Genomic DNA, 56805 nt, shown 5'->3' on the forward strand with positions numbered 1-56805 from the left:
GCGCTGGCCGCGCGCGGCCACCGTGTGGCGCAACCGGGGCAGTGCGTGCCGCTGGCTTTCCCGACCGCACCGAACGTGCTGGCACAGGATCCGCCGTGAGCGGAACCGGCGGGCCCGCCGATGCGGCGCTGGCCGCCGAACTAGAGATGCTGGAGCGCGCGCTGCATGCGCCTGCAGTGCGGGCTGATCGTGAGCGCCTCGCCGCACTGCTGGACGAGGATTTCAGCGAAATCGGCAGTTCCGGCCGCTGTTACGGCCGTGAAGCGGCGTTGGCGGAGATTCCGCTGGAGCGCGCGCAGGTGCAGATCGAATCGGAGCAGTACGCGGTCTCGCTGCTGGCGCAGGACCTGGCCCAGGTGCGTTACCGCAGCCGCTATCACCTTGATGGCCAGCCGCAGGGCTGGGTGCTGCGCAGTTCGCTGTGGCGCCGGCATGCGCAGGGCTGGCGGGTGCTGTTCCACCAGGGAACGCCGCAGGCACGCTAGCGCTGGGCCCTGCCGGGCGAAGCATGTGAAGCCGGGGTCAGATCCCTTTGCCATGCAAAGGGATCTGACCCCAGTGCAGAAAAGGCGGTGGCCCCGCCGGCTGACCTCGGCGCCCGCGTCGATCGATACCGTTGCTGCCTTCCGGCCCTGGCGGGGTTTTCGACCTAGCGTCGCGAGGGGCCGACGGGGCCACCATAGAGACGTTGGCCGCCCGGTGGGCGGCCAGTTCACGGATCAGGGGAAGCAGCGCGCGATGCGCCAGAGACCACAGCCGGACTGCGCATCGGCTGGCCGATGGCAGACGCGTAGTCTAGCGCAGGCAGGTGCATCGACGCCAGCTTCACGCGCTGAATCTGCTGTAACCCGTTCCCGCCCACGGCGGCCCGGGCCAGCCCCCGTTGCTAGAATGCCGGCCTGGAGGAACGACCTCCCCCACATCGGGAATCAATGACCAGGACGCCCTGGCCCTACCAAGAGGAGGGCCGTCATGGCCTGGATCTATCTGTTGTTCGCCGGCCTGCTGGAAATCGTCTGGGCCGTGTCCATGAAGCAGTCCGAAGGCTTCACCAAGCTCACCCCCACCGTGGTCACGATCGTTGGCATGATCGCCAGCTTCTGGCTGCTGGCCGTGGCCATGCGCAGCCTGCCGCTGGGCACCGCCTACACGATCTGGACCGGCATCGGCGCGGTCGGCGCGTTCGTGGTCGGCATCGTGTTCCTGGGCGAGCAGGTCAGCCCGATGCGGATCGGTGCGGCGGTACTTATCGTTTCTGGCCTGGTTTTGATGAAGCTATCCAGCACCTGAGGGTTTATCGAGGCCGGGTTATCTGCGCCCGGCCCGGTTTGCCGTGAATATGCGATGCGCATTTTCGGCAAAGTAGATTTATTCACCTGTTTTATTTGACGTACGTCATAAAAATTATCTGGGTGATTCACGCGGCACTGTCGGCATCAGTCGCACAGTGCCGCCATTCGTCAAGCGAAACCGGGGAGTTTTCGCCCTGGCGAATACGCCGGCGCGCCGCTCTTCCGTGCGCGATCGCGTGAAGATGTGAAGATTTTCCGAAGTAAATGTCGTAGGCCTTGTTCCCATGAAGGAGCAGGGACGGGCGGCATCGTCTTCAAAAAAAACCTGCCCGCTGTGCCATCCGGTCTTTTCATGGAGATTTACCGATGAACCGCATTTACCGTCTGGTTTTCAATCGCGCCCTCGGCGTAATGCAGGTTGCTTCGGAGGTCGCCCAGAATCCCGGCGGAAGTGCGGTCTGCACGGCGCGGGTGCCGCGATTGCGGGCGCATCAGCTGGCGGTCGCATTGGCCGCCACGCTGGCCAGTGGTTCGGCGTTCGCGGCCTGCTCGACACCGGGCCCGACAATCAACTGCACGGGAACCACCAACAACTTCGCGGACGCCACCAATGGTGTCAATGTAACCGTGGCGGCCGGCGCGAATGTAGGAAGCACTGCCGGCCTGGGCAACTCGATGACGTTGAGCGGTAACGGCATCCAGCTCACCAACAACGGCACGATCGGTACCAGCGTAGGCATTTTTGCCGCCTCCGGCGCGGTGCTGGGCAATGCAAGTGGCCAGACGATCACCGTCGACAACACCTCGACCGGCACACTGCAGGGTTTCATCGATATCGGCTCCCTGCTGGGTGCGAGTGGACGAGCGCTGTCTGTGCAGAATGGCGCTAGTGGCGTCACCACGATCAACAACGCCGGCACCGTCAACATGAACTTCCTGCTGGGCGGACTCGGTACGGCCGACGCGCCGGCCATCGTCAGTTACGGCGGCGCGCGAACGGTTCTGAGCAATACCGGTGGGATTACCGGGCGGGTCGGTCTCGCCGGATCGGCGGCAGGCAATTCGGTGACCAACAGCGGCACGATTACCGGCAGCGTCTACCTCGGCGATTCGACGCTGGGGAATACCTTTACCGCCGTATCCGGGTCCAATGTAGCAATTGGGGCCGGAGCGTCGGCGGGGGTCGATGTGCTGGGCGGCATCTCGGTCTCGCTGGCAGCGGCCGGTACGGTCAACGCTGGTGTCGGTGCTGGTGCGGCCAACAACACGCTGGTGCTGCAGAACAGTTTGGTTGGGCCCGGGGCCGGTACCGGCGGGGCGCCGACTTCGGTGAACTGGAACCAGTACCTCAACTTCCAGAGGCTGACCATCAACAGCGGTACGTGGAATCTGCTGGGTAGCTGGGGTGGTGCCGCGACACTCAATGACGGCCTGGTCAACTTCAACAACAACCTCGCGTTCGGCAGCGGTCTGTTCACCGTCAATGGGGGTGCGATTGCGGCCAGCAGCGCAGGCCTCACGCTGGGCAACAACTTCGGTCTGGCTGGAAGCCTGCAGCTGTCGGGAACCAATGCGTTTGGTCTGGGCGGAGTGCTTTCAGGCGCTGGTGGGCTGACGGTCAACAACACCGGCATCGTCACTCTCAGCGGCGCAAACCTGTTCTCCGGTGGCGTCAACCTCAATGCCGGCGGCCTGCTGCTGGGCAATGCCGGTGCACTCGGCAGCGGCAACCTGACCGTCGGTGGCAGCGCCTCGCTGGATACGACGGCCAATTTCACCCTGGCCAACAACCTCGTGGTCAACGGCGGCGGCACGCTGAACCTGCTGGGCAACAATCCGTTGTCATGGAACGGCGCGATTTCCGGTGCCGGCAACCTGGTCAAGAATGGTGCCAGCACCCTTACCTTGAACGGTGCCAACTTGCTGACCGGCAACTTCAGCCTTGCCGGGGGCTCGCTCGCGCTCGGCGCGGGCGGCAGCCTGTCACCCACGGGTGCGATGACGCTGAGCGTTGGCACCACGCTGGACCTGACGGCAGCGGCCAACCAGACCATCGGCTCGCTGGCCGGTCTCGGCGGTTCGGTCAATCTCGGCAGCCACACGCTGACCCTGGGCGGGCTGGGCAATACCAGCTACAGCGGCACGTTCGCCGCAGGCACCGGTGGCCTGATCAAGCTCGGTACCGGCGTGCAGACCCTGTCGGGCGTCAACAACCTCAGCGGCGGTGTTGCGCTCAACGCCGGCGGCTTGTTGCTGGGCAATGCGGCAGCGTTGGGCAGCGGCACGCTGTCCGTCGGCGGCAATGCCACGCTGGATGGCACGACCGGGTTGGCGTTGACCAATGCCGTCAACCTCGGGGCCGGGGCCAGCCTGAATCTGCTGGGCAACCAGGCGCTCACCTTCAACGGCGTGATCGGTGGCGCTGGCGGCCTGATCAAGAATGGCGCGGCAACCCTGACCCTCAACGGCGCCAATACGTTTGGCGGCGGTCTGGCGCTCAACGCCGGCAGCCTGGTGCTGGGCAATGGCGGTGCCCTGGGAACCGGCGCACTGAACGTCGGCGGCGCGGTATCGCTCGACGCCAGCACCGGGCTCACCGTGGGCAATGGCATCACACTGGGCGCCGGCGGTTCGCTCAATGTGCTGGGCTCGAACGCGCTGACGCTGGGGGGTGTCATTGGCGGGACCGGCAGCCTGGTCAAGAACGGCGCTGCCACGCTGACGCTGGGTGGTGCGAACACCTTCACCGGCGGCTTGGCGATCAATGCCGGCAAGGTCGCGGTGGGCAGTGGCGGCAGCCTGGCTGCCGGCGGTGCGGTCAGCCTGGCCGGCGTGGGCGCTGACCTGGACATCTCGCTGGGCGGCAACCAGACCATCGGTGCACTGTCCGGCATCGCCGGCAGCACGGTGACGTTGGGCAGCAGCACGCTCACCTTCGGTGATGCCACCAACCAGACCTTTGCCGGCGTGATCGGCGGCACCGGTGGCCTGGTCAAGCAGGGCAGTGGCGTGCAGACGCTGACCGGCGCCAACACCTTCAGCGGTGGGTTGAATCTTGCGGCCGGCGGCCTGGTGCTGGGCAACGCCGGTGCGCTGGGAAGCGGTGCGCTGACGGTCAGTGGCAACGGTTCGCTGGACACCACTGCAGCACTCAATCTGGGCAACGCGATCAACCTTGGCGCGGCATTGACCCTGCCGGGCAGCCAGAACCTGACCCTGGCCGGCAACATCTCCGGCACCGGCAGCCTGGTCAAGAACGGTGCGTCGACGTTGACCTTGAACGGCACCAACACCTTCAGTGGTGGACTGAGCGCAAACGCCGGAAGTCTGCTGCTGGGCAACAACGGTGCGCTGGGTACCGGGGCGCTCAGCGTCGGCGGGAGTGCTTCGCTGGACGGCAGTGCCCCCCTGAGCCTGGCCAATGATGTCGCGCTCGGTGGTGGTGCGCTGCTGACGCTGCCGGGCACACAGGCCATCACCCTGGGCGGCGTGGTTTCCGGCGCAGGTGGCCTGGTGAAGAACGGTGCCAGCTTGTTGACCCTCAACGGCGCAAATACCTTCGGTGGCGGGCTGACCGTCAACGGCGGCGGCGTGCTGCTGGGCAATGCCGGCGCGCTGGGCACCGGTGCATTGTCGGTGGGAGCCAACACCACGCTGGATAGTTCGGCTGCCCTGAACCTGGCCAACAACGTCAACCTCGGGACCAGTGCCGTTCTGAACCTGCTGGGCAGCCAGAACGTGTCGCTGGGCGGTGTCATCAGCGGCACCGGCGGTCTGGTCAAGAACGGTGCGGCGACGCTGGCGTTGAATGGGCCCAATACCTTCAGTGGGGGTGTTGGCCTCAACGCGGGCGTGCTGCAGCTGGGCAATGCGCAGGCGCTGGGTACCGGCCAGCTGGACGTGGGCGGTAGCGCTTCGCTGGATGCAACCTCGGCACTCACCATAAGCAACAACATCGGCCTCGCTGCCGGTGCCAATCTTTCCGTGCTGGGCAGCAATGACCTGACACTCACCGGCCCGGTATTCGGTGCGGGTGGGCTGATCAAGGACGGCGCGGCTCGTCTCACCCTGTCCGGTGCCAACGTCTACACCGGTGGCACCACCATCAACGACGGTACATTGGCGCTGGGGGCGGGCGGCAGTCTTGCCACGGCCGGTGCGGTGAATCTTGCCGGTGCGGGCGCGACGCTGGACATCTCTGCAGCGGGCACGGCACAGACCATCGGCGCGTTGAACGGCGTGGCAGGCAGCCAGCTGGCGCTGGGCGCGCAGTCGCTCACCTTTGGCGGCGCCAGCAACGGCAGCTTTGCCGGCGTGATCGGTGGCACCGGTGGCCTGATCAAGACTGGCGCAGGCGTGCAGACGCTGTCCGGCGCCAATACCTTCAGTGGTGGCCTTGCGCTCAATGCAGGTGGCCTGATTCTCGGCAATGCCAGCGCACTCGGCTCGGGGGCACTGGGCATCGGCGGCGGCACCACGCTGGACAGCACCGTGGCCCTGAACCTGGCCAACGCGGTGAACTTCGGTGCCGGTACCCAGCTGACGCTGGGTGGCAGCACTGATGTCACCCTCGGTGGCCTGGTAGCCGGCAATGGCAGCCTGATCAAGAATGGTGCCGGCCTGCTGACCCTCAACAACACCAATACCTTCGGCGGCGGCCTGACCTTGAACGGGGGAGGCCTGGTGGTCGGCGCGAATGATGCGCTGGGTACCGGCACGCTGGCGGTGAATGCCAGCACCAGCCTGGATGCGGGCGCTGCGGTGACGCTGGGCAATGCGGTCACGCTGGGCTCGGGCGTTGCACTGACGTTGCCGGGCAGCAATGCGCTGACGCTGTCGGGCGTGGTCGGCGGCAACGGCAGCCTGATCAAGAACGGTGCTACCACGCTGACGCTGTCCGGTGCCAATACCTACTCCGGCGGTACCACCATCAACGCCGGTACGCTGGCGCTGGGCACGGGCGGCAGCCTGGCTGCGGCGGGTGATGTCACGCTGGGCGCGGGCGCTGGCTTCGATATCTCCGGTGCCGGCAGCAGCCAGACCATCGGCGCGCTCAACGGTGCGGGCGGAAGCACGCTGGCTCTGGGCGGCAATTCGTTGACCTTCGGCACGGCCGGCAATGCCGTCTTCGACGGCGTGATCAGTGGCGGTGGCGGTCTGATCAAGGTGGGCGCGGGCGTACAGACGTTGTCCGGCGCCAACACGTTTGGCGGTGGCGTGACACTCAACGCAGGTGGGCTGGTACTCGGCAATGACGCGGCGCTGGGCGCCGGTGCGTTGACCGTCGGTGGTGCCGCAACGCTGGATACCACCGGCCTGGCAACGCTTGCCAACAACATCGCGCTCAACGCCGGGCTGACCGTGCTCGGCAGCAACGCGCTGACGCTCAACGGTGTCCTTTCCGGTACCGGCAGCCTGACCAAGAATGGCGGTGCGACGCTGACCCTGAACGGCATCAACACCTACACCGGTGGCACCAACATCAACGCCGGCACGCTGGCGCTGGGGGCCGGTGCGAGCCTGGCGGCGAGCGGTACCGTGAACCTCGCCACCGGCGCCACGCTGGATCTTTCTGCAGGCAGTGGCACGCAGCAGTTCGGCACGCTGGTCGGCAACGGTACGGTGAACCTCGGTGCCAACTCGATCGAGGTCGGCGGCGCCACCAATGGCACCTTCAGTGGCTCGATCGCAGGCACGGGTGGCCTGACCAAGGTCGGTGCGGGCATCGAGACACTGACCGGTGCCAATACCTACACCGGAGGTACCTTCATCAATGCCGGCACGCTGGCGATTGGTCCGGGCGGCAGCCTGGCCGCCACCGGCGCTGTGACGCTGGGCGCTGCCGGCACCGGCTTCGATATCTCCACCGCAGGGGCCGGCCAGACCATCGGGTCGTTGAATGGCGTGGCGGGCTCGACGGTGAGCCTGGGGGCACAGACGCTGACACTCGGTGGCGTTGGCAACAGCCTCTTCGATGGCGCGATTTCCGGTACCGGTGGCCTGGTCAAGAATGGCGCCGGCATCCTCTCGCTGGGCGGCGCCAATCTGTTCAGCGGTGGCGTTGCACTCAACGGCGGTGGCCTGGTGGTCGGCAACAACGCTGCGCTCGGCAGCGGTGCGTTGACGGTCGGAAGCAACGCAACGCTGGATGCATCGACCGGTGCCAGCCTGGCCAACAACATCAGCCTGGCAGCGGGTGCCAATCTTGATCTGCTCGGCAGCCAGTCGCTGGCACTGGGCGGTGTGATCTCGGGTACAGGCGGGTTGATCAAGGACGGTGCGGCCACGGTAACCCTGAGCGGTGCCAACACCTACACCGGTGGTACCACCATCAACAGCGGCACGCTGGCGATCGGTGCCGGTGGCAGCCTCGCCGCAACCGGCGCGGTGAACCTGGCCGGCACCGGTACGCTCGACATCTCCGCGGGCAACCAGACCATCGGTTCGCTGGCCGGCGTGGCCGGCAGCACGGTGGCGCTGGGCGGCAGCACGCTGACCCTGGGCGGCACGGTGGACAGCACCTTCAACGGTGTGATCGGCGGCAGTGGCGGCCTGGTCAAGAACGGCGCGGGCGTGCAGACGCTCAATGGCGTCAACACCTTCAGCGGCGGCGTGGCGCTCAACGCCGGTGGCCTGGTGGTCGGCAACAATGCTGCGCTGGGCACCGGTACGGTGACGGTCGGAGGCGCTGCCACGCTCGATTCGAATACTGCGGTCATCCTCGCCAACAACTTCGTCCTCAACAACGCGTTGACCGTGCTGGGCAGCAACAACCTCACCCTCAATGGCAGCCTGAGCGGCACCGGCAGCCTGACCAAGGAGGGGGCAGCCACGCTGACCTTGAACGGCACCAATACCTACACCGGCGGCACGATCATCAACGCCGGTACGTTGGCACTGGGCGCGGGCGCGAGCCTGCACGCCAGTGGCATCGTCAACCTGGCCTCGGGGGCGACCTTCGATCTGTCGGCGGGCAGCGGCACGCAGCAGTTCGGTACCCTGGTCGGCAACGGTACGGTGAACCTGGGCGCCAACACGCTGACGATCGGAGACGCCACCAATGGCACGTTCAGTGGTTCGGTGGCTGGCGCCGGTGGCCTGATCAAGGAAGGATCGGGTACCCAGACCTTGACCGGCACCAACACCTTCACCGGTGGTACCACCATCAACGCCGGCACGCTGGCGATCGGCGCCGGTGGCAGCCTGGCTGCGACCGGTGCGGTGAACCTGGCCAACGCCGGTACCGCCTTCGACATCAGTGCGGGGGGCGCGCAGGCCATCGGCTCGCTGGCCGGCGTGGCGGGTTCGGCAGTGGCGCTGGGCGGCAGCACGCTGACGCTCAATGGCGTGGGTAACAGCACGTTCGCCGGTGACATCACCGGCACCGGTGGCCTGGTGAAGAACGGCGCAGGCATACAGACCCTGAGCGGCAACAATACCTTCAGCGGCGGCGTGGCACTCAACGCCGGCGGCCTCGCCCTGGGCAACAACAATGCGCTGGGAACCGGCGCGCTGACCGTGGGCGGCAATGCCAGCCTGGACGGCACCAGCGCGCTGGCCCTGGCCAACAGCGTGCAGCTGGCCGGCGGTACGCTGACCCTGGCCGGCAGCAACGCGTTGACCTTGAATGGACCGATCAGCGGTGCCGGCGGCCTGCTGAAGGATGGCGCGGCGACGGTTACCCTCGGCGGCGCCAGCAGCTACACCGGCACCACCACCATCAACAGCGGCACGCTGGCGGTGGGCGCGGGCGGCAGCCTGTCTGGCGCCAGCACGGTGAACCTGGCCGGCACCAGCACGCTGGACATCAGTGCCGGTGGCAACCAGAGCATCGGCGGCCTGGCCGGTGTTGCCGGCAGCACGGTGGCGCTGGGCGGTGCAACGCTGACCACCGGCGGCAACAACGCCAGCACCACGTTTGCCGGCGTCCTCGGTGGTACCGGCGGCCTGGTGCAGAGCGGTACCGGAGCGCTGACCCTGAGCGGCGACAACACCTACACCGGGGGTACCACCATCAACGGTGGCAGCACGCTGCAGATCGGCAGCGGCGGCAGCACCGGTTCGGTGCTGGGCGACATCACCAACAACGGCAGCCTGGTCTACAACCTTGGTACCACGGCAACCGTGGGCGCCGTGGTCAGTGGCAGTGGTGGCCTGACCCAGGCCGGCAGCGGCACGCTGGTGCTGACCGGCAACAACACCTACACCGGTGGGACCACCATCAATGCCGGCGGCACGCTGCAGGTGGGCAATGGCGGTGCGACCGGTGCGATCGTCGGTGACATCACCAACAATGGCGCGCTGGTCTCCAACGTGGCCGGCAACACCACGCTGGGCGGCACCATCAGCGGCAGCGGTGGCCTGACCCAGGCCGGCGCGGGCACGCTGACCCTGACCGGCAACAACACCTATACCGGCGGCACCACGATCAATGCCGGTGGCACGCTGCAGGTGGGCAATGGTGGTGCGACCGGTGCGATCACCGGCAACGTCGCCAACAACGGCAGCCTGGTGTTCGACGTGGCCGGCAACACCACGGTCGGTGGCGCCATCAGTGGCACCGGCGCGCTGACCCAGGCCGGTGCCGGCGTGCTGACCCTGGTCGGCAACAACACCTACACCGGCGGCACCACCATCAACAGCGGCGGCACGCTGCAGGTCGGCAATGGCGGCGCGACCGGCTCCCTCGCCGGCGACATCACCAACAACGGTGCGCTGATCTCCAACGTTGCGGGCAATACCCTGCTGGGCGGCACCATCAGCGGCAGCGGCGGCCTGACCCAGGCTGGCAGCGGCACGCTGGTCCTGACCGGCACCAACACCTACAGCGGCGGCACCACCATCAACACCGGCGGTACGCTGCAGCTGGGCAACGGTGGCGCGACCGGTTCGATCACCGGCGACATCACCAACAACGGTACGCTGGTCTCCAACGTGGCCGGCAACACCACGCTGGGTGGAACCATCAGCGGCAGCGGCGGCCTGACCCAGGCTGGCAGCGGCACGCTCACCGTGACCGGCAACAACACCTACACCGGGCCGACCACGATCAATGCAGGCGGCACGCTGCAGGTCGGCAACGGTGGTCTGACCGGCGCGATCGGCGGCAACGTCACCAACAATGGCAGCCTGGTGTTCAACGTGGGCGGCAACACCACGCTGGGTGGAACCATCAGCGGCAGCGGTGGCCTGACCCAGGCCGGCAGCGGCACGTTGATCCTGGGCGGCAACAACACCTATACCGGTGGCACCACCATCAACACCGGTGGCACGCTGCAGGTCGGCAATGGCGGCGCCAGCGGTGCCATCACTGGCAACGTCAGCAACAATGGCAGCCTGGTGTTCAACGTCGGTGGCAACACCACCGTCGGCGGCACCATCAGCGGCAGCGGCGGCCTGACCCAGGCCGGCACCGGAACGGTCACCCTGACCGGCAACAACACCTACACCGGCGGCACCACCATCAATGCCGGCGGTACCGTGCAGGTCGGCAACGGTGGTGCCAGCGGATCGATCACCGGCAACATCACCAACAACGGTGGCCTGGTCATCAACACCGGCGGTACCACCACGCTGGGCGGCACCATCAGCGGTGGTGGCAGCATCGTGCAGGCCGGCCCGGGTGGCCTGAACCTGGGCGGTAACAGCGGTGGCTTCAGCGGCACCGGCCAGGTCACCGGCGGGGGCCTGAATGTCACCGGCACCATCGGTGGCCAGTGGACCATCGGCAGCGGTACCACGCTGTCCGGCACCGGCACCATCGGTGGCACCGGCGGCGGCGTGACGGTGTCCAGCGGTGGTGTGTTGTCGCCGGGCAATGGTCCCGGCAACGGCAGTGGCGCGGGCAACGGTACCGGCACGATCACGGTGGGCGGCAACCTGAATCTGTCGCCGGGCAGCACGCTGGGCATCGACCTGGGCGCCACCGGCAGCGATACGGTACAGGTGGGCGGCAGCGCGAATGTGGGCGGCAGCACGGTGCAGGTGAACACCATTTCGCCGAGCACCAGCTACCAGCAGGGGCAGCAGTACACCGTGATCAACGCGGGTGGTGGCGTCAGTGGGCAGTTCGCTTCGGCGACCTCGCCGTCGGCCTTCCTGACCATCACCCCGGTCTACACCGCGAACACGGCCAACCTGCAGATCGATGTGGCACAGACCGCGGCATTCACCACGGCGGCGAAGACGCGCAACCAGTTCAACACCGCTGCAGCGCTGGACAGCCTGCCGCAGAGTGGTTCGGCACTGGGCCTGTACAACACGGTGCTGATGTATGACGCAGGTACCGCGCGCGCGGCGTTCGACCAGTTGTCCGGTGAGGTGCATGCGGCCAGCCGTGCGGTGTTGCTGTATGACAACTACCTGGAAGAGGGCATCCGCCAGCGCCTGGGCAGCGAGCTGCCGACCGTGCGTGGCGAGCGTGCCTCGGCCTGGCTGGCCGGCAGCGGCAAGGTGTTCAAGCAGGATGGCGATGGTAACGGCGACGACATCCGCTCCAACCGCAATGCACTGATGGCGGGCGTGGACTGGCAGCTGGGCGAGCATGTGGTGCTGGGTGCGGCCGCTGGCAACGAGCGGCTGGATACCCGCCTCTACGATCGCAGCTCGCGGGCCCGCCTGCGTGGCAACACGTTCGGCCTGTATGCGCAGGGCCAGTGGAACAACGGCTTTGCGGTGGGTGGCAGCGTGTCGCGCGGTGATTACCGCACACGCACCACGCGTGAGGTACCGCTGCTGGGGCAGACCCTGTACAGCCGCCAGGATTCGGATGTGACCATCGCGCAGGTGGAGGGCAGCTGGACCTGGACCCATGGCAAGACCCAACTGCAGCCGTATGTGCAGTTCACCAAGCACTGGGTCGACAGCGATCGTGCGGTGGAGCAGGGCGGAACGGCCGCGCTGGTGCTGGAAGGCGGCAAGGACACGCTCAATGTCAGCACCGTGGGCGTGCGTGGCCGTTGGGACGTGGGCAGCGGCGAGCGCTTCCCGGCGCAGCTGACGGTGGGCCTGGGTTGGCAGCACGCATCGGGTGATACCGATGTGGCCAGCCGCAACCGCTTCGCCGTTGGTGGCAACGCGTTCGATGTCTACAGCGCGGTGATGGCGCGCAACGCGCTGGTCAGCCAGCTCGGCGTGGCGGTGGGCCTGGGTCGCAACAGCCAGCTGTCGATGTTCGTGCAGGGCCAGCACGGCGATGGTCGCCGCGATGTCGGCGGGCAGATCAACCTGCGCGTGGGCTTCTGAGGGGAGCAGGGCAGCAAGGGATCCACGCGCGGCGTGGATCCGGGCCGGGGCGGAGGACTACACCCTCCGCTCCATCTCCACGGCGTCGATCCCGGCGCCGTGGCCATCGGGTACCACCCGTGTCACCTGGAAGCCGAGGCCGGCGTAGAACCCTTGGGTGTGCTGGCTGGTGCTGAGCGTGATGCGCGCAATCGAGGCATCACGTTCGGCCTGCTGCAGTCGTGCCACCGTCAGTTCGCGGCCGATCCCCTGCCGGTGCAGCGCGCGCTCGACCATGCCCCAGCAGAAGCCGGCGCTGCCATCGTCGCGGCGCGAGAGCCCGCCGCAGGCAATGATGCTGCCGTCGCGCTCGATGACCTGGAACGCGCAGTCCGTGGCCTGCTCATGCAGGAAGCGTTCGAAATCGCTGCGCTCTTCGGGCGCGAAGTAGGTGGGTACGTTGCTGTCGAAGATCGACAGACAGGCGCTGGCATCCGTGTGGCGGTAGAGGCGGAGTGTCATGTGCCCACAATAGACGATCGTCAGTAGATCCACGCCATGCGTGGATTCATGGGCCGGATACCGTGCGTGCTTCGCTCAGGCCGAGATTCCCGCCAGCACCGCATACATCACCACGAAGCTGACCAGGAACAGGTAGACGCCGCCGATGGCCAGGTAGCGCAGCACGGTCAACGCCTTGTTGCCGCCATACACGCGCTGCTGCATCCACAGCAGATAGACCGGGACCGCCAGCCACAGCAGTGCATACAGCCATTGGCTGACGGCGCCGAATGCGGGGGATGCGAGCGCGCCGCTGATGCCGGCGATGAGGAACGTGGCCAGGAGCACCATCATCAGCCAGCAATGGCTGTACAGCGCGACCACCAGGTGTTCCAGATAGCCCATCGGCCGCGGGATGTAGGCGATGCGCAGCACCAGCGCGAACACCGGCATCAGGAAGAACAGGGCGCCGGGCAGGGCGGTCAGGATCGCCTGCATGTACAGGTCGGTCTTGCCGCCCATGCGCTGGATGTTGGTGTTGCCGTTCTGCAGGCGCTTGTTGAGCCAGTTGTTGGCGAACGTCGGCCAGCCGGCAACCACGATGGGATTGGTGTCCGCATCCCAGGGCTTGCCGTTGACGGTGTGGTTGAAGAACGTGCCGTGCTCCGTCGCGGCGGCCTGCTTGCCGGTGCCAGTGAGTTCGGCCTTGCGCTGCGCGGCTGCGGCATTCACTGCGGCCCTGGCCATGGCAAATCCGGCGTTGCCGGTGGCGGGTGAGCTGGACTGCTGGCGATCGATCATCGCCAGCTGTTCCGCGCGGGCGGCTTCGACCTGTTCAACCGTGGACGCCTTGGCGTACAGCGGTTCACCACGGCCCATGTTGATGTCGTCGACGTGGACGAACAGCTTGCCGATGAAGAACGTAAACAGGGTGAGGATGACGAACAGCCGCAGCGGCTGCACGTACCCCACCCGGCGGCCTTTGAGGTAGTTCAGCGCGATGCGGCCCGGGACCCACAGATCGCGCAGCGTGCGGAAGATGCGCCCATCCAGGTGCCAGAAGGATTCGAACACTTCCTCGATGGCATGGCCCACATGCTTGAGCGGGTTGTGCGCGGATTGGCCGCAGCGATGGCAGTAGTGGCCATGCAGGGCGGTGTCGCAGTTCTCGCAGGCGGCGTGCGCGCTGTCGGTCGAGCTCATGGGCAGAGAGCCAAGCGTCGGATGAAGGCGCCTACGATAGCGAATTTTCAGGTTTCGTTCAGTTTTGTCCAGGGGGTTCCATATCGGGTGTGGGAAGTCATCTAGCGCATCCACGCACGCCTTGGATCAGATTGACGTATCTGGGGCAGCAAGCCCGACTGTTGCAGGGCTACGCTGATAGGACCGGAGAGAGGAGGAGGCTGTTAAGTCGAGCCCAACTCCTTGAGTCGCCGGACATTCGGATCAGGATTTGGGATTGCAGCGCTACACTGGCGAGAGGGCAAGGGGGGCGAGATGATCATTCTCAGAACCAGTGAAGACACCATCCTTCAAGTTGTGACACACCAGACATATGCGCTTACGGGCAGGCCGGCCAAGCTCTCCCCTGGTGATTGCATTCTGCTTTCGCTTGTTGGGAGCCGCGAGGTTTCTTTCAGTATGGAGCTGGTGCGCGTTCGGTTGGATAGGAACAACGAGACCGACAGAATCTTTGGAAGGCACTGGCCCGTGATTCTCGACTGCAGGGGCTGTTTGCCGCTGAAGACTCCTTTCGTGATGAGCGACCATGCGGTTTCGGGGCACAACTATGGCCCCGGAGGAACGAGCGTCTACGTCCAGCGCCAAGACCAGGAGGTCATCCGCGCAAAGGGCCTTCTGGGAACAAGGTCGTGGGCGGAATACCTGGGGACGTAGCCTCACCCATCACTGGTGAGCGGGGGCATCCATGCACCCGATCCCGGCGCATCGGGTGGTCGTGCATCGGTGCATGCCACGTATCTGGAGGAACAAGCCCCTCTGTTGAAGGGCTGCCCCGACAGGGGCGGGGAGAGGCAGGCAAAGGGAGGGGCCCAAAGGTTGCGCAGCAACGTTTGGGGCGAAGCGCGCGCAGCGCACTTCGCGTCCCGCGCCAGATAACTGAAAAAGGCTGCCCTTTCAGGCAGCCTTTTTCAGTTATCTGGCGGAGAGAGGGGGATTGTCGGGTGCATCCATGCACCCGATCCCGGTGCGCGCTGCGCCCCGGGACCCGCCTTCGGCGGTCCGGTTCTGCTCCTGCAGAACCGTCGAACCCCGGCAGGGCTTCTCTCGCCCGATGCTCTCCGCCAGCCAAATAAAAAAGCCGCCCAGAGGGCGGCTTCTTCATTTATCTGGCGGAGAGAGGGGGATTCGAACCCCCGAAGCGCGGTTTAGACGCTTACACACTTTCCAGGCGTGCTCCTTCAACCACTCGGACACCTCTCCGGATCCCTGCCATCGGCAAACGCCTCAGCAGGGGCGCAGATTCTAGCGGGCTGCGCGGCACTTCACAAGCACCCCGGCCAGGAACCTGCGAAGGGCGTGCCGGAGGCGAGGAGGCTGGACAGGCATGGCACAATGGAACATCCGATGGAAAACGGTGGCCTGATGTCCTATCTCGTCCTTGCCCGCAAGTGGCGTCCGAAGCGTTTTGCCGAGCTGGTGGGCCAGGAACACGTGGTCCGTGCGCTCAGCAACGCGCTCGACAGCGGCCGGGTCCACCACGCGTTCCTGTTCACCGGTACCCGCGGCGTGGGCAAGACCACCATCGCGCGCATTTTCGCCAAGTCGCTGAACTGCGAGCAGGGCACCAGTGCCGATCCCTGCGGCCAGTGCGCGGCCTGCCTGGACATCGACGCAGGCCGCTACATCGACCTGCTGGAAATCGACGCCGCGTCCAACACCGGCGTGGACGACGTGCGCGAGGTGATCGAGAACGCGCAGTACATGCCCTCGCGTGGCAAGTACAAGGTCTACCTGATCGACGAAGTGCACATGCTGTCCAAGGCGGCGTTCAACGCGCTGCTGAAGACGCTGGAAGAGCCGCCGGAGCACGTGAAGTTCCTGCTGGCCACCACCGATCCGCAGAAGCTGCCGGTCACCGTGCTCAGCCGCTGCCTGCAGTTCAACCTCAAGCGCCTGGATGAGGACCAGATCCAGGGCCAGATGACCCGCATCCTGGCGGCAGAAGAGATCGAGGCCGACGGCAGCGCCATCGTGCAGCTGGCCAAGGCCGCTGATGGCAGCCTGCGTGACGGCCTTTCGCTGCTGGACCAGGCGATTGCCTACGCCGGCGGCGCACTGCGCGAGGACGTGGTGCGCACGATGCTGGGCACCGTCGACCGCACCCAGGTGGCCGCGATGCTGGATGCACTGGCCGAGGGCGATGGCCCGCGCCTGCTGCAGGTGGTGGCCGCGCTGGCCGAATTCTCGCCGGACTGGAGTGGTGTGCTGGAAGCGCTGGCCGAAGGCCTGCACCGCATCCAGGTGCAGCAGCTGGTACCGGGTGCGGCCGTTGCCGAAGGCCTGGATGCCACCGCGTTCGCCGAGCGCCTGCGCCCGGAAGTGGTGCAGCTCTGGTACCAGATGGCCTTGAATGGCCGCCGCGACCTGCCGCTGGCGCCGAGCCCGCGCGCGGGCTTCGAGATGGCCGTGCTGCGGATGCTGGCATTCCGCCCGGCTGCCGCGGTACCGCCGGTGCCGAAGTCGGTTGAAGGCGCCGCAGGCGGCAACGTTGCCGGTGGAGGCAGCGGCGCGGGTACCCACGAAGTGACGCCGGCCGCTGCCGCCGCTCAGGCGGGCCCGTCCCTGGCGACGCAGGCGGCCGCGCCGTCCCAGGCTGCGCCGCGCGAACCTGACCCCGAACCTGACCCGGCGCCGGAGCCCGAGCCGGTTCCGGTGGAAGAGCCCGTGTCGCCGCCGCCGGTAAAGGCCGAAGCAGAGGCGCCGCCGCCGGCCGCTGAAGCAGAAACGAGCGACGATCTGCCGCCGTGGGCCACCGATGAAGCCGAGGCCCGTGACGCAGCACTGGCGGCCGAGATGGCCGGCCCGGAGGCGGCCATGGTCGCGCCCTGGCACGAGCCGCCGGCTCCCGTCGCGGCCCCCAGCGAACCTGCCCCGCCCGAGCGCCCGTTCCGCACTGAAGGTATTGTCATCGCGCCGGCCGAGCCGGCCCCGGCGCGTGATACCGCGGCGCAGGACGGCGTCAGCGACCTGGCCACGGCCGAGGACTGGCTGGACCTGGTCGCCAACAGCGGCCTCAGCGGCCCGTCGCGCCAGCTGGCCGCCAACGCTGCCTTCATCAGTTGCCAGCACGGGACCTTGAAACTGGGCCTTTCGCCCGGATTTGAGTACCTGCGCTCGGAGCGCGCGCTGGCCGCCCTGGGCGAGATGCTGGAGAAGGCCCTGGGCCAGGCGCCGAAGATCGTGGTCGAGACCGTGGAAACCGAACACGTTCCGGCCGAGACCCTGCACCAGCGCGCCGACCGCCAGCGTGGCGAACGGCAGCAGGAAGCAGAGGCCGTTTTCATGGACGACCCGGAAGTGCAGGTGCTGATCCAACAGCACGGCGCCCGGGTTGTTTCCGATTCCATCCGTTCTTTTGACGAGTAAGACACCATGCGCGGAAACATCGCCCAATTGATGCAGCAGGCCCAGAAGATGCAGGAAAACCTGCAGAAGGCCCAGGAAGAAATCGCCAAGATCGAAGTGACCGGCAGCGCCGGTGGCGGCATGGTCAGCGTGACCCTGACCGGCGCCAAGGAATGCCGCAAGGTGCGCATCGACCCGTCGCTGGCCAGCGACCCGGAGATGCTGGAAGACCTGATCGCCGCTGCCTTCAATGACGCCTCGAACAAGATCGATGCCGAGTCGAAGTCGAAGATGGGCTCGGCCACTGCCGGCATGCAGCTGCCGCCGGGCATGAAGCTGCCGTTCTGATTTTCAGCGTGGCACCCGTGCAAGCGGGTGCCACAGAACCTGTAGCCGTCGAGCCTGCTCGACGCCATGAAAGCATTCCGCCGTGTCCGCACCCCTGCTTGAACAATTGATCGACGCGTTGCGGGTGCTGCCTGGCGTCGGCCAGAAGACTGCGCAGCGCATGGCCTACCACCTGCTCGAACGCGAGCGCGAAGGTGGCCAGCATCTGGCCGAGACACTGGCATTGGCGGTGGAGCGCATCGGCCACTGCGCACAGTGCCGCGATTTCAGCGAATCCGAGTTGTGCCCGACCTGTGCCAACAGCAGCCGCGAGCGCAGCCAGCTGTGCGTGGTCGAATCGCCGGCCGACCGCCTGGCCATCGAGAACGCCACCGGTTTCCGCGGCGTCTATTTCGTGCTGCAGGGCCGTCTGTCGCCGCTCGATGGCATCGGCCCGCGCGAACTGGGCCTGGAACAGCTGGAGCAGCGCCTGGCCGGAGGCGAGGTGCAGGAACTGATCATCGCCACCAGTGCCACCGTCGAGGGCGAGGCCACCGCGCACTATCTGGCGCAGCTGGCGCGCGCGCGCAAGGTGCAGCCGAGCCGCCTGGCGCAGGGCCTGCCACTGGGCGGTGAACTCGAATACGTTGATCGTGGCACGCTCTCGCACGCGTTCGGAACGCGCAGCGAATTCCGCGATTGAACGCCGGTCGGGCATCCCCCGGCGCGGCCGGCCTACAATGCGGATGACATTTCCGCCGAGGCCGAACATGAGCACTGAAACCCTCTTCAGCAAGATCATCCGTCGCGAGATCCCGGCCACCATCGTCTACGAGGATGACGAGGTGCTGGGCTTCAAGGACATCGCACCGCAGGCGCCGGTGCATGTGCTGTTCATTCCGAAGAACGAGATCATCCCGACCCTGGATGACCTGCAGCCCTCGCAGGCACACCTGATCGGCAAGCTGGCGCTGGCCGCTGCCGAATACGCGCGCCGCGAGGGATTCGCACAGAACGGCTACCGCATCGTGATGAACTGCCGCGAGGATGCCGGGCAGACCGTGTTCCACATCCACATGCACCTGCTGGCGGGTGCACAGCTGGGGCATTTCGGTACGCCGGGGCGTTGAAGCCCCTATCCACGCAGGAGTACCACGGGTACCCCGCTGTAGATCCACGCCATGCGTGGATGAAAAAGGCCGCCCGAGGGCGGCCTTTTCCGTCATGCCTGTGCGGTGGCGATCACCACCAGCCCCAACGGCCGTAGCCGCCCCAGTACGGGCCATACGGGCCCGGGCCCCATGGACCATAGGGGTAGGGCACCACGTCGACCTGGCGCTGCTCCGGCCACAGGTAGATCACATCGGCCGACAGCTTTGGCAGGCGGTAGTCGTAGTCCCCGATGCGGGTGTTCTGGTAGCCATCGATCTTGCCGATGAAGGTCACGTCACGGCCTGCTTCAAACACGGCCGGGTCGTAGAAGCCGGCGCGGCAGGCGATGAAGCGGCCGTCGCTGGCGTCGGACGAGGTGGTGTTCGGGCGGCCGCTGGCGTTGAGCGGGCGCGAGATCATCTGGAAGCAGGTCTCGCCCTGGCCGGGCTTGGTTTCGATGATGCGACCGCCCCAACGGACCGGCGTGCCGACCTGCTGGGTGGCGACCGAGTCGCGCGGGGAGACCAGGCTGAACTGTCCCTGCAGCGGCTTGGGGGCCGTGGCGCAGGCCGACAGGGCCAGCGTGGCCACAGCGGTGAGGAGGAACTTGGTGTTCATGGGGAGGCTCCGGAAGTCGGGCGATGCCTGCGCAGGTCCCGCAATAATGAAGCGAGGTCGGTGCAAGTTCCAGCGTAACGCGCGTCGGCGAAACGCTGGCTGAGTGCGAGCAGGGCGGGATCGGAGCGTTGGGCATGGACCCGCCGTGCCCAGTCCTGCGCGGTTTCATGGGGTTGCCGGCCCAGCCCGAGGCGGGCATAGCGCCGGCCCAGCCCGCGCCAGGCACGCAGCAGCGGGTCACGTTCGCGCTCACCCCGGGCCAGCAGCCAGGCCATCCACGCCAGGGCCAGCATCGTTGCCACCACGAAGCCAGCGACAAGTTGCGTAGGGCCCAGATCATCCAGCCCGAACGGCTTGAGCAGTTGCTGCTGGCGGCGTGCATCGAAGGAGAGCACCAGGTCGTTCCAGCCGCGGCGCAGCCAGTCGCTCATCTGCCCCAGCTGCTGCCAGCGTTGCTGCAGCGGGCTGTCGGTACCTGCCTGCAGGCGGTCGTCGAGGGTATCGAGGATGCGTTCCGGTGCCACCGCGGCGGTAGGGTCGACCCGTACCCAGCCGCGCTGCGGCAGCCACACCTCGGCCCAGGCGTGGGCGTCCATCCGCCGCACGATCCAGTAGTCGCCAAGGCGGTTGTAGGTGCCACCGGCAAAGCCGGTCACCACCCGCGCCGGAATGCCGGCGTTGCGCATCAGTACCACGAAGGCGGAACTGAAGTGTTCGCAGAAGCCGGCCTTGTAGCCAAACAGGAACTCATCGACCGGATCGCGTCCCGCCGGTGGCGTCTGCAGCGTGTAGGAGAAATCGGTGGTGATCCATTGCAGCGCGCGGCGGACGATGGCTTCGTCATCACCGCCGGCATCCTGCCGCCATTGCTGCGCCAGTGTGGCCGTGCGCGGGTTGAAGCCGCTGGGCAACTGCAGCGCGGCCCGTCGCAGATAGGGCGACAGCGTGCTGTCGAAGCGTTGAGGTGGCGCCGAATGCAGTCGCCAGCGGCTCAGCGACGCCAGTGGCCGCTCGCTGCTCAGGCTCATGTCCGCATCCAGCGTGCTGCCTGCAGGGGCGAGGCTGGGCAGGTCCAGTGCCACCAGCTGGCGCCGGTCGGTGGGCTCGTAGTCGATCTGGTAGTCCCAGCCCTGCGCGCCGGCCTCGACCGCGGCTGCCGGCCGTCGCTCGCTGGCGCGGTCACGTGTCCAGCGCCGGCCATCGAAGGCGGTCAGTACCGGCCCTCGCCAGTAGCGTTGCATCGGCTCGGGTACCGCACCGAAGAACTGCACGCGCAGCGCCGGGGCATCGTCGGCCATCAGGTCCAGCCACTGGCCGGGTTCCATGCTGTCGGACAACCCCGGTGTACCGACCGCACGCTCGGGAACGCCCCATAGCGGGGTCGCCAACCGCGGGAACAGCCAGAAGCAGGCCAATGCCAGTGGCAGGCCGATCGCCAGCAGGCGGCCAACACCGCGCAGCTGCCCTCGCAGTGGCAGGTGGCCGGCGTGGCCTTCATCCCCGGCCAGGCGCTGCAGGGCGAGCAACGCGCTGATCCCCGCCAATGCGGCCAGTACGGTGGTCAGTGGTCCCTGGTCGAGCAGGAATGCCGCAAACGGGGAAAACAACGCGAAGCCGAGCAGGCTGCGGGCATCGCGCCGGCTGCGCAGTTCGCTGGACTTGATCGCCAACATCGCTGCCAGCAGGGCGCAACCGGTATCGCGCCCGGGTCGAACCATCCCCATCTGCCAGACGATGGCACCGAGCATGGCCAGCACCAGCAGCAGGCGCACCGGCATGGGCAGTACCTTCCGCCACGACAGGGCTGCAGTCACGAGCGCCGCGGCCGCGATCACGCCGGCCAGCATGGGCTGCAGCTGCAGCAGCAACGGCAACAGCGCCAGTGCCGCGCTGGCCAGGGTCCAGTTGCGGGCATTGCGGTCGAGCGCGGGCGTGGTCTCAGTCATGCGGCATCAATGCCAGTGCACGCAGGCACAGGTGGTGGTGGCTGGCGCCCTGGCCGGGCCCGAACGGTGGATGTGCAGGCAGCAGCAGGGTGTAGCGGCGGCCTTCGCGCTCGGCCATGTCGACCCAGCGTGCCAATCGCGCGATGCGTGCTTCATGGCCCAGCGGGGCCAGCGTGCGCCAGTCGAGGATGACTTCGATGCCGACCGGCTTTTCGTATTCGCGCACCAGCAGGCTGTCGCGGCGTGCCGAGTGCTTCCACGAAATGCTGCGTGGTGCATCGCCCGCGCGATAGGGCCGTAGCTGATGCAGCTCCTCGCCACTGGCATGGGCGCGGGTGTGCAGCGGATCGGTGCCACTTTCCGGCAGTGGTGGGGCCAACGCCTCGGGTTGCGGGTAGACCAGCAGCGGTTGTTCCGGCCACACCCACGACCATGCCCGCACCAGGCCCAGTGGCTGGGTGGTGGACAGGCGGATGCGTGGCAGTTCCAGCCAGCCGCGGCGTTCGGTGGTGACCTGCAGCTCCACTTCGCCACGGCCATGCGCAGGCAGTGACATCCAGGCTTCGCTGTCACCCAGCTGCAGGTGCAGGCCGTGGCGTGCGCGCGGATCGTGCAGTGACAGGTCCACGCGCAGGCGAAGCGGTTGTCCGGCCGGAACCGGTTCGGCGGAGATCGCATCGATCTGCACGCCCGACAGCTGCAGGTGCGCGGCGATGGCGCTGGCGATCGCCGCTGCCGCCAGCAGCAGGGCCAGCAGCAACGCCGGGTTGTTGTTGTAGTTCAGTGCGCCCAGCAGCATTGCCGCCAGCAGCGTGGCGACGAACAGGCCGAAGCGGGTGGGCAGCACGTAGATGCGATGGCGGTCCAGGCGCTGCGGCAGTGCTTCAGGCCTGCGCGGGCGTGCCAGCAGTTGCAGTCGTGCCCAGCGTGTGGCCACCCTCAATCCACCGCAACGGTCTGCAGGATGGCCCGTGCCAGTGCCGGACCCGAGCTGGACTCGGCTTCGGCCACCAGGCGATGACCGGCCACCGCCACGAACAGGGTCTGCACGTCCTCGGGCACCACGTGGCCGCGGCCCAGCAGCAGTGCATGCGCCCTGGCCGCGCGCAGCAGCGCAAGGCCGGCACGCGGTGACAGGCCCACGCGCACGCCGGCGTGCTGGCGGCTGCGGGTCAGCAGGGCCTGCACGTAGTCGACCAGTGCATCGCTGGCATGGACCTGGCCGACGGCTTCACGCAGCGCGCGTACCTGGGTGTCATCCAGCTTCGGTACGGCTCGTGCGATCAGGTCGCGACGGTCGGTGCCGCGCAGCAGTTCGCGTTCGGCCTGCGTGCTGGGGTAGCCCATCGCCAGTCGCAGCAGGAAACGGTCCAGCTGCGAATCCGGCAGCGGGAAGGTACCGGACAGGTCCACCGGGTTCTGCGTGGCGATCACGAAGAACGGATCGGGCAGGGGGTGGGTCTGCCCATCCAGGGTGACCTGCTGTTCGGCCATTGCCTCCAGCAGCGCGCTCTGCGTGCGCGGCGGCGCGCGGTTGATCTCATCGGCCAGCAGCACGTGGGTGAACACCGGCCCTGGATGGAACTGGAACTGGCGGCTGCCGGCTTCGTATACCGAGACGCCCAGTACATCGGCGGGCAGCAGGTCGGAGGTGAACTGCACGCGCTGGAAGCTGAGGCCCAGGCTGCTGGCCAACGCATGCGCCAGCGTGGTCTTGCCCAGGCCGGGCAGATCCTCGATCAGCAGATGACCACCGGAAAGCAGGGCGACAAAGGCCAGCCTGACCTCCGGCACCTTGCCCAGCACCAGTGCGTTTACCTGATCCTGTGCCTCCCGCAGGGCCTGGCGCAGTTGATCGGTTAGCATGCTGGGATTGGGGGACGAGGCTGGCATGATCGTCTCAGGTCTGGAATCCATTCGATTATCCATAGAGCAATGCAAGGCGAACAGCGCGCGCGGACAATATTTCTCTGGTTATGGACGCTGGTCACAGCGGCCAAGCTGGTGGTGGCTGCGCGCCTGCCACTGTTCGTTGACGAGGCGTTCTACTGGCAGGAAGGCCAGCATCTGGCCGCTGCGTATTCGGACCTTCCCGGACTGACCGCATGGCTGGCGCGCCTGGGTGTGGAGATCGGTGGCCACCATGTGCTCGCGTTGCGCCTGCCGTTCCTGGCCATCGGCGCGCTGCTGCCGTTGCTGGTGGTACGCACGGCCACGCGCTGGTTCGGCAATGTGGCTGGTTGGCAGGCGGGCAGCCTCACGCTGTTGATGCCGTTGTCGGCGACGCTGGGCCTGCTGGCGGTGCCGGATGTGCCCATGGCGCTGGCCGCGGTGATCTGCCTGCACGCCGGTGCGCGGCTGCTGCACAACGTTGATGCATCGTCGGCGATGAAGCTTGCGCTGGGCCTGTCGATCGGTGCGCTCAGTCACTACCGTTTCATCGGTGTCATCGGTGTTGGCTTCATCGCGTTGCTGGCGCTGCCGCAGGGGCGGCGCATGCTGGCCGATCCGCGCGTATGGGTCGCGCTGGCGGTGGGCGTGCTGGCGTGGCTGCCGTTGCTGGCATGGAACGCGGACAACCACGACGCCGGCCTGAAGTTCCAGGTGGTCGAGCGCCATCCCTGGACGTTCGAATGGAACGGGCTGTGGTTCCTGGTGATCCAGCCGATGCTGGTGACCCCGATCCTGTGCATGGCGATGTGGAAGGTGGCGCTGGCCGGTACCCGCAGGGGCGGCGGCACGCGCGTGCAGTGGCGCTACTTCGGCCTGGTCGGGGGCGTATCCACGCTGGGCATCTTCCTGCTGGGCTTCTTCACCGACGTCGAGCGGATCAGTTTCCATTGGCCGCTGCCGGGCTACCTGGCCCTGCTGGTGGCGGTGCCGGTGGTGCTCAACGGCTGGCCACGCTGGCTGCGGCGCGCCGGCTGGTGGCTGGCCGGCGCAGGCATGGTGCTGGCATTCGGCTATTACCTGATGGCCTCCACGCCTGCGTTGCGTGAGCAGCTGGCGGGCAGCAAGTACTACCCGCGCAATTTCGCTGGCTGGCAGCCGTTGGCGATGGCAGTGCGCGAAGAGTTGCAGCAGATGCCCGCGGGCACGCGGGTGCTGGCCGGTAACTTCAAGGTGGGGGCCGAGCTGGGCTTCCAGCTCGGCAACGGCGATATCGAAGTACTGCCGCACCCGCTCAACGACAAGCATGGGCGCACCGCGCAGCTGGCGCAGTGGGGGCTGCTGCATGAAGGCAAGCGCTCGGCGCCGATGCTGCTGGTGCTTTCACCCAGCGATCAGCGTTACCGCGATCTGCTGGCGCGCTATCACGCCATCTGCGAGCAGGTGGGGCCGTTGCCGGCGCCGCGGGTGGTCAGCAGTGACCATGGCTTCCAGCGGTTCCTGCTGTTCCGCCTGCCGGCGCAGCGCGCGCCCGGGGCGTGCGTGACTCCGGCAATGGCGTGGCTGGATACCCCTTCCAACGGCGAAAAGGTGTCTGGCGTGCTGGCCATCAAGGGATGGGCGTTCAAGGATGGTGTCGGCCTGGCACGGGTTGAAGTACTGGTCGATGGCCGCTCGATGGGGGATGCGCGCTATGGTCGCGCATTCGACGTGCGCCAGACCTGGCCGGACAGCACCGACCCGCAGCATCCGGCGGTGGGCTTCGATGCTTCATTGGACACGAGCACGCTGGCGCCGGGACGGCATTGGCTGGGCCTGCGCCTGCATGGGCGCGATGGCAGCGTGGAGGAATGGCAGGAGCAGCCGTTCGAGGTTCGCGGGCGCTGAGGCGGCGCACGGTCCAGGTTGGTCGCGTACTCCGGGTTGGTTGCGCGTGCCAGGTTGGTCGGGTGCTCCACGTTGGTCGGGTGCTCCGGGTTGGTAGAGTCGACTGTTAGTCGACTGCTCTTCCAGCCGTCTGCAAAACCCTGCGCTGCGCGCGATAGTCGACTGACAGTCGACTCTACCCGCCTGGGTCCTACCCGGCCCATGTCCGGCCTGTTTCCGCGCTCGGTGCCGGCAGTCAGTTGCATGCTCCGGGTTGGTAGAGTCGACTGTTAGTCGACTGCTCTTCCAGCCGTCTGCAAAACCCCGCGCTGCGCGCGATAGTCGACTGACAGTCGACTCTACCCGACCTGGGTCCTACCCGGCCCAGGTCCGGCCTGTTTCCGCGATCGGTGCCGGCAGTCAGTGTGCCGCCTTCAGGGCAATGCGAACCCCGCCTGGCGCAGCAGCCCGCACAGCGCGATCAGCGGCAGGCCGATCAGCGCGGTCGGGTCGCGGTTGTCGATCGCTTCGAACAGGCTGATGCCCAGGCCCTCGCACTTGAAGCTGCCGGCACAATCCAGCGGCTGTTCGGCGGCCACGTAGCGGGCGATCTCCTCCTGGCCCAGCGTGCGGAAACGGACCTCGGTCAGATCCACGGCGCTGAATGATTCTCCGTCTCGCGTGAGACTGATTGCGGTATGGAAGCGTACCGTCTGCCCGGACATCGCGGCCAGCTGCGCGCGGGCCGCCTCGGCTGTGCCCGGCTTGCCCAGCGGCCGCCCGTTCAGGTCCGCGACCTGGTCCGAGCCGATCACCCAGGCGCCGGGGTAGCGGGCGGCGACCTCGGCCGCCTTGGCCGTGGCCAGGCGCATCGCCAGGACCAGGGGTGTCTCAGCGTTCAACGGGGTTTCATCCACCTCCGGGCGCACGCAGTCGAAGGGCAGGCCCAGCCGCTGCAGCAGCTCGCGGCGGTAGCGGGAGGTGGAGGCCAGGACCAGTGACATGCGACAATTCCGGGGCAGGGCGCGGCAGTCTGGCCCGTGTGCAGCGCCAGCAGCAAGTCCTGTATGGCGGGCATTTGACAGCAGCCCCCCCGATCCTTAGTATTCAGCGGCTTATGTCCGCGAACGTGCCCGAATCGCTGGATGCTTGGCGGATGGTCGTAGCGCGCAGGCGCTTCGACGGCCAGGTCTCCCTGGCTGAATTGACCCGCCTGCAGGGGCTGGTCGCAGATACCGACGGTGAGTGTTCCTACTCGCTTGAATTCGGTCGCGACGAAGTCCTGCGGGTATCCTATGTGGAACTGACCATCGACACCGCGTTGCCGCTGACCTGTCAGCGCAGCATGCAGCGATTCCTGTTGCCGGTGAAGGTGACCCAGAGGCTTGGCCTGATCCGCGACGAGGACGAGGAATCGTCCCTGCCGGAGGAGTACGAGGCGTTGCTGGTGCCGGAAGACGGCCAGCTGCGTCCGCTGGACCTGGTCGAAGACGAGTTGGTGCTGGCGGTGCCGGTGGTACCGCTGTCGCCCGACGGTGAAGCAGTCGACAAGGACTGGGCACCGAGCGAAGAAGAAACGAAGAAGGCCAACCCGTTCGCGGCGTTGGCGGCATTGAAGAAACAATAGCAGCCGGATTGTCGTCGGCGGCTGCGGCGAAAGCGAAAGTGTGCTGGGCGCTGGCGTCCTGCGCGACGATACGACGAAGCAAAACGAACCGAGTTTGGAGCAATCCCATGGCTGTGCAGAAATCCCGTGTTACCCCGTCCCGCCGCGGCCAGCGCCGTTCGCATGACGCCCTGAGCGCCAAGCAGCTGTCGACCGACCCGACCACCGGCGAAGTGCATCTGCGTCACCACATCACTGCCGACGGTTTCTACCGCGGCAAGAAGGTCATCCAGACCAAGACCTCGGCCGTCGAAGAAGATTGATGTGCCGGGAAGGCCGCTGCCCGAGGGCAGCGGCCTTTGCCTTCTTTCCCGGGCGTGCCGGTGATCGGCGGCCCGCGCAACAGGAAACATGATGAGCAAGCGGATCTATTCGAGGATCGCGGGCACCGGTAGCTATTTGCCGGAAAAAGTCCTGACCAACGCCGACCTGGAAAAGATGGTCGAAACCTCGGATGAGTGGATCCAGTCGCGCACCGGAATTCGTGAACGGCACATCGCGGCCGAAGGCGAAACCACCAGCGACCTCGGCTACCAGGCCGCGTTGCGTGCACTTGAAGCGGCCGGCATCGACGCTTCGCAGCTCGACATGATCGTGGTTGGTACGACCACGCCTGACCTCATTTTCCCCTCCACCGCGTGCCTGATCCAGGCCAAGCTCGGTGTTGCGGGGTGCCCTGCCTTTGACGTCAACGCTGCCTGTTCGGGCTTCGTGTTCGCGTTGGGCGTGGCCGACAAATTCATCCGTTCCGGCGACTGCAGGCATGTGCTGGTGATCGGCACCGAAACGCTGACCCGCATGGTCGACTGGAACGATCGCACCACCTGCGTGCTGTTCGGCGATGGCGCCGGCGCCGTGGTGCTCAAGGCCGACGAAGAGACCGGCATCCTCAGCACCCATCTGCATGCCGATGGCAGCAAGAAGGAACTGCTGTGGAACCCGGTGGGCGTCTCGACCGGCTTCAAGGACGGCGCCAACGGTGGTGGCACCATCAACATGAAGGGCAACGACGTGTTCAAGTACGCCGTCAAGGCGCTGGACTCGGTCGTGGACGAGACCCTGGCCGCCAATGGCCTGGACAAGTCCGACCTGGATTGGTTGATTCCGCACCAGGCCAACCTGCGCATCATTGAAGCCACCGCCAAGCGCCTGGACATGTCGATGGACCAGGTGGTGGTGACTGTCGACAAGCATGGCAACACCTCGTCCGGTTCGGTGCCGCTGGCGCTGGACGCCGCGGTGCGTTCGGGCCGCGTAGAGCGTGGCCAGCTGCTGCTGCTGGAAGCCTTCGGCGGCGGCTTCACGTGGGGTTCGGCCCTGCTGCGCTATTGATAGCGCAAGTTACGACAATGTGAAGCTTGTCGTTACGGCCCCTCTGGGGCCGTAACGCGTTTATAGGAGTACCCGTCATGGTTGAGCCCATCGTCATCGAAGGGCAGCGCGCCTGGCTGAAGCAGTACGGCAAGGGAAGCCGCGCACTGGCCCTGGGCCTGCTCAATTTCGTTGCCCGCCGTTTCCATCTGGACGCCCTGCGCCCACCGCCGCACCGTGGTGGTGATGCCGCGCGCGAAACCGAAGCCCGTCGCCTGGGAGAATTGCAGGCGCAGGGCGTGAACGTGCCCGACGTGCTGGGCAGCGGCCACGCTGCGCTGGTGATCGGCGACAACGGCAGCTCGTTCAATACCTGCCTGCGCCAGGCCGACGAGGCCGGCCGCGACCGGCTGGTGATGGCCGCCATGCAGGCCATCGCCGAAGCGCATGCGCGCGGCGCCTATTTCGGCCAGCCGCTGCCGCGCAACCTCACCTGGGACGGGCAGAAGGTGGGCTTCATCGATTTCGAGGAAGATCCGCTGGAAGTGATGGATCTGTCCGAAGCACAGGCCCGTGACTGGCTGATGTTCGGCTACGGCGTGGCCAAGTACTACGCCGACCGCCCCGAGCAGCTGCAGGCGATGATGGCCGAGGCGATGGGCGATGCCCAGGCGCCGGTGCGCGAACATGTGCATGCGGTCAGCGGCCGCCTGCGCAGCCTGGCCCGGGTGTGCATGAAACTGGGCCGTTCAGCGCGCGCGCTGGCCCATTCGATCTTCATCGCCCATGGCGCCAGCACGGCGGGCGTGCTGATGCTGATGGGCCTGTGCGTGGATTTCCTCGCCGACGGCGACCTGGACGTGCTGCAGCTGTTCTGCTGATGGCTGGTTCGCGCTGCGGTAGAGTCGACTGTTGGTCGACTTCCGCGCGCAGCGCGGGTTTTCAGGGGCTGATCGAGGGGCAGTCGACTAACAGTCGACTCTACCTGGGCGGGGACACCGCACCGGATGCCGGGTTGTCCCGCGGCCGCGCTCCATACGCCTGCATACGCGCACGTACAGACGACACAGCGGATTCGCCCTTATCATGGCCCGCTTCGATTGCAACAAGCGGATGACCGCGTGACCGTATCCACCCTCGCTTTTGTCTTCCCCGGCCAGGGCTCGCAGTCTGTGGGCATGGTGGCCGAGCTGGCCGAACTGCACCCGCAGGTGCGTGAAGCCTTCACCGAGGCATCCGATGGTGCCGGCGTCGACCTGTGGGCGCTGTCCCAGGGTGGCCCGGAGGAAATGCTCAACCGTACCGAATACACCCAGCCGGCCCTGCTGGCCGCAAGCATCGGCGTGTGGCGCGCGTGGAACGCCGTGGGCGGTCCGCGCCCGTCGGTGCTGGCCGGTCACAGCCTGGGTGAGTACACCGCCCTGGTTGCCGCTGGCGCGCTGAGCCTGCATGACGGTGCGCACCTGGTGCGCCTGCGCGGCCAGCTGATGCAGGAAGCCGCACCGGCCGGTGTCGGCGCCATGGCCGCCGTGCTCGGCGCCGAAGACCAGCTGGTGCTGGACGTCTGCGCCGAAGCCGCAGGCAGCCAGGTGGTGGTGCCGGCCAACTTCAATTCGCCGGGCCAGATCGTGATCGGTGGCGACGCCGACGCGGTCGACCGCGCACTGGCGCTGCTGGCCGAGAAGGGCGTGCGCAAGGCGGTCAAGCTGGCCGTGAGCGTGCCCTCGCACACCCCGCTGATGCGCGAAGCCGCCAACCGCCTGGCCGAAGTGATGGCCGGCCTGTCCTGGCAGGCGCCGCAGCTGCCGGTGGTGCAGAACGTCGATGCCAAGGTGCACGAGGGCGTGGACGCGATCCGTACCGCGCTGGTGCAGCAGCTGTACCAGCCGGTGCAGTGGACCGGTTGCGTGCAGGCTCTGGCCGGCCGTGGCATCGCCCAGATCGCCGAGTGCGGCCCGGGCAAGGTGCTGACCGGCCTGGTCAAGCGCATCGACAAGGCCATCGACGGCCGTTCGCTGGCCACCCCGGGCGACTTCGAAGCCGCCCGCGAGGCATGGTCGGCCTGACTCCCCCTGTTCCTGCCGACCGTACCGGTGGCCGCTGCACGCGGCACGGGTGCGGCGGCCGCCCCAGCCTGAGGAAAACATCATGAGCAAGCCCCTGCAGGGTGAAATCGCACTGGTCACCGGTGCCAGCCGTGGCATTGGTGCCGCCATCGCCGATCTGCTGGCCGCCCAGGGCGCCACCGTCATCGGCACCGCCACCACCGAATCCGGTGCCGCCGCCATCGGCGAGCGCCTGGCCGCCCACGGCGGTCACGGCCGCGCGCTGAACGTCACCGACGCCGCCGCGCTGGACAGCGTGCTGGACGGCATCGCCAAGGAATTCGGCCCGATCTCGATCCTGGTCAACAACGCCGGCATCACCCGCGACAACCTGCTGATGCGCATGAAGGACGAGGACTGGGCGTCGATCATCGACACCAACCTGACCAGCGTGTTCCGCACCAGCAAGGCGGTCATGCGCGGCATGATGAAGGCGCGCAAGGGCCGCATCATCAACATCGCATCGGTGGTGGGCGTGACCGGCAATGCCGGCCAGGCCAACTACGCGGCCGCCAAGGCCGGCATCATCGGCTTCAGCAAGTCGCTGGCCAAGGAAATCGGTTCGCGCGGTGTCACCGTCAATGTGGTCGCTCCCGGCTTCATCGACACCGACATGACCAAGGCGTTGCCGGAAGAAGCGCGTACCGCGCTGATCAACGACATCGCCCTCGAACGCCTGGGTTCGCCGGAGGACATCGCCCATGCGGTGGCCTTCCTGGCCAGCCCGGCTGCCGGTTACATCACCGGCGAAACCCTCCATGTGAACGGTGGCATGTACATGCCGTAAGCAAGGGGCGCAGGGATTGCGCCGCAAGTGGTTGATCTGCTGAGGTTTTTGCTGCGATGCAAGGCCGCGCCGGTTTCCACTACACTATCCCACGGCCATCGCCTTTGATGGCGACCACTTTTGAACCACAACTCCATCTGGAGCGAGATCCCATGAGCACCATCGAAGAACGCGTCAAGAAAATCGTCGTCGAACAGCTTGGCGTCAAGGAAGAAGAAGTCACCAACAGCGCATCGTTCGTCGATGACCTGGGCGCTGACTCGCTGGACACCGTCGAGCTGGTGATGGCCCTGGAAGAAGAATTCGAGTGCGAGATCCCGGACGAAGAAGCCGAGAAGATCAGCACCGTGCAGGCCGCCATCGACTACGTCAAGGCCCACGTCAAGGCCTGATGTCAGACGGCAGTGCGCGCGCGGGTCATCCTCGCCGCGCACCGCACCCCATGGGGCCGCTGTTGCGGCCCCGTGTGTTTGAGCATCACATCGAAGCAAACCGAGTTGCCCGTAGAAACCATCCGGGTCAGGAGAAACAGCAATGAAGCGTCGCGTCGTCGTAACCGGCCTGGGTATCGTCTCGCCGTTGGGCAATGATCTGGCCAGCAGCTGGGAAGGCATCACCCACGGTCGTTCGGGCATCGGTCCGCTGACCAACGTTGCTGATGCCTACGTGGATCGGTTCACCACCAAGATTGCAGGTGAGGTCAAGGGATTTGACATCACCGCCGACAACGAACTGTTCGGCAAGTATCGGGTCAGCGGCAAGGATGCCAAGAAGATGGACCCGTTCATCCATTACGGCCTCGGTGCCTCGTTCATGGCCCTGCACGATTCGGGCCTGGAGATCACCGACGCCAATGCCGATCGCATGGGCGCCATCGTCGGCGCCGGCATCGGCGGCCTGCTCGGCATCGAAGAGCAGACCATCGAGTTCCACGAGGGCAAGAAGATCTCGCCCTTCTACGTGCCCAAGACCATCATCAACATGCTGCCGGGCCAGCTGAGCATCATCACCGGCCTGAAGGGCCCGTCGTTCTCGGCGGTGTCGGCGTGCGCGACCTCGAACCATTCGATCGGTACCGCGATGCGCATGATCCAGTACGGCGATGCCGACGTGATGGTGGTCGGTGGTGCCGAGCGTGGCTCGTCGCCGACCGCGCTGGGCGGCTTCTGCGCGATGAAGGCCATGAGCACCCGCAACGACGCCCCGGAACAGGCCTCGCGCCCGTGGGACAAGGATCGTGACGGCTTCGTGCTGGGCGACGGCGCCGGCATCCTGATCCTGGAAGAGTACGAGCACGCCAAGGCCCGTGGCGCGAAGATCTATTGTGAGCTCGCCGGTTTCGGCGCCAGCTCCGACGCGTACCACATGACCGCACCGAGCGAGAACGGCGAAGGCGCCGCGCGCTGCATGGTCATGGCCATGAAGGACGCCGGCGTGACCCCGGAACAGGTGGGTTACCTCAACGCGCACGGCACCTCCACGCCGCTGGGCGACCTGGGCGAGACCATGGCGATGAAGACCGCCTTCGGCGACCACGCCTACAAGATGATGGTCAGCTCCACCAAGTCGATGACCGGCCACCTGCTGGGTGCCGCCGGCGGCGTGGAAGCGATCTTCTCGGTGATGGCGCTGCAGGACAACGTCATTCCGCCGACCATCAACCTGCAGCAGCCGGGCGAAGGTTGCGACCTGGACTACGTGCCCAACGAAGCACGCCAGGCCAAGGTGGATGTGGTGATGTCCAATGGCTTCGGCTTCGGCGGCACCAACGGCACGCTGATCTTCAAGCGCGTCTGACCGGTGTTGCGACGTCGCGCCATGCTCGACGTCGCATTGGTAGAGTCGACTGTCAGTCGACTGCCTTTCGATCCGCCGCGGTGATCGTTGATGGGAAAGCAGTCGACTGACAGTCGACTCTACCCATCGGCAATCCGACAAACGGATCAACGCCGTGCACCACGGAGCCGCCGCAAGGCGGCTTCCGTGCATCTGAATCCCCGAACTGACCATCATGACCCACGCACCGCTGATCCACCCGCTGCCGCACCCGATCGATCTGCTGGCGCTGCAGCAGCACGACCCGGCGCGTTTCCCGCTGCTGATGGAATCCACCGCCTCGGGCACCGCCCAGGGCCGCTGGAGCCTGCTGCTGGCCGCGCAGGGCGAGGGCCTGCGGCTGGACGCCGATGGCCAGGTGCGTGACCTGCACGACGCCGTGCAGCCCGGCACGTTCCTGCAGGCGCTGGATCGGGCGTGGCAGGCCGAACGCCTCTCGCACGACGGCAGCCACAGCCTGCCGTTCCGCGGCGGCTGGGCGCTGATGCTGGACTATGAAGTGGCCAGCCAGATCGAGCCGGTGCTGCCGGCGCGCGCGCGCGATGACGGCCGCCCGACCGCGCTGGCGCTGCGCTGCCCGGCAGCGGTGCTGCACGACCATCACAACGATGCCAGCTTCGTGATCGCCGAAGCCGGCGAGCAGGCACTGCTGGATGCGCTGGTGGCACTGGCCTCGGCGGCGTTGCCCGACGCCGGGCAGGGCTGGCAGCCGCCGCAGTCGGTGGGCGAGGATGCGCCGCAGCGCTTCACCGACGGCGTGCGCCGGGTGATCGAGTACCTGCGTGCCGGCGACGTGTTCCAGGTGAACCTGTCGCGGCGCTGGAGCGCGCAGTTCGCTGCGCCGGTCAGCCCGCAGGCACTGTATGCACAGCTGCGTCGTGCCAACCCGGCGCCGTTTGCCGGCCTGTTCAGCGCGCACGGCCGCCACGTGGTCAGTTCCTCGCCGGAGCGGCTGGTGTCGGTGCATGCCGGCCATGCGCAGACCCGTCCGATCGCCGGTACGCGGCCGCGCTTCGAGGGCGACGATGACGCCGCGCGCATCCAGGAACTGGTCGGCCACCCCAAGGAGCGTGCCGAGCACGTGATGCTGATCGACCTGGAGCGCAACGACCTGGGCCGCATCTGCCTGCCGGGCACCGTGGTGGTGGATGAACTGATGACCGTGGAGAGCTATGCCCATGTGCACCATATCGTCAGCAATGTCAGTGGCCATCTGCGCCCGGAGGTCACGCCGGGCGAGGTGATCGCCGCCACCTTCCCGGGCGGCACCATCACCGGCTGCCCGAAGGTGCGCTGCATGCAGATCATCAGCGAACTGGAACAGGTGCCGCGCGGTGCCTATACCGGCGCGTTCGGCTGGCTGAACCGCGATGGCGACCTGGACCTGAACATCCTGATCCGCACCGCTGAAGTGGATGGCCACGAGGTGAGCTTCCGCACCGGCGCCGGCATCGTGGTGGACTCGGACCCGGACAAGGAACTGGACGAGACCCGCGCCAAGGCGCGCGGCCTGCTGCGCGCGCTCGGCCAGCAGGGTTGATTGACCGCCCCCGCCGGGCATGGCCCGGCGCTACCGACGCATCACCCTCCCGGTAGCGCCGGGCCATGCCCGGCGAGCGAAGCGGGGTTGGGTGCCACCCCGGTCATGACCCCACATCACCGGCACGGTATCCTGCACGACGGAATCGAGTTCAGAGGTAGTCCATGGCGGGAGCCAAGCGCGGGTGTCTGTTCGTGGTAACGCTGGTGGTGGTGCTGGCCGCCGTCGTGGCCGGCGTGGGCGCATGGTTCTTCTATCAGCAGACCCGCTTCGCCGATGCCCCGATCACCCCCACCGCCGAGAGCGTGGTCATCGCCAGCGGCGATGGCATGAACAGCGTGCTGCGCAAGCTGCGCGACGCAGGCGTGGACGAGGGCCAGGACACCCAGTGGCAGCTGCTGGCGCGCCAGCTCGATGCCGCAGGCAAGCTGAAGGTGGGCGAGTACGCGCTCAGTGGCGACCTGACCCCGCGCGAGCTGCTGCTGCGCATGCGCGCCGGCAAGGTGCTGCAGCACCGCGTCACCATCGTGGAGGGTTGGAACATCCGCCAGCTGCGTGCCGCGCTCAAGCGCGCCGAACCGCTGCTGCATACCACCGACAATCTTGATGACGCCGCGCTGATGCAGCGCCTCGGCTTCGGTGGCCAGCATCCGGAAGGCCGCTTCCTGCCGGAGACCTACGTCTACCAGCGCGGCGACAGCGACCTGGACGTGCTCAAGCGTGCACATGGCGCGATGGAAAAAGCGCTGGACGAGGCCTGGGAAAGCCGTGCGCCGGACCTGCCGATCAACACGCCCTACGAACTGCTGACGATGGCCTCGATCATCGAGAAGGAAACCGCGCTGGCCAGCGAGCGCCCGCAGATTGCCGGCGTGTTCATGCGCCGCCTGAAGATCGGCATGCGCCTGCAGACCGACCCGACCGTGATCTACGGCATCGGTGCCGCGTATGACGGCAACATCCGCCGCCGCGACCTGACCACCGATACGCCCTACAACACCTATACACGTGCGGGCCTGACCCCGACCCCGATCGCCATGCCCAGCCGCGATGCACTGATGGCCGCCGCGCAGCCGGCGCCGGGCGATGCACTGTATTTCGTCGCCGTGGGCGATGGCAGTGGCGCACACGTGTTCTCGCCCAGCCTGGACCAGCACAACGCCGCAGTCGCCCGCTACCTGCAGCAGCTGCGCCAGCAACGTACCAAGGAGACCCCGGCGCAATGAGTCCCGCGCTGCTTCGCCACCCGCGTTTCGTCAGCCTGGAAGGCGGCGAGGGCGCGGGCAAGACCACCGCCATCAACGCCATCCGCGAGTGCCTGCGCAGCCACGGTCATGAAGTGGTGCTGACCCGCGAGCCGGGCGGCACGCCGCTTGCCGAGCGCATCCGCGGCCTGGTGCTGAAGCCCGATGCCGAGATCGCCGCCGAACCGCTCAGTGCCGAAGCCGAACTGCTGCTGGTGTTCGCCGCGCGCGCACAGCATGTGCGCCAGGTGATCCAGCCGGCACTGCAGCGCGGTGCTTATGTGCTGAGTGATCGCTTCACCGATTCCAGCTACGCCTACCAGGGCGGTGGCCGCGGGCTCGATCCGCAGTGGATTGCCGATCTGGAGCGCCGCGCGGTCGGCCTGTTGCCGGGCCTGACCCTGCTGCTGGATGTGGACGTGGCGGTGGGCCGCGCGCGCGCCAACGGCCGTGACCTCTGGCCGGACCGCATCGAAAGCGAGCAGGACGATTTCTTCCAGCGCGTGCGCGAAGTGTTCCGCAGCCGTGCGCAGCAGGACCCGCAGCGCTTCGCGTTGATTGATGCGGGCCAGGAGCAGGCGCGCGTGGCCGCTGATGTGGTCGCGCGTGTCGAGCGCTGGCTGCAGGACGGGGAGGGCGCATGAGCACGTTCTCGCCATGGCAGCAGCGCGCGTTCGACCAGACCGTGGCCGCGCTCGATGCCGGTCGCCTCGGCCATGGCCTGCTGATCTGCGGGCCGGCCGGGCTGGGCAAGCGTGAGGTGGCGCTGGCATTGGCCGACCACGTGCTGGCCCGCGGTGATGCCGCGCATGCCACGCGCACGCGCCAGCTGATTGCCGCTGGTACCCATCCGGACCTGCAGCTGGTCAGCTTCATTCCGAACAAGAGCGGCGACAAGCTGCGCACCGAGATCGTCATCGAGCAGGTGCGCGAGATCACCGACAAGCTGGCGCTGACCCCGCAGTACGGCGTGGCACAGGTGGTGATCGTCGACCCGGCCGATGCGATCAACCGTTCGGCCGCCAACGCGCTGCTGAAAACCCTGGAAGAGCCGCAGCCGGGCCGTTACCTGTGGCTGATCAGCAGCGACCCGGCGCGCCTGCCGCAGACCATCCGCAGCCGCTGCCAGCGCCTGGAGTTCAAGCTGCCGCCGCAGCACGAGGCGCTGGCCTGGCTGCAGCAGCAGGGCCATAGCGAGGCGTCGGCGCGCGAAGCGCTGGAGGCTGCACGCGGGCATCCCGGCCAGGCCGACAACTGGCTGCGCGAGGATGGCCTGAGCCTGCGCCGTGAAGTAGGTCGCGAGCTGGAGCAGCTGGCGGCCGGCAAGACCGGTGCAGTGGAACTGGCGCAGAAGTGGTGCGGCGATGACAACGCAGCGCTACGCCTGCGCTTTGCCGCCGACCTGGCGCTGGCCCAGGCCAGCACCGATGCCTTGACCACGCCGGAGCGATTGCACAAGCTTGCAGCCTGGTTCGATGCGGCCAACCGCACCCGCGACCTGCTGCGCACCACGGTGCGTGCAGACCTTGCGGTGGTTGAGTTGCTGCTGGCCTGGAACAAGGTGAACGAGCGGCCTGCCGCAAGGGGAAATCGATGAGTGCCAGCAACGCCCGCCAGGGCATCCTGTCCCTGGCCGTGAAGGACAAGGCCGCGCTGTACAGCGCGTACATGCCGTTCGTGAAGAACGGCGGCATCTTCGTGCCCACGCCCAAGCGCTACTTCCTGGGCGACGAAGTGTTCCTGCTGCTGACCCTGCCCGATTCCAGCGAGCGCCTGCCGGTGGCCGGCAAGGTGATCTGGGTGACCCCGGCCGGCGCACAGGGCAACCGCACCGCCGGCATCGGCGTGCAGCTTGCCGATGGCGCCGAAGGCGAGGGCGTGCGCCACAAGATCGAGACCCTGCTGGCCGGCCTGACCAGCTCGGACAAGCCGACCCATACGATGTGATTCCGGTAGCGCCGGGCCATGCCCGGCGACGACCTCGAAACACCCGTGAACACGAATGTGAAAAACTGTTGACGGCCTCTGAAAAGCCCCTATAATGAGCGGCTCAGCAACACACCGGGCGGTTAGCTCAGCGGTAGAGCATTGCCTTCACACGGCAAGGGTCACAGGTTCGATCCCTGTACCGCCCACCATGTTGCAGAACGAAAGAAGCCTCCAGAAATGGGGGCTTTTTTGTTGCCTGACCATCAGCGCGACTCTCCGGCTCCCGCAACCGCGCGAAGCGCTCGGGGACGCACTTCGCCGATGCGGGCAGAGGATTCCATCCATGTGCTGTTGCGTGGTTCCCGGCCGGCGTACTCTCGAGGCACTGCCGTGCCCCCATTCCCCGGAGTGCCACCATGCCGCTCGCCCGCATCGATCTTCGCAAAGGTAAATCCGCCGACTACCTGCAACGTGTCGGCGAAACCATCTACCAGGCCATGCGCGCGGTGGGCGTGCCGGAAAACGACCGCTTCCAGATCTTCCAGGAACACGAGCCCGGCACGCTGATCTACGACGCCAGCTACCTGGGCGTGGACCGCACCGACGATTTCATCTGCATCCAGATCACCTGGAACGAAGGGCGCACGCTGGAGCAGAAGAGGGCGCTGTATGCGGGTATCGCCGAGGGATTGCACGCGGCGGTGGGCATCCGCCGCGAGGATGTGTTCATCAACCTGGTGGAAGTGAAGAAGGAGAACTGGTCGTTTGGCAACGGGGTTGCGCAGTACGTGACTTGATGCGGGAAGCGCATCCACGCATGGCGTGGATCTACCGAGCCTGGTCGAGGCCGCCGATGTAGATTCACGCCCGCGTGGATCTACACCTCGCTGCCGACCTGCTCGCCTTCGGTGGCGGCGGCACTGCGGGCCGCCTTCACTGCGTCGGCGCTGTTGGGTTGTTCGCATTCGATGCTGGTCACGTAGCCGTCGTGGCTGATGTTGTGCTCGGCACGCTTGACCAGCCACTGCCCGTCCACGCCATCGCGGAAGCCCTGCATCACCACCGTGGCTTCGGCCATCAGCGTCTCACGGCCGGGCAACGTGTAGCTCAGCGTACGCGTCTGCCGGGCCTGTTCCTGGTGCTTGGCACGCGCTGCAGCTTCGGCGGCTTCGCGGTCGGCGTAGGCCATGCGCAGGCGCACGATCGGTTCACCGCTGCCCAGCTTCACTTCCTGGCGCGTGGCACCGCGGACATCGCGGTAATAGGCAATGGTGGTGCCGGTCTTCTCGCGCGAGACGATGCTCACCTTGTAGCCACTGCCATCGGCCGGGGTCAGGGTGACGTCGGGAATGCGCTCACCGCTGGCACTGGTGGATTCACCTCGCTTGACGAACATCAGGCGGCCGCCGCCCGGCTTGGCGATGGCGTCATGCTGCTTGGCCAGGCGCAGCAGCAGGTTCATGTCCGACTCCTGCGACTGCACCGTCAACGGCAGCGCGATCGATGCAAGCGACCCGCTCACGGCAGCCTCCATTCCGTGTTCGCCGGCCATGCGTTGCACCATGCCGCCGATGGTCGTGCCCTTCTTCCAGGTGCGCGTCTTCTGCGTCTGCAGATCGTTCTTGCCGCCCTTGCTGGCCTCGAACGGCGCCGCGCGGGCACGCAGGGTCATGCTGCCCGGGTAGCCGGAAATCTCCACCTCGTCGCAGATGTACAGGCCCATGCGCCGCACGTCACCGTCGTAGCCGATGAAGGCCTCCAGCTCCGCGCCTGCCGGCGGCAGCTGGATCGGATCGGAAGGATCATGGTCGGCCAGCTGCAGTTCCAGCATGTCCGAGTTGTTGTCGGTCTCGTCGGTGATCCGCAGCGACTTGAAGCGCGACCTGATGGTGTCGGTGATGTCCTGGTTGTTGGCCACCACGCGGAATGCCGGTGTGATGTTCAGTCCCACAGGGCCACTCCTTTGCGCTCGTTTGCCGGGCGCTGCACATCCGGCAGGGTGATCGCCATGCCCGCGGGCAGTACCGCGCCGCGTGCGGCAAGGCCCGGGTTGGCGTCGAATACCGCGCGCAGGATGGCCGGCGATTGTTCGCCATAGTGCGTGTACGCGATGCGGTCGACGACGTCGCCGTCGCGGGTGTTATACGTTCGTGCCATCACTGTGCTTCCGCAGGGAGAGGGTGAATTCGTGCCGCTGGATTCCGGCATCGGCAGTGAAACCGGAGGCGGTGGCGTCGATCTTGTCGATGACCCACAGCCCCAGGTTCCCGCCTTTGCCGGTCAGCAACCGCTGTGGCTTGCCCTGCGCGGCCAGCTTGCGCAGCTGCGAGAGCTCATTGCCGGCACCACGAAACGCATAGTGGATGACGCCAGGCAGCGTCATGCTGGCCTTGCCGGGCCCGGTGTACTGCAGCGCAGCCATCTGACCGATGCGTTCCTGCGCTGCCCAGCCATACTCGTTGCTCTGCTGGATGTCCTGGAACACGGCAGTGTTGAGGCTGAACTTGAAGCCGCCCAGCATCAGCAGCACCGGAGCGTTGCCGGAATCGTTGGCTTTGAACTGCGACAGCAGCTTGTCCACTGTGCCGGTTACGAACTCGCGCTTCATGCTCAATTCCTGTCTGCAAGGCCACCACGGGCGGCAACGGCGTTGCGACGCTGCAGTTCGTCGGCGGTGCGACGTGCTACGGATTCGCTGGATTCACCTGGTTGCTGGTGGATGGTGATGTTGTTGGTCTGTTGTTGCTGCACGGTGGTGGGTGCACGTGTGGTGGGCGAGGGCATGGCCGGTGCAGCGCGTCCCTGCGCACCGCTCAGCTCAGCCATGCGCCGGTTCAAGCCATCGTTGCTGTCGGTGCCGACGGCATATGCGACCCGTGCCATGTCACCAATGCCACCACCACCGCGTGCCTTCATGCTGCTGTAGATGTTGGCGGCGCCCACTGCGGTCTGCAGCCCGTCCTCGGCAACGCCCAGTGCCTTGTCCTTGGCCGCGCCCACGCCGCCGCCGAGCTGGTCCATGAACCAGCCAACGCCTTCAATGACCGGCTTGAGCTTCTCCAGGATGCGGTCGAACGCCGCCGTTGCCTTCTCGCTGATCGACTCCCAGATGCTGCCGAGCGTCTCGCTGATGAAACCGGCGACGGTGCCGAGCATCTCGCCCAGCCACACCACTGCGCCCACCATGCCGCCGATGACCTGGATGACCAGCCGGAAGTTGGTCAGCAGCGCCTCGCCTACCAGTGAGCCGATCTGGCCGACGCGTGACAGTTCGTTGCCGGTGTACTGCGCCGGTTCCAGCATCTTCGACAGCCAATCCCAGGCCTGCCCGATCAGCCCGCTCATGACTTCCCAGGCGGGGCGCAGCGGTTCGACCGCGCGCATCAGTTCCCCCATCGCCGCGGTGCCTGCACCGCTGAGACCTTCCCAGACGCCGCCCAGGAACGCCTTGATCGGCTCCCAGTACTTGCGCACCAGCAGGGCGCCGGCGGTGATGGCGGCGACCGCAAGAGCGATGGGGCCACCACCGATGGCACCGACGGCGGTAGCGACGATGCGGAAGCCCGACGCCAGGCGCATGGCCATCGGCCCGAAGCGTCCCATCTGCGCCAGCAGGCTGCCGCCCCGGAACAGCTCGAAGGCCTTCTGCGCAGCCAGGATCGGGCCCTGCAGGAAGGTCCAGGCGTAGCGGGCGCCGAGCACCGCGGTGCGCATGCCCAGCATGCCGACCACGATCTGCGTGGTGTTGGCGATCAGCTTCGGGTTTTCCTGCACGAACGAGGTGACCCCGTTCAGCAGTTCGGTGAGCTTGACCGCAGCCTCGCCCACCGCCGGCAGCAGCGCTGCACCGAAGGCCTTGGACAGGTTGTCCACGGCGATCTTGGCGCCCTCGATCTTCTGCGGGTCGGTCTGCATCGCATCGGCATAGGCTGCATCGATGGTGCCCGCCGATCCATTCAGCGCCTTGTCGCGGACACGCACGTAGGTGTCCCAGTTCTCGATCATCGGCTGGACGAAGTTCTTCGCCTGGGCATCGCCGAACAGTGCGCCGATCTTTTTCTGGTCGCCCGCGGTGGCCTGGATGATTCCCTGCATGGCAGCGTCGAAGGGATTGCCGCCGTCGGTCTGCGCGTCACCGATGATCTTGCGCAGATCCAGATTGAGGCTCTTCTTTGCCTTGTTCTGCAGCTCCGGCGACAGGACGGACGACATGAAGGTCTTCATGTTGCTGGCGGCCTTGTCGGCGCCGCCGGCCGAGTCCAGCGTGGCCTGCAGGGCGGCGCCGAGGGTCGCGGCCGCCGAGGTGCCCCGCAGCTTCATCGCTTCGAACGACGAGCCCAGGGCAGGCAGCACTTCAGCCATGTCCTTCAGGCCCAGGCCGCCCTGCCGGCTGTTGACGACCAGCACATCCAGCGCGTTCTGCATGCGCGACGGATCGATATCGAACGACTGCTGCAGGGCGGCTGCGGCCTGGGCCACATCGTCGATGCTGGCGCCGGTGACGGTGGTGGTCCGCCCGACCGCGCCCAGGCTGGCCTGGGCCGATTGCGCATCCATGCCGGCGTCGATCATCAGCCTGATCGAGCGCTGCAGTGCGTCGGCGCCCTGGTTGGTCGCACGCGACTGTTCCAGGATGGCCTGACCCAAGGCGCTCACCTGGGCCCGGCTGAGGTTGGCCGCCACGCCGATCTGCTGGTTCTGGCGGGCGAAGCCGGAGGCGTTCTCCACCGGCTTGGCCAGCGCGGTAACGGCCGTGCCAAGCGCACCACGTGCCTCGCCGAATGCCGAGCCGAGCTTCTCGCGCTTCTCCAGATTGGCGGTGCGCTTTGCCTCGATGCTCTCCAGTGCCTCCTGCGAGGCACGCAATGCGTCGACCTGGGCACGCATGCGAGCGTATTCCTTGCTCGTCGTGTTCAGACGGGCAAGCCTGCGGTCCAGCAGTGTCATCTCGGTGCCGATGCGCTTGATGCCATCATTGGCGAAGGACAATGCGTCCTTCAGCGATTTGGACACCGAGCCGCCGATCGTGATCGTTGTCGTTTGAACGTTATTGGCCATGTACCGGCAACCCCTGAATCCACCAGATGAACTTCGACACCCGCAGCGTCATGATCTCGCGCAGGCCCCAGCCGGTATGTCCGGCCAGGGCAAGCACTCCCTGCCTGATCTGCGGCAGGGTCAGGTGGTAAAAAGCGCCACGCCTGCCTGCAGCCGGGCGTAGTCGCGCAGCGGCATCTTGCGCACGTCGTCCGGCGAGATCTCGCACAGGTTGGCGATCATCCGCACCTCACGCTGGGCGTCGCTGCCCTTGTCGTCCTGGTAGCGCTCCATGTCTTCCACGGTCGGTTCACGCATGCGCAGCACGGCGGTCTCCATGCCGTTGACCTGGCGCGGGCGGGTGAGGGTGATCTCGGCAAAGCCATCGCGCTCGATGACGGTGTCGGTGGGGGTCTTGATCTTGCTGGACATGAAGGCGTTCCTGGAATGCGATGCGGTGCGATGGATGCGGGGGCGCGAGGCGCCCCCGGGTTCTTCGGTGCGGCGTGGGCTCAGATGCCCAGCGCGCCGCGGATGCCGGCCAGGACGTCGACGCCACCCTGGCGGGCGATCATGTTGACCACGTCGATCTCCTGCACGACCTGGGCGCCATGGGTCAGCTTGTAGTAGCTCAGCGCCAGGCTGACCTTGATCGTGCCTTTCTCGCCGACCTTGGTTTCACCACGGTCCAGCAGCTTCACCTTGCCGCGCATGTTGTGCACGACCTGGGTCACTTCGCCGTCGTCGCCTTCCAGCGCTTCGCGGGCGGTGAAGCCATACTCCTTGCTCTCGATGACGTGGAACTTGGTCATGATCTCCGCGTCGTCCGAGGCGAACTCGACCTCGGCGGTGAGCTTTTCATGGCCGAGCACGATCTCGGTCGGGGCCAGCATGCCACCGGCCTGGAAGTCCTCGGTCTTCAGCGACAGCTTGGGGGCGGTGAAGGACATCACGCTGCCGGCATAACCCTTGCCGTCGACGTAGAAGTTGAAGTTTTTGCGGATCTTGCGCGCCATGCTTAGAAGATCTCCGAGACGTAGTTGTTGTTCATGTGCATGCGGAAGGTCAGCTGCTCACCCGGGTAGGTCGGGGTGAAGTCGAAGTCCCAGTAGAAGCGGCCCTGGGCCACGCTGTCCGCTGCGTTCAGTTCAGGGTCGATCCAGCAGTTGCCACCGAGGATCGCGCCCTGGGTCTTCAGCCCGCGCAGGAAGGCATTGACACCCTCGCGCACGTCATCGACGTAGGTCTTGCTGATGCCGCGGTCGACGGCCCACAGGTGGGCGGCTTCCAGGCTGTCGGCGATGATGTCGGCGGTGCGCACCACGCACAGGAACTGCCACTTCGGATCGATGCTGGTGGTGCGGTTGCCCCACAGGCGGAAGCCCCCTTCGCGGATGACCGTGGCCACGTTGGCCTGGTTCAGCAGGTTGGCGCGGCTGGTGGCATCGGACAGGCCGAAGTCGATCGCACGCGCGGTACCGACCACGCCGTTGAGTTCCAGGTTCGACGGCGACGCCCACCAGCCGCGCTCGTTGTCGCTGCGGGCGATGGCACCGGCCACGGCACCGGAGGCATAGCGGGTGACGATGGCATCACCGGACTGCACCAGCAGCGCCGGGTCGACCACGTAGACGCGCTTGGAGCCGGTCAGTGCAGCGGTGGACTTGGCAGCGTCGTCGTTGCTGTTCGGGCCATCCTTGATGATCACTGCGCGCAGCTTGTCGGCAATGCCGAGCAGTTCCGCGACGACCGGGTTGGCCAGCACGGCCTCCGGCTTGGCCGGGTCGGCCGGGTGCACATGGGTGAAGCCGGGTGCGACCAGGATGCGCGGCTTGACGCCGACGATGGACTTGGCGGCCAGCAGTGCATGCGCGCCTTCGTAGGCGCCGGTCTGGGCGTTCACGCCGCCCAGCACGTTGGCCAGGGTTGCGCTTTCATTGGCGCCCTTCTCGACGCGGATGACGACGACCACGGCACTGGACTGGTCGAAGATCGCGTCGAGCGCACCGGGCAGGGTGCCGGCATCGGTGCCGGTGGTGGCCGACAGCTTGGCGGCCTGCGACGGCGAGGTCACCAGGACGGGCGTGTTGATGGGAAACGCGTCGGTGTCGGCCAGCGGCGCGGTGCCGACGATGCCGATCACGCTGCTGGAGGCGATGGCAATCGATCGGGCACCGGTATCGATGTTGACGACCTGTACGCCATGGAGAAATTCGGTCATTCGGGGTTCTTCCTCGGTGTGGGTGTGTGCCGGCTTGTGCAGGCGACGGGGTAATGTTCGGAGAATGTGGTTGTCGGGTTAATTGCAGCGGTGGCCTGGTATGTACCTAGTACCAACCCGCTACTGCGACGGTGGCGAACACCGTGGAAACCTGGACGGAGCCACCGGACCGACGGAGATGGACTGCTATCTCAACGGTGGCTCTTTCGTTGCTTAATGAGGCCGCGGGGACACTGATAGAAACGGTTGCCGAGCGCGATTCCGCAAGGGAGGAGAACGACGGCGCGTTGGTGCTGAATGACGCAGGACGCGCGTCGCTGGCGGTGAATTGAACCTCGTAGTCGCGTGGATTGGCTCCTGATGGAGTCCACCGACCCGCTGCGGCTCGATCGATTGCATCGTTGCCGCCGCCATAGCTATTGCAGTAAACGGTGAAGTTTCCGTCAGACAGGAGGCTGATCTGGACCTCGGCCGTAACCGATCCCGATGAGTTCGATTTGGCTCCATTCCCTGAACTGTAGTCCTGTCCATGGAACGGCAATCGGTAGCTGGCGCTGCCGCGGGCCGCCCACAGGTTGGACACGTCCATGCCGTTGATGCGATGGCCTACGTCGGCACGTTTGCTGCCGTACTGGATGTGCGCGTAGCGGCGGCTCAGGTCGGTGCCGCCGATACGGCGGCCCGAATCCTGTGCCAGTGGACCTTCGACGTACGGATCGAACAGGTCGTCAAAGTCGACACCGGAAGAGCGATATCCGCTGGGCATGTCAGCGCTCCGCTTTCAGTGCGCGCACTTCGGCGGCCAGTTCCTGGATGGCCTTGGCCATGACCGGCAGCAGCTGGTCGAGCTTGACCGATGCCACGCGCTCGCCCTGGAACTCGACACCTTCCAGGTCGACCGCTTCCGGTACCAGTTCGGCCAGCTGCTCGGCGACGAAGAACAGGCGGCGACGACCGTCGTCGTTGTATTCGGGCTTGTAGTGGCCGGCGGCCAGTTCCATCTTTTCTACAACAGCCAAGCCGTAGGGAAGTTCGCCATCGATGTTCTTCAGCTTGCGCGAAGAGCCGAAGTCGTAACCACCCGTCGTGGTGAGCGCGCCGTTACCACCAAGGATCATTGCGGCGCCCATGCTGTTCGGGTAGGTGCTGATGCCCCACTGCATGGTGCCGGCGGCCATCCACCATCCACCCTGGATGGAGTTGTCCAGCATGCCGAATCCGCCGCCGAATGAACCCTCCGAAGTGAATCCAAAACCTGTAATGCCCGTGGCGGGGTTAGTGAACTCCGGCGTAGTGGTCACTTGTCCAGAGTTGGACATGCGGATACCACGTCGCAACGAGGGGTTGTAGAAGTGGAAGCCATTGCTGATCGCATGCATTTCCGCGAAGCTGCTGCTGTCACCGGTGACGGCTTCAATCGTTGTGCGTGGATAGCCGTTGAGAGTCTGCGAGTGGAATCGGATGCCTGGCTGGGAGTCGCCTGCGGCGCGGAACATCGACGGCCCGCTGGCGAAAATCCCGGAGTTGAAGTTGTGCCGCGTGCCGTAGTAGTTCATCGGCACATATGCATCGACAGCTGGGTTGGTACCCATGATGCACGGGAAGCCGTCCCCGGAGACGGTGATGCGAACTTTGTTGCTGGCTGCCGGACCAGCGGTGATGTGCGAGAGATTCTTCAACTCGCCGGTCATCGTGTCGCCGGCTTTGTTTACCTTGCTTGCTGGATCGAAATTGCCACTGGTCCAGACAGTGCCACCCGCGTTGAGCATGGCGGTGTATCCGCCTGCCGCATTGGCGAAAGTGAAATTCGACCCGTTCTTGAAGATGTAGGAGTTGGTATCGCCGAGTACGAGCACGCCGTCGTTGGCAACGCCGTTCCAACCATAGGAGCGAAGCGAGTTTCCATTTACGCCGACGTGTCCGGTGAACGTTCCGCCACTCTTGTCCATCTTCGTGTCGGGCGCGAAGTTCCCGGCATGCCATATCGCCGAGCCGTTCCAGCGCGGCGTGTCGCCATGTTTGATGGTGATCTCACTACTGGCACTGCGGTCCGCGCTCCATACGCGCCACAGGCTGGAATTACCCCAGCCGCCAATGAAGGACTGCTCGGCGCCGGCGGCACCGAAGCCCATCAAGGGATACGTGCCGCTGATGAACTGCTGGTCGGTGAACGTGTTGCCGCCCCTGGATGCCTTGCCATCCAGTGCCGACTGCAGCCCGGTCACATCAGCAATCACATGCTTGTGGCCCACGGTGGCGAAGTCACCGGCCAGGGCGAACTCGGAGGCGTGCTTGCCGTCCAGGGTGTCGGCGTCCAGGCCATTGCCATGCCCGGTGTCCTTCAGCGCAGCACTCTTCAGTTCCAGCGCAGTGCGCGCCGCGGTGGTGTTCGCCGCGGACAGCAGCGTCTTCGCCAGCGCGCTCGGGGCGCTGGCGCCGAAGCGCTTGTCGGTGTAGGCGCGCACGCCACGCGGGGTGACCGCGCGCTGGGTGTCGGTCGCATCTTCGGCTTCGGTGCTGGTGGCCAGCTCGACCACACCGACCACCTCGGTGGTGGCCGGTGGATAGAGGAAGCCGGCGTCGCCGAACTGGATCTGCGTCGTGTCGATCCCGCTGAAGCGGGTATCGGTGGCCAGCAGCAGCATCGATGCGGCCGACTTCTCCATGATCGGATCGGCCTGGCCGTAGCTGGCAAACAGGGTGCCGTCGGCCAGGTACAGGCCGAACCCGCGCAGCGTGTAGGACGTGGCGCTGTCGTCGCGGATGGTGACGTGCACGGTGTCATCGCCCACGGCCTGGCCGCCGAAGGTGGCCACGCGCTTGAACTCGCCGGGCAGCGCGGTGAGCCCCGCCGACGGTACGAAGGCGGTCGAGGTCAGGCCGATCTGGGTGATCAGGACGGCGTTGGTGCCGGTGTTCGGCGGATTGACCAGCTTGGCGAAGCCGGCATCGGTGATTTTCAAGCGCATGCGGGGGTTACTCTCCGATCAGTTGAAGGCGGCGGAAGGCCGTGGCGTGGGCGGCTGCAAGTGCGCCGACGGCGGCGTCGGCCTGCATGCCCTGGGTAAAGGTGAAATGCGAGCGCACCGGCTTGGTCCGGGTGATTTCGCCGATGACGTCCTCGACGAACATCGCCGTGGCGGACTGGCCATCCTGGTTGGCGATGGTCATCACCGCTTCGAAGGTGTGCGGCGCGCCCTTGGGCTGCAGCTGCCACCACTCGCGGATCAGCACCGAGCCGCCGAAGGCGGCCACCACGTCGCGTACGCTGCCGGCGGTGCCCTTGCGTCGCTGGATGGCGATGGCCGTACGCACCCGGGCGCGCTTCACGGCGTCGGGCCAGTAGGCCTTCCATTCGTCCACCGACAGCGCCCAGGCCAGCCAGGGCAGCAGTGCGGTCGGACAGCGGTCGGCATCCCACAGCGCGGTGATGTCCACAGGCAACGGACGTGCAACGATGGCGCGGGCAAGCGCGCGCTCGGCGTGGGTGGCGTTGGCGGGAAGCAGGTTCGCCGCCGAGGGCACCACCACCTGGGCGTCACCATCGATGACCTCGCCGGGCGCCGGTGCAGCGGCCAGGGTGACCCTGCTGCCCTCGATGACGCTGCCCTGCAGCGGCTGCCGCCCCTGCGCATCGGTGCGGAATACCGACTGCAGGCTCGCCAGCGCGCCGCCAGGGTGGCGGAAGGTGCGGTTGCGGCCATCGATCGCGCCGCGCAGGCGCGCGTTGATCAGGCGCGTGCTCGGCTCATTCATCGGTGCCGCCGTGGGTCAGGGTCACGCCGGTGCAGTGCGTGGCCTGGGTTCGGTCCACCACCACATCTGCAGCCGGATGGACGATCTCCACGCGCTGCACGCCCTCGGCATGCAATGCGGCGAACAACCCCGAACGGGTGACATCGCGGCCGAGACGATGTGACTCGCTGATGTAGCGGTCCAGGCGGGTGCGCGCTTCGGCAAGCACGACCTGCGAGTCCGGGCCGGCAAAGGTGAACAGCGTGGCGTCGACCGTGTAGTTGACGATCATGGCCGGCTTCACCAGCACGTGGTCGGTCAGCGGTCGCACGTCATCCGCGCTCAGCTTCGCCTCGACGATGTCGAGCAGGCCCTGGGTGGCGGTTCCATCCGCTTCGCGCGACAGCACCGAGACCACCACTTCGCCGGGGGCGGAACTGGTCGCACTGGCGTCGAGCACGCGCGGGTCCGCGCTCAGCGCATGGAACACATAGGCACCTTCCGGCCCTGCCACGCTGAATCCTTCCGGGCCCAGCTGGATGCGGCGGCGGAAGTCCTCATCGCTTTCATATCGAGGAGGAATGCCCTCCTGCGGTTTGCCCGGGTCGAGCACCTGGCGGACGACGCCGAAGATCGCGGCGAGGTGGTCCAGGTCGCTGCCACCGGCATAGGCCAGCATCACGCCACGCGCGGCGTCGTTGACGCGCTGGCGATCGAGCAGGCGCAGGTAGGTGCAGACCTCCAGGATCTTGAAGGCCGGGTCCGACGGCAGCAACGCGTCGAAGGTGGGATCCAGGGCCTGCAGTGCGGTCAGCGATTCATCGAACATGGCTTCGAAATCGAGCACTTCGATGACCGCCGGTGCAGGCAGCTGGGACAGATTGACACTGGTGAACGAGCCGGATGCCACGGTTAGCGAACCTCGATTCCTTCGATGGTGATGGCCTCGCCGTCCGGCAGGTGGATCCCGGTCACTGCCAGGATCATCACGCCGGGGGCGGGGAGGGAGACGTCGACGTTCTCGACGTGGAGACGCGGTTCCCATCGCGCCAGCGCGTCGACGGTGGCGGCGATCAGGTCCATGCGCAGCGAGCGGTTGGTCGGCGCATCGATCAGTTCAAACACGCGTGAACCGTATTCGCGGCGCAGTACGCGGGAGCCAAGGGGCGTGGTGAGAATGTCACGCACGGACTGGTGGAGATGGGCGAGCCCATCCAGTGATTTGCCGGTGTTGGCGTCGATTCCTCGCATGGCCTCTATCGTCGTGGAGTGCGGGTTTTCAGGGCATTGCAGGCGTGGCCGCTCAGGGCTGCGCGGGCGTGGTGGGTGCGGTCGGACCCTGTGCGGTGTGCTTGTGTGCCTTCAGGCCGATGGCGCCAGCCTTGACCTCGCCGGGTGTGGTGATGTCCTTGCCGGCGCTGATCGCGCCGGTCACCTGCAGATCGCCGGTGGCCTTCAGCGACGGCGTGTCGAGCAGCACCGATTCGCTGGCGATCACCTGTGCATTCGCGCAGGTGACGATGACCTTGCCGCTGCCGACATGGACGTTGAGCGTGGTGGTTTCCTGGTCGTACTCGACGGTGCTGCCGTCGGCGAACTCGCTGCGTTGCCGCAGGCGCGAGTCGGCCGGCGGCGGAAAGCGGTCCTGGTATAGGCTGCCGAGTACAAGCGCCTGGCCGGGGTCGCCATAGGGGCACGCCAGCACGACCTGCTCGCCTGGTTCGGGCGCGCACCAGCTGCGCATGCCCGGCCCCGCGCGGCGCTCCAGCCAGGGAATCCAGTCGGTAAGCATGCCGTCGGCATCGACGCGAACGCGCCCGTTCGCTTCGTCCAGCTCGCGTACCACACCGATCATCAGCAGGTTGCCGATCAACCGCGCGTGTTCGGCGCTCATCGTGCGCGCTCCGGCAACGGCTGGTAGCGGGGCTCATGGGCGCGGCCGATCTCCGGCGCGAAGCTGTAGGACGCCTGCGGCACCACGCCACCGGCGTCGTCCCACGGGTTGTCGCCCAGTGCGACCGGCAGCGACCACTCGACGATCCAGGTGCGCAGGCCCGGCTGTGCTGCCGTTGGGTCTTCGGGCAATGCCGCGATCACATCGATCGCACCGCTGGCAACGCCGGGAAAGCGGCCGAGCTGGTGCAGCCAGGTCGCGAGAGCGAGGGCCGCGTTGCGCAGCTGCAGCGCTGCGGTTGCATCGGTTGCCGGCAGCGCAATGCGTGCTTCAAAGCGCAGTGTGGCCTGCAGAAGGCCACTGCCATCATTGTTGTCCCTGCTGCGGTCACAGCGGGTCATCGCCAGCAGGCAGGCCGGCAGGGGCATCCCCTCAGCGCTGGCGTCGCGATGGAACTCGATGCTTGCAAACCCCGGAAAGCGTGCACGGATTGCGGCTTCGATCGCGGCAATCAGCGGATCGAGCATAGGAGGAAAGGGATCGTTCGCCATGTCAGCTCATGCAGGGAAGGGAAGAAGGGCGTGGCCTGTGCGGCGCGCGCGGTCTGCAGCCAGTGTTGCCATCACCGCAGTGGGGTGGCATTGCAGGCGTGGCCGTATCCGGCAGGCTCAGTGCGCGGGTGCGACGCTGCTGCTGCAGTCGGAAGGTGCTGCCGGCGCGGCGCCATTGATGGTGATGCCGCGCTGGTTGCCGAGGCTGCACAGCAGCGCACTCAGCTGGTCGGCCAGCGCGTGGTACTGCTGTGCGACGGCAACGTGATTGCGCAGCAGCGCGTCATCGCTGGCCGCGTGCAGGTCCGACAGGCGGGGTGGGGGAAGCAGCTGGGCAGGTGCGATGCTGAGATCAGCGCGGCAGGGCGTGGCCGGCGTTGGCCTCGCGCCAGATGCGCACGAACTCAGCGTCAGCGTCGCCGCGATCACGACCAGGAGTCTTGGCATGGGTCTCGATGTCCCGTTGCAGGGTGTTGAACTGTTCGGTGCGCCGGGCCTGCTGGGCCAGGCGCTGTGATTCGGCCTGCGCGCCTGCGGCGCTGTTGGCGAGGGCCTGCTGGTGCGCGCGCTGGGCTGCATCGGTGTGGGCCGCCTGCTGCGCTGCCCGGGTGGTGGCAGCGGCAAGGTCCGCGCTGCGGTCGCGCAAGGTCCATCCCAGCCAGGCGCAGCTCGCGTGGCTGCCGGCAAGGACCAGCAGTCCGATGCCCAGCCTCATTGCCCCGGGCGTCACTGCAGGGCTCCGCCGGCGGCACGGTAGGCCGCGCGTAGCGTTTCCAGAGCGTGCTCCTTCTGCCCGTAGCCAGCGCCTGGCAGCGACGCCCAGATGCGCCGTGCCGCGGTGACGGCGGCATCGAAGCGTCCCAGCCGGATCAACTCGTAGGCACCGCATTGTTTCAACAGGGCGACCGCCGCACGGTCCTGCGAGACCGGGCCGAAGTCGGGCAGGCCCAGGCGTGCGCGCAGGTCGTCCCAGGTACTGCGCAGGAACTGGTAGCGGCCGGCGGCGCTGGATTTGATGCCATAGCGTGGCAGCGACACCAGCACGCGGGGATGGTCGCGGTAGTCGGTGAACAGCTGGCCGCCGACGATGACGTCGTAGCCGTGGTCACGTGAGCGCTGGCCCGGAATGTCGGTGCCTTCGGACACGGCCAGCATGTCCAGGAACGCAGCGACGTTGGTGCCACCGAGGGCGCTGGCGGCGGCGACGGTCATGCGGCCGCTCCTGGCTGCTTGCGAACCAGGGCCAGCAGGGCGTCTATCTGTACGCTCTGCTGGGCGATCTGTGCACGCAGGGCGCTGACCTCACCGCGCAGCTGCCCGATCTCCTGGGCCATTGCCTCGCGTTCGTGCATCAGTCCGTCGGCGCGTGTACGTTCGGCGGCGAGTTGTTCCTGCAGGGTGCGCAGGGTGTTGCTGGTGGCTTCATCGGCGGTGCGGTCGACCTTGGCCGACGACAGCCACTGGCGCAGCCACAACGACACAGCGATCAGCACGCCCGAGGTACCGCCCAGGTACTTGGCCCAATCCGGCACGCCCGCCAGCAGGTCGCTCTCGTTCATGCGCGTGCGTACCCCTTGAGCAGGGCCGGATGGACCGCCGGTGGCAGCGCGGTACGCGCACCGCGCAGGGCGCGCTTGATGGTGGTCTGTGAGACGCCGAACTCACGCGCGACATGGTCGCGCGGCATGCCGCTGGCGACCGCGCGGGCGATCTGCTCACGGCGTTCGTGCGCGCCGGCAGCGAAGCAGGACGCCAGGAACAACAGTTCGCCGCCGAAGTGCGCGACCAGCCGCCGGGCGGCGTCGTGGCCAAGGATGTCGATCAGCCGATGCTGGTCGGGCAGGGTGGAGGGGACGTAGACGATGACGCGGTGACGGCCGGTGGTGCTGGAGGTGGTCGGCGGCCACGCACGCACCAGCGTGAGGGCTGCGGATTCGCCGATGACCTCGGCCAGGGTCTGGATACTGTCGGGCAGGGCGTTCATGGAGGATGTCTTCAGTGGCATTGATCTCCACTGTTGCCATCCCGTCTGTCCAGTCAACACCTTTCATCTACTTTTATATCGGTGTGCTGAAGACGTTCAGTCGTGCGCGAGGACGGGTGAGGAGCACGCCCCGCCTGCTTGCAGTGCGCCGTATCCGCTTGCACTGGCCGCTGATGTTTTCCTGTACATCCGTACTCGTTGTCCTCACCTGGCAGGAACGGAGGCAGATCAAGGGGATGGGGCAGGTACAGGGTGAGGACGGCCCCCCGCCGCATGGCCTCATGCGCCATGTACTGGCCGGAAAAAAAAAGCCCCGGACGATGCCGGGGCTTCAGGACTGCAGGAGGCGCTGGATCAAAGATCGAAAGGACTGCAGGAGGCGCTGGATCAAAGATCGAATACCAGGTTGCCGCCGGTCTTGCGGGGGATGTACCCGGCGTCGCGCAGCCAGCGTGCCGCGTTGACCTGGTCCATGCGCTTGACCGGGAAGCGGTTGGCGAACATCAGGAAGCGCGCCACGGTGATCGACTCGCCCTTGCCCTTCAGGGCGGCGAGGGTTTCGACGAACCATGGCGCGGGCGGCTGCTGGTTGCCCGGGCGGGCCACGGTGCGCGCCTGCCGGCTGCTGCCAGCATCGGCCTGGGCAGTGGCCAGCGTGCACAGCGAGATGAAGATCGCATCCAGGCTCACGTTGTCCTTGCTGCCCTTGGGCTGGGACTTGAACAACTCGATGGCCTTCAGGCGCGTCGACGTGAACTGTTCGACCTCCATGGCGTTTCCTCTTTGCGAAATGGGTTGGGGATGCAGGGTGACGACAGGTGTCGTCGGTGATGGGGGATGACCTTACATCATTTTCGCCGATGATGGGTCGTGGCCTGCGGTGGGTTCAGCGGACGGGGCCGCACAGCCGACCCCGATTCCGGCTCAGATCAGGCCGCGCGACAGCAGCTGGTCCAGTGATCTGCGGACCAGATCGGCCGGGCTGCCGTCATTGTCGACTTCGATGTCGACCAGTTCATGCGGCAGCGGTTGCTCGCTGGCATGAAGGTCATTGCTGCAATGGCCCGGGCGGTTGACGCGGATCACGACACCACCGCGGCGGCGGATCGCACGTGCCTCATTGGCGAAGCGGACGTCGGGTACCAGCCCGCCCTCGGGCAGGCGTGCGAACAGCGAGCGTACCCACAGTTCGGGATGGACGCGGTCACGCCCCCATTCGGTACCGGCGGTCTGCATCAGGTGGCGCGGGGTGAGTTCGGCCAGCCAATCGATGGCGTCCTCCTTACGGCGGTCCAGTTCATGCAGGGAGAGCCCGAGGAGGGAGGCGACGAACTGGCGCAGTGGGGCCGCGAAGCTGTCGCGTGGCAGCGCCAACGCCGATGCCAGCCCATTGGCGAGTGTGTCCTTGCCCGAGCGCTTGCTGCCGGCGATGCCGATGTAGAGCGGTACGCGCGCGCGCGGCGCCGGCCGCAGGGCGATGCTGCCCAGTGCAGGGCCGGCACAGAACGCGGCCAGTGTGTCGGCAATCATGCGATGACCGCTGTCGGGGGAGGCGGGAATCATGCGGAATCTACTCCTGGAGAAATGCGGCAGGTGCCGGAGGATCAGGAATCGCGACCGGCGAGGCTGCGGGCGCGGAGGATGCGCTGGGTGATGCGACCACCCCGGGCCGCCGCAGCGATCGGGTCAAAGCACAGCATGGCGGTGCGGGTACGCCGGCCGGCTGCAAGGTGGTCGCGGATGGTCCGTTCGGACAGCACCGGTACCCGCTGGTGGATCTGCTGCACGGTCAGCTGCTCACCTTCGAAGGCATGCAATTGGGGATGAGGCATGGCGGAAGCGCTCCTGGAAGGTGGCGGGCCGATACAGCCATCTTGCCTCTGTAGATGACCTAAGTCAACACCTTTCATCTACTTTCGTCGTGACGTGGCCGGCCGGGCGGGCTGGCGGTCCACAGTCGCAATGCCGCCGCTGCCAGGCGCTCACGCTCAACCGCGCCGCGCGCGGCCAGGACACCCTCGAGATACTGCTGGCGATGCCGGCGCGGACTGACCGCCGTCCAGCGCCCGTCGTTGCCCATGCGCCGGTAGCCGTCCAGCCGCAGCAGGCGACGTGCTTCGCAGTGCAGGCGCCAGTCGACGCTGCTGCTGTCAACGTCGCGACCATCATGGGTGCGTGGCATCTAGAACGGGCCTGCCGCATGCTCGGCGAGACTGCGTCTGCGCAGTGGCATCAGCCAGACCTTGGCACGTTCCTTGCCAACCACGCGGGTGCGTACGCCATGGCGCTTGACCACGTAGGCGGCGGCCTCGTTCACCTCGCGACGGTTGGGCTTGTCGATGCCCACCGCGATGACGATCTCGGTGGCGCGGTAATGCGCGCTCCAGTGTTCGGCAGGGAGCGACCAGTCGAAATGGCGATCGATCAGTTCGGCGATCGGCGAGATGGGTTCGTGTTCGCTGTTGGTTGCATTCAGCGCATCGAGTTCCTCGGCACTCAAGTGCCAGGTCTCGCCGCTGCAGTACAACGCATGGGCCTCTGCCCAGACCTGCTGCATGTCGATCCGCGCCGGTTCGCCCAATGCTACGGCGTGCACGGTCCACCAGCGGGTGTTGCCGGTGGCATCGCGCAGGAAGCGTTCGTCGTTGACACTGGCAAACAGGATGGTGCGCCGTGCATAGCGGGATTCCGTGCGCGCGTAGGGGCGGCGGATCTCGTCATGGCTGCGCGAGATGAATGATTTCAGCGCCGCGATATCGGTACGGCGGAAGGTGGCATCGACTTCGCCCAGTTCGACGATCCACTTGGAGATGACCTGCTTGACGCTGTCCTTGTTGGCCGGATCGAGCACCACCCCGTCAGCGATCAGTTGCAGCTCCGCCGGCGCCAGTTGCCGTGCCCAGCGCGTCTTGCCCAGGTTCTGTTTCGAGACGAACGTCAGTACGCCGCGCGCGACCACGCCATCGGGCTCAAAGGCGGCCGCCACGCCGGAGATCAGCCAGCGCCTCATCAGGACCTCCTTCAGCACGCGGCCGTCGGCCATGCGCGTGGGCTGGGCTTCCTGCACGGTGTCGAAGAACGCCTGCAGGCGGGACTGGCCATCCCACGGCCGTGAGGTGATCCAGCTTGCGACCGGGTTGTAGGGATTGGCTTCGGCCACCTGGCACAGGTTGGTCTCGAAGCTGGCGGTGGCCATGCCGGCGCGGTGCATGCAATCCATCACTTCGCCAGCCGCGACTTCCTTGGCGTTGTCCACGGTCGTGTGCAGCCCAGGGACCAGAATCTCAAGATCCTTGCGGATGACGTTGTAGCGCACGGTCACACCTGTACGACGGCACAGCTCGGCCAGGTTGCGGGCCGTTGGCAACGGCCGCCCGCGCGCGCTGGTGTCGGGAAACGGGGTGAAGGCATCGAATGCGGACAGGTTGCCAGGCACCTGGTAACGCGCGCTGGCCGATGACGGCGCATCGTCCGGCGCCACGTCGTCGCCTGCTGCGGGCGGTGCGGGAGGCAACAGCTGGGTACGCACGGCGTCCAGCCCTTCACGCAGGTGCAGGTCGTTG

General features: G+C 66.6%; 54 protein-coding genes, 2 tRNA genes and 1 other RNA gene (2 of these 57 running past the window's edge). 24 read left to right on the forward strand and 33 right to left on the reverse strand.

Going from position 1 to position 56805, the window contains the following annotated elements; all coding sequences use genetic code 11:
* Both QP552_RS04500 and QP552_RS04505 read left to right on the forward strand, forming a co-directional pair.
* A protein-coding gene (locus tag QP552_RS04500) for an MBL fold metallo-hydrolase (protein WP_099474415.1) crosses the window boundary here: on the forward strand, positions 1–99 show its 3' portion. Its footprint begins 669 nt before the window's first position; 99 of the gene's 768 nt are visible here — the last part of the coding sequence; its start codon lies beyond the left edge, outside the window; it ends in the stop codon at positions 97–99.
* Entirely contained in the window at positions 96–485 is a 390-nt protein-coding gene (locus tag QP552_RS04505; RefSeq protein WP_286075114.1) for a nuclear transport factor 2 family protein, read from the forward strand. Before QP552_RS04500 ends, QP552_RS04505 begins: the two co-directional genes overlap by 4 nt.
* 90 nt (positions 486–575) lie before the next feature.
* On the opposite strand, the gene ffs is transcribed toward QP552_RS04505, so the two are convergent.
* Positions 576–672: signal recognition particle sRNA small type (gene ffs, locus QP552_RS04510), an RNA gene on the reverse strand.
* Between the two features lie 300 nt (positions 673–972).
* Between ffs and sugE the strand changes: the two genes are divergently transcribed.
* Positions 973–1290, forward strand: a complete 318-nt coding sequence (sugE, locus tag QP552_RS04515) for a quaternary ammonium compound efflux SMR transporter SugE (protein ID WP_286075115.1) — start codon at positions 973–975, stop codon at positions 1288–1290.
* A gap of 368 nt (positions 1291–1658) precedes the next feature.
* Positions 1659–12536, forward strand: a complete 10878-nt coding sequence (locus QP552_RS04520; protein ID WP_286075116.1) for an autotransporter-associated beta strand repeat-containing protein — start codon at positions 1659–1661, stop codon at positions 12534–12536.
* Between the two features lie 57 nt (positions 12537–12593).
* Here QP552_RS04520 and QP552_RS04525 read toward each other — a convergent pair whose 3' ends face one another.
* From QP552_RS04525 to QP552_RS04535, 3 genes are all read right to left on the reverse strand, one after another.
* Positions 12594–13037 (reverse strand): GNAT family N-acetyltransferase, encoded by a 444-nt coding sequence (locus QP552_RS04525; protein WP_286075117.1) that lies wholly within the window; start codon positions 13035–13037, stop codon positions 12594–12596.
* Positions 13038–13112: 75 nt separating this feature from the next.
* Positions 13113–14219, reverse strand: coding sequence for a DUF3667 domain-containing protein (locus QP552_RS04530; RefSeq protein ID WP_286075118.1), 1107 nt, complete (start codon positions 14217–14219; stop codon positions 13113–13115).
* 1146 nt (positions 14220–15365) lie between these two features.
* A tRNA-Ser gene (locus tag QP552_RS04535) sits at positions 15366–15458 on the reverse strand.
* 144 nt (positions 15459–15602) lie between these two features.
* On the opposite strand from QP552_RS04535, the gene dnaX reads away from it, so the two are divergent.
* The 4 genes from dnaX (at position 15603) to QP552_RS04555 (ending at position 19060) form a co-directional block, all read left to right on the forward strand.
* On the forward strand, positions 15603–17624 hold the full coding sequence (dnaX, locus tag QP552_RS04540; RefSeq protein WP_286075120.1) for a DNA polymerase III subunit gamma/tau: 2022 nt from the start codon (positions 15603–15605) through the stop codon (positions 17622–17624).
* Positions 17625–17630: 6 nt separating this feature from the next.
* A complete protein-coding gene (locus tag QP552_RS04545) occupies positions 17631–17951 on the forward strand; it encodes a YbaB/EbfC family nucleoid-associated protein (protein ID WP_004154630.1) in 321 nt (106 codons plus the stop codon).
* Positions 17952–18033: 82 nt separating this feature from the next.
* The gene (gene recR, locus QP552_RS04550) at positions 18034–18633 is read left to right on the forward strand and encodes a recombination mediator RecR (protein ID WP_286075122.1); all 600 of its coding nucleotides are present in this window, start codon (positions 18034–18036) and stop codon (positions 18631–18633) included.
* 67 nt (positions 18634–18700) lie between these two features.
* Complete coding sequence (locus tag QP552_RS04555) at positions 18701–19060, forward strand: histidine triad nucleotide-binding protein (RefSeq protein WP_106550295.1); 360 nt, start codon at positions 18701–18703, stop codon at positions 19058–19060.
* A 112-nt stretch (positions 19061–19172) separates the two neighbouring features.
* On the opposite strand, the gene QP552_RS04560 is transcribed toward QP552_RS04555, so the two are convergent.
* The 4 genes from QP552_RS04560 to QP552_RS04575 are packed head-to-tail and all read right to left on the reverse strand — an operon-like array spanning position 19173 to position 23539.
* On the reverse strand, positions 19173–19700 hold the full coding sequence (locus QP552_RS04560; protein WP_008265847.1) for a Slp family lipoprotein: 528 nt from the start codon (positions 19698–19700) through the stop codon (positions 19173–19175).
* Positions 19697–21646 (reverse strand): DUF3488 and transglutaminase-like domain-containing protein, encoded by a 1950-nt coding sequence (locus QP552_RS04565; protein ID WP_286075123.1) that lies wholly within the window; start codon positions 21644–21646, stop codon positions 19697–19699. Before QP552_RS04565 ends, QP552_RS04560 begins: the two co-directional genes overlap by 4 nt.
* A complete protein-coding gene (locus QP552_RS04570) occupies positions 21639–22583 on the reverse strand; it encodes a DUF58 domain-containing protein (protein WP_111111519.1) in 945 nt (314 codons plus the stop codon). Before QP552_RS04570 ends, QP552_RS04565 begins: the two co-directional genes overlap by 8 nt.
* 2 nt (positions 22584–22585) lie before the next feature.
* The gene (locus tag QP552_RS04575) at positions 22586–23539 is read right to left on the reverse strand and encodes an AAA family ATPase (protein WP_286075124.1); all 954 of its coding nucleotides are present in this window, start codon (positions 23537–23539) and stop codon (positions 22586–22588) included.
* Positions 23540–23581: 42 nt separating this feature from the next.
* Here QP552_RS04575 and QP552_RS04580 point away from each other — a divergent pair, with 42 nt between their 5' ends.
* Positions 23582–25423: a glycosyltransferase family 39 protein gene (locus QP552_RS04580; protein WP_286075126.1), complete on the forward strand. Its 1842-nt coding sequence runs from the start codon at positions 23582–23584 to the stop codon at positions 25421–25423.
* 413 nt (positions 25424–25836) lie between these two features.
* Here the strand turns inward: QP552_RS04580 and QP552_RS04585 are convergent, their stop codons facing one another.
* A complete protein-coding gene (locus tag QP552_RS04585) occupies positions 25837–26406 on the reverse strand; it encodes a Maf family nucleotide pyrophosphatase (RefSeq protein ID WP_286075127.1) in 570 nt (189 codons plus the stop codon).
* A 113-nt stretch (positions 26407–26519) separates the two neighbouring features.
* On the opposite strand from QP552_RS04585, the gene QP552_RS04590 reads away from it, so the two are divergent.
* The 15 genes from QP552_RS04590 (at position 26520) to QP552_RS04660 (ending at position 38617) form a co-directional block, all read left to right on the forward strand.
* Complete coding sequence (locus tag QP552_RS04590; protein WP_012479287.1) at positions 26520–27029, forward strand: YceD family protein; 510 nt, start codon at positions 26520–26522, stop codon at positions 27027–27029.
* Positions 27030–27136: 107 nt separating this feature from the next.
* Positions 27137–27331, forward strand: a complete 195-nt coding sequence (gene rpmF, locus QP552_RS04595; RefSeq protein ID WP_005408308.1) for a 50S ribosomal protein L32 — start codon at positions 27137–27139, stop codon at positions 27329–27331.
* Between the two features lie 91 nt (positions 27332–27422).
* Positions 27423–28400, forward strand: coding sequence for a beta-ketoacyl-ACP synthase III (locus QP552_RS04600; RefSeq protein ID WP_005408309.1), 978 nt, complete (start codon positions 27423–27425; stop codon positions 28398–28400).
* Between the two features lie 77 nt (positions 28401–28477).
* Positions 28478–29260 carry a serine/threonine protein phosphatase gene (locus QP552_RS04605; protein WP_286075128.1) on the forward strand — a complete coding sequence of 261 codons (783 nt, stop codon included), beginning with the start codon at positions 28478–28480 and terminating at the stop codon, positions 29258–29260.
* Positions 29261–29500: 240 nt separating this feature from the next.
* On the forward strand, positions 29501–30445 hold the full coding sequence (gene fabD / locus QP552_RS04610; RefSeq protein ID WP_049430187.1) for an ACP S-malonyltransferase: 945 nt from the start codon (positions 29501–29503) through the stop codon (positions 30443–30445).
* Between the two features lie 82 nt (positions 30446–30527).
* Complete coding sequence (gene fabG, locus QP552_RS04615; protein WP_005408312.1) at positions 30528–31271, forward strand: 3-oxoacyl-ACP reductase FabG; 744 nt, start codon at positions 30528–30530, stop codon at positions 31269–31271.
* Positions 31272–31423: 152 nt separating this feature from the next.
* Entirely contained in the window at positions 31424–31663 is a 240-nt protein-coding gene (gene acpP, locus QP552_RS04620) for an acyl carrier protein (RefSeq protein WP_005408313.1), read from the forward strand.
* A gap of 142 nt (positions 31664–31805) precedes the next feature.
* Positions 31806–33068, forward strand: a complete 1263-nt coding sequence (fabF, locus tag QP552_RS04625; protein WP_106551374.1) for a beta-ketoacyl-ACP synthase II — start codon at positions 31806–31808, stop codon at positions 33066–33068.
* A 214-nt stretch (positions 33069–33282) separates the two neighbouring features.
* Positions 33283–34647: an aminodeoxychorismate synthase component I gene (locus tag QP552_RS04630; protein WP_286075129.1), complete on the forward strand. Its 1365-nt coding sequence runs from the start codon at positions 33283–33285 to the stop codon at positions 34645–34647.
* A 164-nt stretch (positions 34648–34811) separates the two neighbouring features.
* Positions 34812–35873: an endolytic transglycosylase MltG gene (gene mltG / locus QP552_RS04635; protein WP_106549826.1), complete on the forward strand. Its 1062-nt coding sequence runs from the start codon at positions 34812–34814 to the stop codon at positions 35871–35873.
* Complete coding sequence (tmk, locus tag QP552_RS04640; protein ID WP_106549827.1) at positions 35870–36535, forward strand: dTMP kinase; 666 nt, start codon at positions 35870–35872, stop codon at positions 36533–36535. The genes mltG and tmk overlap by 4 nt, the downstream gene beginning before the upstream one ends.
* Positions 36532–37488 (forward strand): DNA polymerase III subunit delta', encoded by a 957-nt coding sequence (locus QP552_RS04645; protein WP_043033674.1) that lies wholly within the window; start codon positions 36532–36534, stop codon positions 37486–37488. Before tmk ends, QP552_RS04645 begins: the two co-directional genes overlap by 4 nt.
* Positions 37485–37838 carry a PilZ domain-containing protein gene (locus QP552_RS04650; protein ID WP_004146965.1) on the forward strand — a complete coding sequence of 118 codons (354 nt, stop codon included), beginning with the start codon at positions 37485–37487 and terminating at the stop codon, positions 37836–37838. Before QP552_RS04645 ends, QP552_RS04650 begins: the two co-directional genes overlap by 4 nt.
* Before the next feature lie 116 nt (positions 37839–37954).
* Positions 37955–38029 (forward strand) — tRNA-Val (locus QP552_RS04655).
* A gap of 207 nt (positions 38030–38236) precedes the next feature.
* The gene (locus QP552_RS04660; protein ID WP_286075132.1) at positions 38237–38617 is read left to right on the forward strand and encodes a tautomerase family protein; all 381 of its coding nucleotides are present in this window, start codon (positions 38237–38239) and stop codon (positions 38615–38617) included.
* Between the two features lie 80 nt (positions 38618–38697).
* Here QP552_RS04660 and QP552_RS04665 read toward each other — a convergent pair whose 3' ends face one another.
* From QP552_RS04665 to QP552_RS04780, 24 genes are all read right to left on the reverse strand, one after another.
* Positions 38698–39771, reverse strand: coding sequence for a contractile injection system protein, VgrG/Pvc8 family (locus QP552_RS04665; protein ID WP_262101856.1), 1074 nt, complete (start codon positions 39769–39771; stop codon positions 38698–38700).
* Complete coding sequence (locus QP552_RS04670) at positions 39762–39977, reverse strand: tail protein X (RefSeq protein ID WP_049430174.1); 216 nt, start codon at positions 39975–39977, stop codon at positions 39762–39764. The genes QP552_RS04665 and QP552_RS04670 overlap by 10 nt, the downstream gene beginning before the upstream one ends.
* Entirely contained in the window at positions 39961–40428 is a 468-nt protein-coding gene (locus QP552_RS04675) for a phage tail protein (protein ID WP_049430173.1), read from the reverse strand. Before QP552_RS04675 ends, QP552_RS04670 begins: the two co-directional genes overlap by 17 nt.
* Positions 40429–40430: 2 nt before the next feature.
* Complete coding sequence (locus QP552_RS04680; RefSeq protein ID WP_286075137.1) at positions 40431–42833, reverse strand: phage tail tape measure protein; 2403 nt, start codon at positions 42831–42833, stop codon at positions 40431–40433.
* 165 nt (positions 42834–42998) lie between these two features.
* Complete coding sequence (locus tag QP552_RS04685) at positions 42999–43289, reverse strand: phage tail assembly protein (protein WP_111111531.1); 291 nt, start codon at positions 43287–43289, stop codon at positions 42999–43001.
* 80 nt (positions 43290–43369) lie between these two features.
* A complete protein-coding gene (locus QP552_RS04690) occupies positions 43370–43873 on the reverse strand; it encodes a phage major tail tube protein (protein WP_099553864.1) in 504 nt (167 codons plus the stop codon).
* A gap of 2 nt (positions 43874–43875) precedes the next feature.
* On the reverse strand, positions 43876–45078 hold the full coding sequence (locus QP552_RS04695; RefSeq protein WP_111111532.1) for a phage tail sheath C-terminal domain-containing protein: 1203 nt from the start codon (positions 45076–45078) through the stop codon (positions 43876–43878).
* Between the two features lie 106 nt (positions 45079–45184).
* Positions 45185–45844: a hypothetical protein gene (locus QP552_RS04700; protein WP_286075138.1), complete on the reverse strand. Its 660-nt coding sequence runs from the start codon at positions 45842–45844 to the stop codon at positions 45185–45187.
* A gap of 1 nt (position 45845) precedes the next feature.
* A complete protein-coding gene (locus tag QP552_RS04705) occupies positions 45846–48047 on the reverse strand; it encodes a tail fiber domain-containing protein (RefSeq protein ID WP_286075139.1) in 2202 nt (733 codons plus the stop codon).
* Positions 48048–48054: 7 nt separating this feature from the next.
* Positions 48055–48603, reverse strand: a complete 549-nt coding sequence (locus tag QP552_RS04710) for a phage tail protein I (RefSeq protein ID WP_286075904.1) — start codon at positions 48601–48603, stop codon at positions 48055–48057.
* A gap of 223 nt (positions 48604–48826) precedes the next feature.
* Complete coding sequence (locus tag QP552_RS04715; protein ID WP_286075140.1) at positions 48827–49723, reverse strand: baseplate J/gp47 family protein; 897 nt, start codon at positions 49721–49723, stop codon at positions 48827–48829.
* 2 nt (positions 49724–49725) lie between these two features.
* On the reverse strand, positions 49726–50064 hold the full coding sequence (locus QP552_RS04720; protein WP_005408332.1) for a GPW/gp25 family protein: 339 nt from the start codon (positions 50062–50064) through the stop codon (positions 49726–49728).
* 52 nt (positions 50065–50116) lie between these two features.
* Positions 50117–50707 (reverse strand): phage baseplate assembly protein V, encoded by a 591-nt coding sequence (locus QP552_RS04725; RefSeq protein WP_286075142.1) that lies wholly within the window; start codon positions 50705–50707, stop codon positions 50117–50119.
* Entirely contained in the window at positions 50704–51234 is a 531-nt protein-coding gene (locus tag QP552_RS04730) for a hypothetical protein (protein WP_258179513.1), read from the reverse strand. Before QP552_RS04730 ends, QP552_RS04725 begins: the two co-directional genes overlap by 4 nt.
* Positions 51235–51375: 141 nt before the next feature.
* Positions 51376–51705, reverse strand: coding sequence for a hypothetical protein (locus tag QP552_RS04735; RefSeq protein WP_286075143.1), 330 nt, complete (start codon positions 51703–51705; stop codon positions 51376–51378).
* Positions 51611–51904, reverse strand: coding sequence for a hypothetical protein (locus QP552_RS04740; RefSeq protein WP_258179514.1), 294 nt, complete (start codon positions 51902–51904; stop codon positions 51611–51613). The genes QP552_RS04735 and QP552_RS04740 overlap by 95 nt, the downstream gene beginning before the upstream one ends.
* 80 nt (positions 51905–51984) lie before the next feature.
* Positions 51985–52470 carry a glycoside hydrolase family 104 protein gene (locus QP552_RS04745; RefSeq protein WP_099553884.1) on the reverse strand — a complete coding sequence of 162 codons (486 nt, stop codon included), beginning with the start codon at positions 52468–52470 and terminating at the stop codon, positions 51985–51987.
* Complete coding sequence (locus tag QP552_RS04750) at positions 52467–52817, reverse strand: hypothetical protein (protein WP_043033662.1); 351 nt, start codon at positions 52815–52817, stop codon at positions 52467–52469. Before QP552_RS04750 ends, QP552_RS04745 begins: the two co-directional genes overlap by 4 nt.
* The gene (locus tag QP552_RS04755) at positions 52814–53242 is read right to left on the reverse strand and encodes a helix-turn-helix domain-containing protein (protein ID WP_229302267.1); all 429 of its coding nucleotides are present in this window, start codon (positions 53240–53242) and stop codon (positions 52814–52816) included. The genes QP552_RS04750 and QP552_RS04755 overlap by 4 nt, the downstream gene beginning before the upstream one ends.
* A gap of 387 nt (positions 53243–53629) precedes the next feature.
* The gene (locus tag QP552_RS04760) at positions 53630–54013 is read right to left on the reverse strand and encodes a hypothetical protein (RefSeq protein WP_088431403.1); all 384 of its coding nucleotides are present in this window, start codon (positions 54011–54013) and stop codon (positions 53630–53632) included.
* A 153-nt stretch (positions 54014–54166) separates the two neighbouring features.
* The gene (locus QP552_RS04765; protein ID WP_286075144.1) at positions 54167–54805 is read right to left on the reverse strand and encodes a hypothetical protein; all 639 of its coding nucleotides are present in this window, start codon (positions 54803–54805) and stop codon (positions 54167–54169) included.
* 41 nt (positions 54806–54846) lie between these two features.
* Positions 54847–55074, reverse strand: coding sequence for a hypothetical protein (locus tag QP552_RS04770; RefSeq protein ID WP_286075146.1), 228 nt, complete (start codon positions 55072–55074; stop codon positions 54847–54849).
* A gap of 74 nt (positions 55075–55148) precedes the next feature.
* Positions 55149–55424 carry a hypothetical protein gene (locus tag QP552_RS04775; protein WP_286075147.1) on the reverse strand — a complete coding sequence of 92 codons (276 nt, stop codon included), beginning with the start codon at positions 55422–55424 and terminating at the stop codon, positions 55149–55151.
* On the reverse strand, positions 55425–56805 hold the 3' portion of the coding sequence (locus QP552_RS04780) for a VapE domain-containing protein (RefSeq protein WP_286075148.1). 956 nt of this gene lie beyond the right edge of the window; the window shows 1381 of its 2337 coding nt (coding positions 957–2337); its start codon lies off the right edge, out of view; its stop codon occupies positions 55425–55427. It lies immediately after the preceding gene.

This window comes from Stenotrophomonas sp. 59 (genome assembly GCF_030291095.1).
GTDB classification, from domain to species: domain Bacteria; phylum Pseudomonadota; class Gammaproteobacteria; order Xanthomonadales; family Xanthomonadaceae; genus Stenotrophomonas; species Stenotrophomonas maltophilia_Q.

Excerpts from the sequence above, each read along its gene's own strand:
- sugE (WP_286075115.1), top strand. The coding sequence starts at position 973 with ATGGCCTGGATCTATCTGTTGTTCGCCGGCCTGCTGGAAATCGTCTGG.
- QP552_RS04520 (WP_286075116.1), top strand. The coding sequence starts at position 1,659 with ATGAACCGCATTTACCGTCTGGTTTTCAATCGCGCCCTCGGCGTAATG.
- QP552_RS04525 (WP_286075117.1), bottom strand. The coding sequence starts at position 13,037 with ATGACACTCCGCCTCTACCGCCACACGGATGCCAGCGCCTGTCTGTCG.
- QP552_RS04530 (WP_286075118.1), bottom strand. The coding sequence starts at position 14,219 with ATGAGCTCGACCGACAGCGCGCACGCCGCCTGCGAGAACTGCGACACC.
- dnaX (WP_286075120.1), top strand. The coding sequence starts at position 15,603 with ATGGAAAACGGTGGCCTGATGTCCTATCTCGTCCTTGCCCGCAAGTGG.
- QP552_RS04545 (WP_004154630.1), top strand. The coding sequence starts at position 17,631 with ATGCGCGGAAACATCGCCCAATTGATGCAGCAGGCCCAGAAGATGCAG.
- QP552_RS04555 (WP_106550295.1), top strand. The coding sequence starts at position 18,701 with ATGAGCACTGAAACCCTCTTCAGCAAGATCATCCGTCGCGAGATCCCG.
- QP552_RS04560 (WP_008265847.1), bottom strand. The coding sequence starts at position 19,700 with ATGAACACCAAGTTCCTCCTCACCGCTGTGGCCACGCTGGCCCTGTCG.
- QP552_RS04565 (WP_286075123.1), bottom strand. The coding sequence starts at position 21,646 with ATGACTGAGACCACGCCCGCGCTCGACCGCAATGCCCGCAACTGGACC.
- QP552_RS04575 (WP_286075124.1), bottom strand. The coding sequence starts at position 23,539 with ATGCCAGCCTCGTCCCCCAATCCCAGCATGCTAACCGATCAACTGCGC.
- QP552_RS04580 (WP_286075126.1), top strand. The coding sequence starts at position 23,582 with ATGCAAGGCGAACAGCGCGCGCGGACAATATTTCTCTGGTTATGGACG.
- QP552_RS04585 (WP_286075127.1), bottom strand. The coding sequence starts at position 26,406 with ATGTCACTGGTCCTGGCCTCCACCTCCCGCTACCGCCGCGAGCTGCTG.
- QP552_RS04590 (WP_012479287.1), top strand. The coding sequence starts at position 26,520 with ATGTCCGCGAACGTGCCCGAATCGCTGGATGCTTGGCGGATGGTCGTA.
- rpmF (WP_005408308.1), top strand. The coding sequence starts at position 27,137 with ATGGCTGTGCAGAAATCCCGTGTTACCCCGTCCCGCCGCGGCCAGCGC.
- QP552_RS04600 (WP_005408309.1), top strand. The coding sequence starts at position 27,423 with ATGAGCAAGCGGATCTATTCGAGGATCGCGGGCACCGGTAGCTATTTG.
- QP552_RS04605 (WP_286075128.1), top strand. The coding sequence starts at position 28,478 with ATGGTTGAGCCCATCGTCATCGAAGGGCAGCGCGCCTGGCTGAAGCAG.
- fabG (WP_005408312.1), top strand. The coding sequence starts at position 30,528 with ATGAGCAAGCCCCTGCAGGGTGAAATCGCACTGGTCACCGGTGCCAGC.
- acpP (WP_005408313.1), top strand. The coding sequence starts at position 31,424 with ATGAGCACCATCGAAGAACGCGTCAAGAAAATCGTCGTCGAACAGCTT.
- fabF (WP_106551374.1), top strand. The coding sequence starts at position 31,806 with ATGAAGCGTCGCGTCGTCGTAACCGGCCTGGGTATCGTCTCGCCGTTG.
- QP552_RS04630 (WP_286075129.1), top strand. The coding sequence starts at position 33,283 with ATGACCCACGCACCGCTGATCCACCCGCTGCCGCACCCGATCGATCTG.
- mltG (WP_106549826.1), top strand. The coding sequence starts at position 34,812 with ATGGCGGGAGCCAAGCGCGGGTGTCTGTTCGTGGTAACGCTGGTGGTG.
- tmk (WP_106549827.1), top strand. The coding sequence starts at position 35,870 with ATGAGTCCCGCGCTGCTTCGCCACCCGCGTTTCGTCAGCCTGGAAGGC.
- QP552_RS04645 (WP_043033674.1), top strand. The coding sequence starts at position 36,532 with ATGAGCACGTTCTCGCCATGGCAGCAGCGCGCGTTCGACCAGACCGTG.
- QP552_RS04650 (WP_004146965.1), top strand. The coding sequence starts at position 37,485 with ATGAGTGCCAGCAACGCCCGCCAGGGCATCCTGTCCCTGGCCGTGAAG.
- QP552_RS04660 (WP_286075132.1), top strand. The coding sequence starts at position 38,237 with ATGCCGCTCGCCCGCATCGATCTTCGCAAAGGTAAATCCGCCGACTAC.
- QP552_RS04670 (WP_049430174.1), bottom strand. The coding sequence starts at position 39,977 with ATGGCACGAACGTATAACACCCGCGACGGCGACGTCGTCGACCGCATC.
- QP552_RS04675 (WP_049430173.1), bottom strand. The coding sequence starts at position 40,428 with ATGAAGCGCGAGTTCGTAACCGGCACAGTGGACAAGCTGCTGTCGCAG.
- QP552_RS04685 (WP_111111531.1), bottom strand. The coding sequence starts at position 43,289 with ATGTCCAGCAAGATCAAGACCCCCACCGACACCGTCATCGAGCGCGAT.
- QP552_RS04690 (WP_099553864.1), bottom strand. The coding sequence starts at position 43,873 with ATGGCGCGCAAGATCCGCAAAAACTTCAACTTCTACGTCGACGGCAAG.
- QP552_RS04695 (WP_111111532.1), bottom strand. The coding sequence starts at position 45,078 with ATGACCGAATTTCTCCATGGCGTACAGGTCGTCAACATCGATACCGGT.
- QP552_RS04700 (WP_286075138.1), bottom strand. The coding sequence starts at position 45,844 with ATGCCCAGCGGATATCGCTCTTCCGGTGTCGACTTTGACGACCTGTTC.
- QP552_RS04705 (WP_286075139.1), bottom strand. The coding sequence starts at position 48,047 with ATGCGCTTGAAAATCACCGATGCCGGCTTCGCCAAGCTGGTCAATCCG.
- QP552_RS04720 (WP_005408332.1), bottom strand. The coding sequence starts at position 50,064 with ATGCGAGGAATCGACGCCAACACCGGCAAATCACTGGATGGGCTCGCC.
- QP552_RS04725 (WP_286075142.1), bottom strand. The coding sequence starts at position 50,707 with ATGAGCGCCGAACACGCGCGGTTGATCGGCAACCTGCTGATGATCGGT.
- QP552_RS04730 (WP_258179513.1), bottom strand. The coding sequence starts at position 51,234 with ATGCTCGATCCGCTGATTGCCGCGATCGAAGCCGCAATCCGTGCACGC.
- QP552_RS04735 (WP_286075143.1), bottom strand. The coding sequence starts at position 51,705 with ATGCCAAGACTCCTGGTCGTGATCGCGGCGACGCTGACGCTGAGTTCG.
- QP552_RS04745 (WP_099553884.1), bottom strand. The coding sequence starts at position 52,470 with ATGACCGTCGCCGCCGCCAGCGCCCTCGGTGGCACCAACGTCGCTGCG.
- QP552_RS04750 (WP_043033662.1), bottom strand. The coding sequence starts at position 52,817 with ATGAACGAGAGCGACCTGCTGGCGGGCGTGCCGGATTGGGCCAAGTAC.
- QP552_RS04755 (WP_229302267.1), bottom strand. The coding sequence starts at position 53,242 with ATGAACGCCCTGCCCGACAGTATCCAGACCCTGGCCGAGGTCATCGGC.
- QP552_RS04760 (WP_088431403.1), bottom strand. The coding sequence starts at position 54,013 with ATGGAGGTCGAACAGTTCACGTCGACGCGCCTGAAGGCCATCGAGTTG.
- QP552_RS04765 (WP_286075144.1), bottom strand. The coding sequence starts at position 54,805 with ATGATTCCCGCCTCCCCCGACAGCGGTCATCGCATGATTGCCGACACA.
- QP552_RS04770 (WP_286075146.1), bottom strand. The coding sequence starts at position 55,074 with ATGCCTCATCCCCAATTGCATGCCTTCGAAGGTGAGCAGCTGACCGTG.
- QP552_RS04775 (WP_286075147.1), bottom strand. The coding sequence starts at position 55,424 with ATGCCACGCACCCATGATGGTCGCGACGTTGACAGCAGCAGCGTCGAC.